This is a genomic window from Salmonella sp. NW177, from assembly GCF_051811585.1.
GTDB classification, from domain to species: domain Bacteria; phylum Pseudomonadota; class Gammaproteobacteria; order Enterobacterales; family Enterobacteriaceae; genus Salmonella; species Salmonella enterica.
In genome coordinates this window covers 1-42,478 of record NZ_JAMMZV010000014.1, presented here as the reverse complement: position 1 = coordinate 42,478, position 42,478 = coordinate 1, and the positions used below count along the sequence as shown (strand labels likewise).

General features: G+C 51.7%; 35 protein-coding genes and 8 pseudogenes. 25 read left to right on the top strand and 18 right to left on the bottom strand.

The features are described from left to right. Positions 1-138: 138 nt before the first annotated feature. From NA986_RS23660 to silC, 7 genes are all read right to left on the bottom strand, one after another. A complete protein-coding gene (locus NA986_RS23660) occupies positions 139-336 on the bottom strand; it encodes a DUF2933 domain-containing protein (protein WP_000843496.1) in 198 nt (65 codons plus the stop codon). A gap of 40 nt (positions 337-376) precedes the next feature. Beyond that, positions 377-2,854: an Ag(+)-translocating P-type ATPase SilP gene (gene silP / locus NA986_RS23655; RefSeq protein WP_001398208.1), complete on the bottom strand. Its 2,478-nt coding sequence runs from the start codon at positions 2,852-2,854 to the stop codon at positions 377-379. 96 nt (positions 2,855-2,950) lie between these two features. Beyond that, positions 2,951-3,391, bottom strand: coding sequence for a DUF411 domain-containing protein (locus NA986_RS23650; protein ID WP_000758221.1), 441 nt, complete (start codon positions 3,389-3,391; stop codon positions 2,951-2,953). An 86-nt stretch (positions 3,392-3,477) separates the two neighbouring features. After that, the gene (gene silA / locus NA986_RS23645; RefSeq protein WP_000574035.1) at positions 3,478-6,624 is read right to left on the bottom strand and encodes a Cu(+)/Ag(+) efflux RND transporter permease subunit SilA; all 3,147 of its coding nucleotides are present in this window, start codon (positions 6,622-6,624) and stop codon (positions 3,478-3,480) included. A gap of 10 nt (positions 6,625-6,634) precedes the next feature. Then, positions 6,635-7,927, bottom strand: a complete 1,293-nt coding sequence (gene silB, locus NA986_RS23640) for a Cu(+)/Ag(+) efflux RND transporter periplasmic adaptor subunit SilB (protein ID WP_001398209.1) — start codon at positions 7,925-7,927, stop codon at positions 6,635-6,637. Positions 7,928-8,040: 113 nt separating this feature from the next. Continuing rightward, positions 8,041-8,394 (bottom strand): cation efflux system protein CusF, encoded by a 354-nt coding sequence (gene cusF, locus NA986_RS23635; protein WP_001246155.1) that lies wholly within the window; start codon positions 8,392-8,394, stop codon positions 8,041-8,043. Between the two features lie 27 nt (positions 8,395-8,421). Beyond that, positions 8,422-9,807 (bottom strand): Cu(+)/Ag(+) efflux RND transporter outer membrane channel SilC, encoded by a 1,386-nt coding sequence (silC, locus tag NA986_RS23630; RefSeq protein ID WP_000475512.1) that lies wholly within the window; start codon positions 9,805-9,807, stop codon positions 8,422-8,424. Between the two features lie 189 nt (positions 9,808-9,996). Between silC and silR the strand changes: the two genes are divergently transcribed. From silR to copM, 4 genes are all read left to right on the top strand, one after another. Further along, positions 9,997-10,677, top strand: coding sequence for a copper/silver response regulator transcription factor SilR (silR, locus tag NA986_RS23625; protein ID WP_000697969.1), 681 nt, complete (start codon positions 9,997-9,999; stop codon positions 10,675-10,677). Further along, positions 10,670-12,145, top strand: a complete 1,476-nt coding sequence (gene silS, locus NA986_RS23620) for a copper/silver sensor histidine kinase SilS (protein ID WP_000555737.1) — start codon at positions 10,670-10,672, stop codon at positions 12,143-12,145. The genes silR and silS overlap by 8 nt, the downstream gene beginning before the upstream one ends. A 250-nt stretch (positions 12,146-12,395) precedes the next feature. Next, the gene (gene silE / locus NA986_RS23615) at positions 12,396-12,827 is read left to right on the top strand and encodes a silver-binding protein SilE (RefSeq protein ID WP_000790483.1); all 432 of its coding nucleotides are present in this window, start codon (positions 12,396-12,398) and stop codon (positions 12,825-12,827) included. Between the two features lie 143 nt (positions 12,828-12,970). Continuing rightward, on the top strand, positions 12,971-13,321 hold the full coding sequence (copM, locus tag NA986_RS23610; RefSeq protein WP_000694953.1) for a CopM family metallochaperone: 351 nt from the start codon (positions 12,971-12,973) through the stop codon (positions 13,319-13,321). 387 nt (positions 13,322-13,708) lie between these two features. Here the strand turns inward: copM and NA986_RS23605 are convergent. After that, positions 13,709-14,617, bottom strand: a pseudogene (locus NA986_RS23605) (HNH endonuclease). A 636-nt stretch (positions 14,618-15,253) separates the two neighbouring features. Here NA986_RS23605 and NA986_RS23600 point away from each other — a divergent pair. The 5 genes and pseudogenes from NA986_RS23600 to NA986_RS23580 all read left to right on the top strand — a co-directional run bounded on the left by NA986_RS23600 (position 15,254) and on the right by NA986_RS23580 (position 18,713). After that, positions 15,254-16,228 (top strand): GGDEF domain-containing protein, encoded by a 975-nt coding sequence (locus NA986_RS23600; RefSeq protein ID WP_001148756.1) that lies wholly within the window; start codon positions 15,254-15,256, stop codon positions 16,226-16,228. Positions 16,229-16,406: 178 nt separating this feature from the next. Continuing rightward, a pseudogene (locus NA986_RS23595) lies at positions 16,407-16,652 on the top strand (hypothetical protein); the annotation flags it as partial. A 143-nt stretch (positions 16,653-16,795) separates the two neighbouring features. Beyond that, the gene (locus NA986_RS23590) at positions 16,796-17,146 is read left to right on the top strand and encodes a hypothetical protein (RefSeq protein WP_000493378.1); all 351 of its coding nucleotides are present in this window, start codon (positions 16,796-16,798) and stop codon (positions 17,144-17,146) included. A 50-nt stretch (positions 17,147-17,196) separates the two neighbouring features. Further along, positions 17,197-17,940, top strand: coding sequence for a hypothetical protein (locus tag NA986_RS23585; RefSeq protein ID WP_000129823.1), 744 nt, complete (start codon positions 17,197-17,199; stop codon positions 17,938-17,940). Further along, on the top strand, positions 17,937-18,713 hold the full coding sequence (locus tag NA986_RS23580; protein ID WP_000015958.1) for a site-specific integrase: 777 nt from the start codon (positions 17,937-17,939) through the stop codon (positions 18,711-18,713). The genes NA986_RS23585 and NA986_RS23580 overlap by 4 nt, the downstream gene beginning before the upstream one ends. A 57-nt stretch (positions 18,714-18,770) precedes the next feature. Here the strand turns inward: NA986_RS23580 and NA986_RS23575 are convergent, their stop codons facing one another. Both NA986_RS23575 and NA986_RS23570 read right to left on the bottom strand, forming a co-directional pair. Then, a complete protein-coding gene (locus NA986_RS23575; RefSeq protein WP_000764642.1) occupies positions 18,771-19,028 on the bottom strand; it encodes a hypothetical protein in 258 nt (85 codons plus the stop codon). Positions 19,029-19,156: 128 nt separating this feature from the next. Next, a complete protein-coding gene (locus NA986_RS23570) occupies positions 19,157-19,261 on the bottom strand; it encodes a hypothetical protein (RefSeq protein ID WP_032409716.1) in 105 nt (34 codons plus the stop codon). 529 nt (positions 19,262-19,790) lie between these two features. On the opposite strand from NA986_RS23570, the gene NA986_RS23565 reads away from it, so the two are divergent. Then, on the top strand, positions 19,791-20,657 hold the full coding sequence (locus NA986_RS23565) for a replication initiation protein (RefSeq protein ID WP_004118283.1): 867 nt from the start codon (positions 19,791-19,793) through the stop codon (positions 20,655-20,657). Between the two features lie 176 nt (positions 20,658-20,833). Here the strand turns inward: NA986_RS23565 and NA986_RS23560 are convergent, their stop codons facing one another. Beyond that, the gene (locus NA986_RS23560; RefSeq protein ID WP_000339857.1) at positions 20,834-21,103 is read right to left on the bottom strand and encodes a hypothetical protein; all 270 of its coding nucleotides are present in this window, start codon (positions 21,101-21,103) and stop codon (positions 20,834-20,836) included. Positions 21,104-21,517: 414 nt separating this feature from the next. On the opposite strand from NA986_RS23560, the gene NA986_RS23555 reads away from it, so the two are divergent. Both NA986_RS23555 and NA986_RS23550 read left to right on the top strand, forming a co-directional pair. Then, positions 21,518-22,723, top strand: coding sequence for an AAA family ATPase (locus NA986_RS23555; RefSeq protein ID WP_000368714.1), 1,206 nt, complete (start codon positions 21,518-21,520; stop codon positions 22,721-22,723). Continuing rightward, a complete protein-coding gene (locus NA986_RS23550) occupies positions 22,723-23,697 on the top strand; it encodes a ParB family protein (protein ID WP_000064119.1) in 975 nt (324 codons plus the stop codon). The genes NA986_RS23555 and NA986_RS23550 overlap by 1 nt, the downstream gene beginning before the upstream one ends. A gap of 81 nt (positions 23,698-23,778) precedes the next feature. On the opposite strand, the gene NA986_RS23545 is transcribed toward NA986_RS23550, so the two are convergent. Together NA986_RS23545 and umuD are read right to left on the bottom strand one after the other, a co-directional pair. After that, complete coding sequence (locus NA986_RS23545; RefSeq protein WP_047671986.1) at positions 23,779-25,050, bottom strand: Y-family DNA polymerase; 1,272 nt, start codon at positions 25,048-25,050, stop codon at positions 23,779-23,781. Continuing rightward, a complete protein-coding gene (gene umuD, locus NA986_RS23540) occupies positions 25,050-25,481 on the bottom strand; it encodes a translesion error-prone DNA polymerase V autoproteolytic subunit (RefSeq protein WP_000776034.1) in 432 nt (143 codons plus the stop codon). Before umuD ends, NA986_RS23545 begins: the two co-directional genes overlap by 1 nt. Positions 25,482-25,886: 405 nt before the next feature. Here umuD and ltrA point away from each other — a divergent pair. From ltrA to NA986_RS23520, 4 genes and pseudogenes are all read left to right on the top strand, one after another. Further along, positions 25,887-27,374, top strand: a pseudogene (gene ltrA / locus NA986_RS23535) (group II intron reverse transcriptase/maturase). A 151-nt stretch (positions 27,375-27,525) separates the two neighbouring features. Next, a protein-coding gene (locus tag NA986_RS23530) for an IS1-like element IS1X3 family transposase (protein WP_223229472.1) occupies positions 27,526-28,223 on the top strand; the annotation gives its coding sequence in 2 pieces (ribosomal slippage) (positions 27,526-27,775 and positions 27,775-28,223; 699 coding nt in all). A 9-nt stretch (positions 28,224-28,232) separates the two neighbouring features. Next, positions 28,233-28,541, top strand: a pseudogene (locus NA986_RS23525) (replication initiation protein); the annotation flags it as partial. An 847-nt stretch (positions 28,542-29,388) separates the two neighbouring features. Beyond that, positions 29,389-30,357, top strand: coding sequence for an IS5 family transposase (locus tag NA986_RS23520; RefSeq protein ID WP_030005799.1), 969 nt, complete (start codon positions 29,389-29,391; stop codon positions 30,355-30,357). Between the two features lie 139 nt (positions 30,358-30,496). Here the strand turns inward: NA986_RS23520 and stbA are convergent, their stop codons facing one another. After that, positions 30,497-30,883 carry a plasmid stabilization protein StbA gene (stbA, locus tag NA986_RS23515; RefSeq protein WP_001039464.1) on the bottom strand — a complete coding sequence of 129 codons (387 nt, stop codon included), beginning with the start codon at positions 30,881-30,883 and terminating at the stop codon, positions 30,497-30,499. 580 nt (positions 30,884-31,463) lie between these two features. Here stbA and NA986_RS23510 point away from each other — a divergent pair. Then, positions 31,464-31,661 (top strand): annotated as a pseudogene (locus NA986_RS23510) (IS5/IS1182 family transposase); the annotation flags it as partial. Positions 31,662-31,676: 15 nt separating this feature from the next. Here NA986_RS23510 and NA986_RS23505 read toward each other — a convergent pair. Continuing rightward, positions 31,677-33,428, bottom strand: a pseudogene (locus NA986_RS23505) (Tn3-like element TnAs1 family transposase); the annotation flags it as partial. A gap of 3 nt (positions 33,429-33,431) precedes the next feature. Here NA986_RS23505 and NA986_RS23500 point away from each other — a divergent pair. Both NA986_RS23500 and NA986_RS23495 read left to right on the top strand, forming a co-directional pair. After that, entirely contained in the window at positions 33,432-33,824 is a 393-nt protein-coding gene (locus NA986_RS23500) for a cysteine hydrolase family protein (RefSeq protein ID WP_001351729.1), read from the top strand. A 137-nt stretch (positions 33,825-33,961) separates the two neighbouring features. Then, positions 33,962-34,846 carry a DMT family transporter gene (locus NA986_RS23495; RefSeq protein WP_000058717.1) on the top strand — a complete coding sequence of 295 codons (885 nt, stop codon included), beginning with the start codon at positions 33,962-33,964 and terminating at the stop codon, positions 34,844-34,846. 31 nt (positions 34,847-34,877) lie between these two features. Here NA986_RS23495 and tet(A) read toward each other — a convergent pair whose 3' ends face one another. Further along, positions 34,878-36,077, bottom strand: a complete 1,200-nt coding sequence (tet(A), locus tag NA986_RS23490) for a tetracycline efflux MFS transporter Tet(A) (RefSeq protein ID WP_001493765.1) — start codon at positions 36,075-36,077, stop codon at positions 34,878-34,880. Positions 36,078-36,182: 105 nt separating this feature from the next. Here tet(A) and tetR(A) point away from each other — a divergent pair, with 105 nt between their 5' ends. Continuing rightward, positions 36,183-36,833 carry a tetracycline resistance transcriptional repressor TetR(A) gene (gene tetR(A), locus NA986_RS23485; RefSeq protein WP_001493764.1) on the top strand — a complete coding sequence of 217 codons (651 nt, stop codon included), beginning with the start codon at positions 36,183-36,185 and terminating at the stop codon, positions 36,831-36,833. A gap of 31 nt (positions 36,834-36,864) precedes the next feature. Here tetR(A) and NA986_RS23480 read toward each other — a convergent pair whose 3' ends face one another. Next, positions 36,865-37,140, bottom strand: coding sequence for a relaxase (locus NA986_RS23480; RefSeq protein WP_152922203.1), 276 nt, complete (start codon positions 37,138-37,140; stop codon positions 36,865-36,867). Positions 37,141-37,224: 84 nt separating this feature from the next. On the opposite strand from NA986_RS23480, the gene NA986_RS23475 reads away from it, so the two are divergent. From NA986_RS23475 to NA986_RS23460, 4 genes and pseudogenes are all read left to right on the top strand, one after another. Continuing rightward, positions 37,225-37,815, top strand: coding sequence for a plasmid pRiA4b ORF-3 family protein (locus NA986_RS23475; RefSeq protein WP_012477564.1), 591 nt, complete (start codon positions 37,225-37,227; stop codon positions 37,813-37,815). A gap of 136 nt (positions 37,816-37,951) precedes the next feature. Next, a complete protein-coding gene (locus tag NA986_RS23470) occupies positions 37,952-38,524 on the top strand; it encodes a recombinase family protein (protein ID WP_001493762.1) in 573 nt (190 codons plus the stop codon). A 36-nt stretch (positions 38,525-38,560) separates the two neighbouring features. Then, positions 38,561-39,952 (top strand): ISKra4-like element ISKpn19 family transposase, encoded by a 1,392-nt coding sequence (locus NA986_RS23465; protein ID WP_001493761.1) that lies wholly within the window; start codon positions 38,561-38,563, stop codon positions 39,950-39,952. A gap of 32 nt (positions 39,953-39,984) precedes the next feature. Beyond that, positions 39,985-40,413, top strand: a pseudogene (locus tag NA986_RS23460) (recombinase family protein); the annotation flags it as partial. 318 nt (positions 40,414-40,731) lie between these two features. On the opposite strand, the gene NA986_RS23455 reads toward NA986_RS23460, so the two are convergent. After that, positions 40,732-41,388 (bottom strand): quinolone resistance pentapeptide repeat protein QnrS1, encoded by a 657-nt coding sequence (locus NA986_RS23455; protein WP_001516695.1) that lies wholly within the window; start codon positions 41,386-41,388, stop codon positions 40,732-40,734. Positions 41,389-41,782: 394 nt separating this feature from the next. Here NA986_RS23455 and NA986_RS23450 point away from each other — a divergent pair. Continuing rightward, positions 41,783-42,399: pseudogene (locus NA986_RS23450) on the top strand (transposase); the annotation flags it as partial. Positions 42,400-42,478 lie beyond the last annotated feature (79 nt).

Sequence of the window (42,478 nt, the reverse complement as noted above, 5' to 3'; positions counted from 1 at the left end):
GTAAGCAGAGTTTTTGAAATGTAAGGCCTTTGAATAAGACAAAAGGCTGCCTCATCGCTAACTTTGCAACAGTGCCCCAGAGACTACGAACGATACCTGGACTGATAACGGGACCGCGACGCGGCCCCGTTTGCCGGATTAATTTTTTTTATTGTTTTCACTTCCGTGATGTTGGTGATCCCCATGCCCTCCGTGGCCGTGGAAAAGATGCATTAGCGGGCAGACCAGCAATAACAGATATGGCCAGTAACCTGCCACATGTGACCAGTGTTCTCGCAGGAGGGCAAATGCCGCGATCGCGGCGACAGCAATAAGCGCATAGGTGGTACTTTTCATACTGGACTCCTTCTGTTCATAACAGACCCTTCACTCAGTGTTATTTCCCGAGCCTGACACTTTTCAGACGCAACGCATTCACAATGACGCTGACGGAAGAAAGAGCCATGGCCGCCGCCGCAATAACTGGCGACAGCAGTATTCCATACACAGGATAAAGCAGGCCTGCAGCCACCGGCACACCAAGTGCGTTGTAGATAAATGCAAAAAACAGATTCTGTCGGATATTTTTCATGGTGATCTCTGACAGATGACGGGCCCTGTTCAGTATCATCAGGTCGCCTTTGAGAAGGGTGACTCCGGCACTTTCAATTGCCACATCTGTACCCGTTCCCATGGCTATTCCCACGTCAGCCGCTGCCAGCGCCGGGGCATCATTCACACCGTCTCCGGCCATCGCAACCACATGGCCAGACGCTTTCAGTCGGGTTATCACTGCTTTTTTGCCATCCGGCAGAATCCCGGCTTCAACCTCATCTATTCCCAGTTTCCGTGCGACTGCTTCAGCGGTAAGCTGGTTATCCCCGGTGAGCATAACGATGCGGATCCCCGCCTGACGCAACGCTTTAAGTGCATCCGGCGTGGTTGCTTTCACGGGATCCGAGATAGCTATCAGGCCTGCAAGGTACCCATCTGTGGCCACATAGATAACGGTAGCGCCTTCCATCCGCAACTTATCCGCAACGGCCTTTTGATTATCAATAACGATACTGTTTTCCTGCATAGCCAGTTCATTACCAATAACAACCCGTTGACCTTCAACATCGCCTGAAACACCTTTCCCCGACGGAGCATTGAAATCACTGACTGCGGGTATCATGATCCCCCTGTGCTGGGCTGCCCGGACTACAGCCATACCCAGCGGATGCTGCGAGCCTTTTTCCACTGCGGCCGCTACACGTAAAAGAGATGCTTCCCCACCCGGATTGAGACTGATAATCCCTGTCACCGTAGGCGAACCTTCCGTGAGCGTGCCTGTTTTGTCGACAACCAGCGTGTCCACTTTTTCAAGACGCTCAAGGGCTTCGGCATTCCTGATTAACACCCCGGCCTGGGCTCCTTTGCCTACCCCCACCATTATCGACATCGGTGTGGCCAGCCCCAGTGCGCAGGGGCAGGCAATAATCAGGACCGACACAGCCGCAATCAGACCGTGCGCCATCCTGGGCTCGGGCCCCCAGACAGACCAGATCACGAAAGCAACAACCGCGATAAGTATCACCAGAGGAACAAACCAGCCTGAAACGCTGTCAGCCATTCTCTGGATGGGGGCACGCGAACGCTGTGCATCAGCGACCATCTGAACAATTCGTGAGAGCATCGTTTCATCACCGACTTTCTCTGCACGGATGATAAGACTACCTGTCTGATTAATCGTCCCCCCAATGACAGGGTCATCCTTCGTTTTGGTAACCGGCATAGACTCCCCGGTCACCATCGATTCATCAACGGTTGTTTTGCCTTCGATCACGATACCGTCGACCGGAATACTCTCTCCAGGTCTGATGCGGAGCTTATCGCCAGGCAGGACATCTTCCGCATTAATATCCGTTTCATGACCGTCATGATCCAGCCGTCTGGCGGTTTTGGGGGCAAGGTTCAGAAGCGCAGTAATGGCGCCTGAGGTTTGTTCCCGTGCCCGCAGCTCAAGAACCTGTCCCAGCAGAACAAGCACCGTAATAACTGCTGCGGCTTCAAAATAAACGGCCACCAGGCCATCCATGTTTCTGAACGATGCAGGAAACCAGGAGGGGAAGACGGTTGCAATGACGCTGTAAACCCAGGCTACGCCGGTCCCCATTGCAACAAGGGTAAACATATTCAGGGAGCGGTTACGTAACGACATTCCGGCCCGGGCGAAGAATGGCCAGCCACACCACAACACGACAGGGGAGGCCAGAAGCAACTGCAGCCATGTGTTGTACTGTGGCGGTACTGTATTCCTCAAGTCGGGAAACAGATGAGATCCCATTTCGAGTACCAGAACCGGAAACGCCAGCAACAACCCCAGCCAGAAGCGTCTTGTCATGTCGTGAAGTTCATCACTCGGCCCCGTGGATGCCGTAGCTACGAGCGGCTCCAGTGCCATTCCACAGACAGGACAGCTTCCGGGACCACTGCGGCGTATCTCCGGGTGCATCGGACATGTCCACACACCTTCAGAATTCTCTTTTTCCGCCTGGTGGTGAGGCTGTTTTATCTGATCAGGGCTGACTTCGTGATGATCGTGGTGATGGTGATGGGAATGTTCACTGGCATCTTCGGTAAGATAACGATCGGGATGGGCTTTAAATTTACTCTCACAGCTGGCGGAGCAGAAATAAAGTTGATGGTCCTGGTATCGAATGCTGCTGTGCGCCCTGTCGGGCAGGATGGCCATCCCGCACACGGGATCTCTCACCTTATGCAATACGTGGCCCTCGTCCGGGGATAATGTCTGCTCAGAAGCAGTCTGGTTGTTGTGTTGCACTGCATTGTTATTTTTCACTGTAACTCTCCTTATGCATATCTGAAGCATTTTTGTCTTCAGGGTATGTCATGGATGCGATTACCACGAATATCGCCGGCACAGGAGTGCCTGCTACCGGCGTCCCGTTATCAGCCGTTCCGCTGACTATTCGATTCGCTGGAAGACTTTTTTACTTCCATCCGGTGAGAATGCGATAACATCGTAAGCCTCTTTTCGGGCTCCCATCTCCATTCCAGGACTTCCTGCTGGCATACCGGGGGTGGCGAGACCGTATATACCCGAACCAGACTGCATTGCCTTATGTATCGTTGTCGCAGGCACATGGCCTTCAATGATCAAATTACCGGCAACCGCGGTATGACAACTTCGTAGTCCTGCAGGAATAGCATGCTTTTCTTTCAGGGCTGACAGCGCCTGATCATTCATGATGTGAGTTCGTACTTCAAACCCGTCTTTTTCCATCGCTTTGCCCCACAGGGAACAACAGCCACAGTTTTCAGATTTGTACATATCAATCACTTTTTCACTCGCCATCGCGGGTAGTGAAAGGCCGAGAGCCAGCGCTATTAGAACCACTTTTTTCATACTCACCTCTGTATATTATCGATATAAACCCTGACGTCAGGGTGAATCAGTAAAGAAGGACACCCACAGGGGGTGCCCTTTCAGGTTCAGGACACGCTTTTTTTATGTCTGCGCAGCCAGATTAATTTGTAGGCGGCAGGAATAATGAACAGGGACAGCAGCGGAGCCGTGATCATCCCACCAATCATGGGTGCCGCGATACGGCTCATGACTTCTGAACCTGCACCGGTTCCCCAGAGTATTGGCAGCAGACCCGCAATGATCACCGCCACGGTCATGGCTTTCGGCCGGACACGCAGTACGGCACCATGATAGAGGGCTTCATCAAGGCCTTCCGGTGTGAACGTCTCTTTACGGGACAATTCCGGGTGCGCTTCAATGGCATGACGCAGATACATCAGCATGACCACGCCAAACTCTGCTGCCACCCCGGCCAGGGCGATAAACCCGGTGCCGGTTGCGACAGACATATGGAAGCCCTGCCAGTACAGGAACCATATCCCGCCTACCAGCGCAAACGGCAGGCTCATCAGAATAAGTAAGGCCTCATCAGCCCGGCGGAATGCCAGATACAACAGGATGAAGATGATCATCACCGTCATCGGCACCATCAGCTTCAGTTTCTTGTTGGCATGCTCAAGCAGTTCAAACTGTCCGGAGAATGACACGCTGGTACCCGGTCTCAGTTTCACTTTCTGACTGATCGCCGTTTTAATGTCATTAACCACCGACACCATATCCCTGCCGCGCGCGTCAATGTAAATCCAGCTGGCTGGACGGGCATTTTCGGTTTTCAGCATGGTTGGTCCGGAAACGACCTTAATATCGGCAACATCGCCCAGCGTAATTTGCTGCTTCATTGGGGTCAGGATTGGCATCTCTCTCAACGCCTGCGGACTGTTACGGTAATCCTGCGGATAGCGAATGTTAATAGGGTACCGGGCCACGCCTTCAACCGTCTCACCCACCATAGCCCCACCGATTGCTGAAGAGACGAACAGCTGGACGTCGCCCACAGTCATCCCGTACCGGGAAGCTTTTTCCCGGTTAATGTCCACATCAATATAACGTCCACCTTCCAGTCGTTCAGCCAGTGCGGAAACCACACCAGGTACGGTTTTAGCGACTGCTTCGATACTCTGTGCTGTTACATCGATATCCGACAGAACAGTACCCGATACCTTAATACCTATCGGACTTTTAATGCCGGTTGAGAGCATATCAATACGGTTACGGATAGGCGGTACCCAGAGGTTGGCCAGACCCGGTAAACGGACGGTCCTGTCGAGTTCTTCAATAATCTTGTCAATCGTCATGCCTGGACGCCACTGATCCTCAGGTTTCAGTTGGATGGTGGTTTCCATCATTTCGAGCGGAGCAGAATCCGTGGCGGTCTCAGCCTTACCGGTCTTGCCAAAAACTGAGGCCACTTCAGGCACCGTTTTGATTAGTTTGTCCGTGGTCTGTAAGAGCGCAGCAGCTTCTCCAGGAGACACGCCAGGTAACGTTGACGGCATATACAACAGGTCACCTTCGTTAATCTTCGGTAAAAACTCGCCGCCCACCTGACTCAGTGGCCAGATAACAGTGAAAATGGATAAAGCCGCAACCAGCAGGGTTGTTTTTGGCCAGTGTAGTACCCTGAGCAGTAACGGGTGATACGCTTTAATCAGCAACCGGTTCAGTGGGTTACTGGTCTCAGCAGGAATTTTCCCGCGGATCCAGAACCCCATCAGAATAGGGATAACAATGATTGCCAGTATGGCTGCACCCGCCATGGAATACGTTTTTGTAAAGGCCAGCGGACCAAACAGACGCCCTTCCTGCCCTTCCAGGGTAAAAATAGGAATGAACGATAATGTGATAATCAGCAGGCTGATAAACAGCGCTGGACCCACTTCAACGGAGGCGTCAGTGATAACCTTCCAGCGGGTGGCATTATCAATCTGTTCCCCGGGATGCTGATGGTCCCACTCCTCAAGCCGTTTATGCGCGTTTTCGATCATGACGATGGCGGCATCCACCATCGCTCCGACGGCTATTGCAATCCCTCCCAGCGACATAATGTTGGCATTCAGCCCCTGGAAGTGCATGACGATAAAGGCGATACACAGGCCAAGTGGCAGAGAAATAATCGCCACCAGGGCAGAACGGACATGCCAGAGGAACAGTGCGCAAACGACAGCAACAACGATAAACTCTTCAAGAAGCTTGTAACTGAGGTTGTCAATCGCACGATCGATTAACTGGCTGCGATCGTATGTCGTTACGATCTCCACTCCTTCAGGCAGGCTTGCCTTCAGCGTGTCCAGTTTATCCCTCACCGCCGTAATGACTTCGCGTGCATTTTTGCCCGAACGCAGGATCACCACTCCGCCAGCGACTTCGCCCTGACCGTTAAGCTCAGCGATACCACGCCGCATTTCCGGTCCCATTTGTATGCGGGCAACATCACGCAGGTAAACAGGTACTCCATTTTCCCCCGTTTTCAGGACGATATTTTTGAAATCATCAATAGTCTGAAGATAACCGCTGGCCCGGACCATATACTCTGACTCAGCAATTTCAACAGATGAGCCACCGGCTTCCTGGTTAGATGAGCTAAGAGCTTGTTTTACTTCTGGCAGACTGATGCCGTACTGCGTCAGTTTTACCGGGTCAAGCTGGATCTGATACTGCTTAACCACGCCGCCTACGGATGCAACTTCAGCGACATTAGGAATGGTTTTCAGCTCAAACTTCAGGAACCAGTCCTGCAGAGAACGCAGTTCTGAAAGGTCGTGTTTTCCGCTGCGATCGACAAGGGCATATTCAAAAATCCAGCCCACACCCGTGGCATCAGGACCGATTTCAGAACTCACACCAGCAGGCAGTTTTCCCTGAACCTGATTCAGATACTCCAGCACGCGAGAGCGCGCCCAGTACAGATCGGTGCCGTCTTCAAAAATGACATACACATACGAATCCCCGAACTGTGAAAAACCACGCACGGTTTTTGCGCCAGGCACGGACAACATGGTGGTGGTAAGCGGATAGGTGACCTGGTTTTCTACAATCTGCGGGGCCTGGCCGGGATAGCTGGTTTTGATAATGACCTGCACATCTGACAGGTCAGGCAAGGCATCTACCGGCGTGTTAATAATCGTCCATGTTCCCCAGATGCTGAGAAACAGGGCCCCCATCATGACCAGGAAACGGTTGGCGACAGAGCTCCGGATAATCCATTCAATCATCGTCGTCTCCTCAGTGCCCTGAATGCATATTTACAGGCTGGTCAGACATTGCTGGCATACTGCTTTTTGTTTTTTCAGGGTGGCGCATACGTTCCAGCGCGCCCGTAATATTGGCTTCGGAGTCAATGAGGAACAGGCCACTGACCACCACGGTATCGCCTTCATTCAGGCCGGAGCCGATGCCGGACTGTTGCTGTGATTCATGCAGAACGTGGATCTGTTTCGGCACAAACTTGCCTTCATCATCAACAGTAATCACGCGCTGTTCTTTGCCGGTATCGATAACGGCCTGGCTTGGTATCAGCAGCATCTCCTGGCTTCTGGTATTCAGTTTCAGATAGGCATTCATGCCCGGCTTGAGAAACTCATCCTTATTAGAAACCTGGAGACGGACCTGAAGCGTACGGGTTATCTGATCCACGCTGGGAAGAATATTCCATTTTTCGACATGGAATGTTTTATCCGGATAAGCCGGTACCGAAATTTCAAACTGCGACGTATCTTTCAGCAGATAGGCGATAGATTCTGGCACTGCAGCGCTGATCCAGACCGGGTCCATTCCCTGAATCTGAGCCACCACCTTATCTTTCGAAATATTCATGCCGGTGCGCAGGTCAAATGCAGTAATGACACCATCAATAGGTGCTTTAATGGTAAAACGGGTCTGAATGCTCCGGGTAGAACGCAGTCTCTGAATATCCTCTTCCGGCATACCTGCCAGGCGAAGCCGTTCCAGAACGCCTTTAATTTGCGTGGAAGTACCACCGGTGCTGGATAACAGAAGGAATTCACTCTGTGCTTCCACCCAGTCCGGAATGGTAATATCGATAAGTGGCGTCCCCTTCTTCACATGATCGCCAATCGTCATGGGGTAGACTTTTTCGACAAACCCGTCAGAACGCGCCTGCACAATAACAAACTGATACTCGTTATAGCTGACATTAGCCGGGATTGTCTGAGAATAATTCAGCATTCCTCGCGTGACTTTTTGCGTTTTTAATCCCAGATTCTGAACCTGGGTTGGGTCGATACGGATCCCGCCACTGCTTTTATCGCCACTGTCATCAGCATATTTTGGCACCAGGTCCATATCCATAAAGGGCGATTTTCCGGGTTTATCAAATTTGGTATCCGGTTTCATCGGGTCATACCAGAAAAGTACCTTTCGCTCCGGTGCCTTTTGTTCGGTTTGTACTGTTTTTTGTGATGAGTTTACATACTGCCAGGCAGTAACCGATATCAGCCCCCCTGCTATGAGGCTGCTGATAATTATTGCAGCATATTTTATCTTTAAAGAAGCCATACAATTTTCCGCTAAAAAATCAAAACACCTGGCATATGCGCCTGACGGTTAACTCACACATATACCTATGTGAATGTACAGGCGCACAGGATGTAATCGCTCCGGACAGCCAATCAGGACTGCGTCACGTTAATGCTTTTGAGTAAGGAGATATTGCCCTGCTGAATAAACGAGAAATCGACATGGTTGCCTGTTTTCAGGGCATTAATAGCATCGTCTGCATTAACAAAAGTAAAGCGCATGGTCATTGCAGGCCAGCCCACCGCTGGAATTGCTTCATGCGAAATGGTGATTTTCTTAGTATTCATATCAATGTCTTTAACGACACCGGTGCCCTTGATAACTTGCTGTACCGAAGCATCACTGGCAGTATTCATATCGCCATGCTGATGTGTTTCAGCATGAAGACCGGCAGAAAACATGACAGAGAAGGCACCAAATAAAACGGCTTTAAGTGAATTACGCATTTTAATTTCCTGATTAATTAAATAAATTTACTCTACCCAACCGCCACCCAGCGCGGTAAACAGATTAATTTCGTTAACCTGTCGGGAATAGGTAAGATCGAGAATGGTTTGCTGCGTAGCGAAGAGGGAACGTTCTGCATCCAGCACTTCGATGTAACTGACAGCACCACTTGCATATAATCCTCTGGCACGCTGGAGAGTTATCTGAAGTGAATCAAGATAACGCTGCTGTGACTCAAGTTGCTGGCTAAGGCTGTCGCGCAGCGCAAGCGTGTCGGAAACATCCTTAAAGGCTGACTGAATTTTTTGTTCGTAATTAACCACCGATTGTTGCTGGCGAATTTCAGCCAGCTTCAGATTGGCTTTATTCCTGCCAGCATTAAAAATAGGAATTTCAATTTTAGGGATAAAATTCCACATTCCACTTCCTGACGTAAACAGGCTTGACAGCTCCGTACTGCTTGCGGAAAGACCACTGGTCAGGGTAATGGAGGGGAAAAAGGCCGCTCGCGCTGCGCCAATATTGGCATCAGCCGCTTTCAGCTGATATTCCGCTTCCATAATATCCGGTCGCTGCAGCAAAATTTGTGAAGATAGATTTGGTGGCAATTTTACTGGTGCGATCTCCCCGCCTTTCATCCCTTTTTCTGACGGAAGTGCGCGGTACGTTCCCAGCACCAGTTGCAGGGCATTGTTTGCCTGAGCCAGATCGCCTTCTCGTTTGGCTATTTCGGCGCGGGTACTTTCGATTTGTCCTCTCGCCTGTTCAAGTGCCAGAACGTTCGTACTCCCGGTCACGAGCTGTTGCTCAACGAAAGCATAGGACTGTTCATAATTTTTCAGCGTTTCCCGCGCAATACGGAGTTGTTCGTACGCCAGTTGCTGGCTGAAATAGCTCTGTGAAACGTTGGAGACCAGCAGGATGTGTACGGCACGACGGGCTTCTTCGCTGGCAAAGTAGTTCTGGCGATCAGCCTCACTCATGTTCTTAAGTTTGCCAAAAAAATCGAGCTCATAGCTGAGCTCCAGACCCGCGTCGTACTCCTGTGTGGTCGGCTTGTCACCTTTCAGACCACCGTTGTATGTGATCCCGGATGAGGCATTCAGTTGGGGATAACGATCTGCATCCGTGACGTTGAACTGGGCCCGGGCCTCTTCAACCTTCAGGGCAGCCATTCTCAAATCACGGTTATTATTCAGGGCTTCACCGATCAGCCTGCTGACCTGGGGATCGACAAAAAAGTTTCGCCAGCCCGTATCCTGATAGCTGTTTACCGCAGGCGTCAGACTGTTTTTAGACAATGAAAACTGCTGGGGAACCGGAGCTGGCGGACGCTGATATTCAGGTGCCAGAGAAACACAACCAGCCAGGATGAATATGGTACTGATGCTGAGTAATTTTAATTTGAACATAACGCTTCTCGTACAGGCAGACCTGGTAAATGGTTCAAACGAAGTCCAGAGTATTGATAGGGGTACTTTACCTAACGCTCTCTGTTTGCCGGGTGACAGGATAATGACAATGTTGTCATTTTTGCTGTAATCCGTTGATAACGATCGTGGGCGCAATAGAATGACATTAGCAGCCAGCCGGGGAGCAAGATGAAAATATTGATCGTCGAAGACGAAATTAAAACAGGTGAATATCTCAGCAAAGGGCTTACAGAGGCAGGGTTCGTAGTGGATCACGCTGATAATGGTCTTACCGGATATCATCTCGCCATGACAGCCGAGTATGATTTAGTCATTCTGGATATCATGCTACCTGATGTGAACGGCTGGGATATCATCCGCATGCTGCGCACTGCCGGAAAGGGTATGCCGGTCTTACTGCTGACAGCCCTCGGCACGATCGAACACAGGGTCAAAGGACTGGAACTGGGTGCGGACGATTATCTGGTTAAACCCTTTGCGTTTGCCGAACTGCTCGCCCGGGTGAGAACCCTTCTGAGGCGGGGAAACACGATGATCACGGAAAGCCAGTTTAAGGTGGCTGACCTCTCGATTGATCTCGTATCCAGAAAAGTCAGTCGCGCCGGAAACCGCATTGTACTCACCAGTAAAGAGTTCAGCCTGCTGGAATTCTTCATTCGCCATCAGGGAGAGGTTCTTCCCCGCTCCCTGATTGCCTCTCAGGTCTGGGACATGAATTTTGACAGCGACACTAATGCGATCGATGTCGCAGTAAAGCGACTCCGCGCTAAAATAGACAACGATTACGGGACAAAGCTGATCCAGACAGTCCGGGGCGTGGGCTACATGCTGGAGGTCCCGGATGCATAGCAAACCTTCCAGACGCCCTTTCTCACTCGCTCTGCGGCTGACCTTTTTTATCAGCCTGTCCACGATACTGGCTTTTATCGCCTTCACCTGGTTTATGCTGCATTCTGTTGAAAATCATTTTGCCGAGCAGGATGTCAGCGATCTTCAACAAATCAGCACCACACTGAACCGTATACTGCAGTCCCCGGTGGATCCGGATGATAAAAAAATAAGCAAAATAAAGGAATCAATTGCCAGCTACCGCAACGTTGCCCTTTTGCTCCTCAATCCCAGGGGTGAAGTGCTCTTTAGCTCAGCTCAGGGGGCGGCACTACGCCCGGCAGTGAATTCAGCAGATTTTAGCGAGCACAGCCGCGCACGGGATGTCTTTCTCTGGACGGTGGAGGATCCTGCGGGACCGATGGATACCGGGTCCGAAATGAAGATGGAAACATACAGGATTATCGCCTCCTCTGGTCAGGCGATATTTCAGGGCAAACAGCAGAACTATGTCATGCTGACTGGCCTATCCATTAATTTCCATCTCCATTACCTCGATGCGCTGAAAAAGAACCTGATTGCGATTGCCGTCGTGATAAGCCTGTTGATTGTTCTGATCATTCGAATCGCTGTCCGTCAGGGGCACCTGCCCCTTCGTAATGTCAGCAATGCCATTAAAAACATCACCTCCGAGAATCTTGATGCGCGACTGGAACCGACACGCGTTCCCATTGAGCTGGAGCAACTGGTTATCTCGTTCAATCATATGATTGGAAAGATTGAGGATGTCTTTACCCGCCAGGCCAATTTCTCTGCCGATATCGCGCATGAGATCAGAACGCCCATCACCAATCTGGTGACGCAGACTGAAATCGCACTGAGTCAGGATCGAACACAGAGGGAACTTGAGGATGTCCTCTATTCCAGTCTTGAAGAGTATAACCGGATGACCAAAATGGTCAGCGATATGCTGTTCCTGGCACAGGCAGATAATAATCAGCTGATACCTGACAGGGTCATGTTTGACCTCAGAGCGGAAGTCATGAAAGTCTTCGAGTTTTTCGAAGCCTGGGCCGAAGAACGCAATATCACGCTCAAATTTAACGGGATGCCCTGCCTGGTTGAGGGAGATCCACAAATGTTCAGAAGGGCGATCAATAATCTGTTATCCAATGCCCTGCGTTATACCCCGGAGGGACAGGCAATCACCGTCTCAATAAGAGAGCAGGAGAGCTTTTTTGACCTTGTGATTGAAAATCCGGGGAAACCGATCCCTGAAGAACATTTATCAAGGCTGTTTGACCGTTTTTATCGGGTGGATCCATCCAGACAACGAAAAGGAGAAGGCAGCGGCATCGGCCTTGCGATTGTGAAGTCAATCGTGGAAGCACATCACGGAAGAGTGCAGGTGGAATCAGACGTACGCTCCACGCGTTTTATCTTATCCGTGCCCAGACTGGAGAAAATGATCCCGGAAACCCAATGCTGAAAATAAAGATGTAAATGACAAAGATGTCATTAGCCTGTCATGCAGCAAACAGAAGCCATTCGATATAATTAGTGCAACTTATCAGGAAGGCTGGATTGCTTCATCAATACCCGGCGTCAGAGTACGCCAGGAAATGAATATCCAGCCCTCTTCCGGAGAAATAAACGCTGCCGAACTTGTTTCAGTTATGGAACTGAAAACACCGGTTGTACTTCCCCGGACATCACTAATTCAGAAATGGAGAGTTATCATGAAAAATATCGTATTAGCATCTTTGCTGGGCTTTGGTTTAATTTCATCGGCCTGGGCCACTGAAACCGTGAATATCCATGATCGCGTCAACAATGCACAGGCTCCTGCTCACCAGATGCAGTCTGCTGCGGCTCCTGTCGGGATCCAGGGGACTGCTCCTCGTATGACCGGTATGGACCAGCATGAACAGGCCATTATTGCTCATGAGACCATGACGAACGGCTCGGCGGATGCGCACCAGAAAATGGTGGAAAGTCATCAGAAGATGATGGGAAATAACACGGTATCCACGACCGTCCCGTCAACGTCTTACGCGGCGATGAATGAGCATGAAAGAGCAGCGGTTGCCCATGAATTCATGAATAACGGGCAATCCGGCCCACATCAGGCCATGGCCGAAGCGCACCGCCGCATGATCAATGCAGGCTGAATGCGACGGTAGTATCCGTGCTGTTACCTTTTCCCTGATAGATTTTCCTGAAACAACGTTGCTACATTTTTGCCCCCCGTCAGGGGGCTTTTTTGTCTGACTCAGCTATACTTAACCGGTACCTGTCTGAAAGGAATTATTATATGAAAATCAAAAACACCCTTTTTGTAATATTAATGTTATCCCTGCCAGCCATTTCTGCTGAACATTCGGAAATGAAAATGTCAGATATGCACTCATCGGCATCATCACAGGAATATATGGCTGGCATGAAAAATATGCATGAAAAAATGATGGCCGCCGTTAATGAATCCAATCCCGATAAGGCCTTTGCAAAAGGTATGATCGCACACCATGAAGGGGCAATCGCAATGGCTGAGACCGAGCTCAAATACGGAAAAGATCCCGAAATGAGAAAGCTTGCGCAGGACATCATTAAAGCTCAAAAAGGTGAAATTGAGCAGATGAATAAATGGCTTGACAGTCATAAATAATGAACACTGGAGTGTTGTCTTGCGCACCCTCTTAGGGTACCCCCGGACACGAAAATATATAGCACTTAACTAATTAAAAACCCGAATAATTTCGGGTTTTTAATGTAACTTTCTTTTCTGAACGGAAATAATAGTCATACAATTTAATTTTCTTGTAATTACTCCTACTTTTAATCAGGTACTGGACGATGGATAACGACTCCCGCCTGAGAGGGAAAATCCGTCTGGTTACCTGGCGCTATACTTAACCGATTGATCGACATGCCATGCTGGTAAAATATTAAAATCCTCCCCCATAAATCTGAACCACATGACAGGATTGATAGTCAGGCAGTATTTCACATTCATTGCTAAAAAAATAAAAATAAGCATACATCTTCTCGAAGATTAATTACCTTCCATCTTGTAAAAAAGAATTAAATCCTCTAATAATATCTCGATTCCCGCTTTTTTTAATACATCTTTCCGCTCGGCATATATTTTCCTCAACATATCTTCAAACCCCTTGCCAAGATAAATTTGTTTATGGCAGTTGCAACATAGTGATATGATATTCTCTTCCACATCCAGTGAATTCTCAAAATAGTCTTGCTTTGACATCGGGACAATGTGATGAGGTTCTGTGTAATTTAGAGGAGAGTTTCGCCTTCTGAACGTTGGATGGTCGCAATTAATTTCACATTTATAATCAGCTTTGTTAAGCGCATTTTTTGAAACAGATTTACTTCTTGGGTATGAGAGTCCATTTTTGACTTCTATTGCAGCTTTCTTAGGTTTCGCTTTTTCGCTATACTCAAATGTCTGAGTAACGTCAAAGTGATTACTTTCTTCTAGAGCAGTGATCAAATCATTATCTGAGTAAAAATCAATGCTTGAGCTTTCGTTCGTACTAAAAAAATCTAGTTCTTTTATTGCCTGAACAAGTTATTCACGGATAGTCCATAAATTTCGCTTTGGGTTTCCTTTAATTTCTCTACTTTTCATGACTGTAATGAATTTTGTCCCGGAAGCAATCTTTCCGACTCCTTTAACCTCGAATCGGCCAAGCTGCTTCTGAACTCTTCCACCCAACCCATTGATTACACCATTAGCACTCATACTGTGCAGGTCGTACTTCTTGCCGATATCGAAACATGTACAGGAATGGTCTGGCTCAATGAACCATTTTTTTAACGCTGCAATACTTTTGTCATCAAAAACTTTTTTATCCCTTAATAAAATCTTCCATTCTTCAACGCTAATATCTATATCACAGACGTATTCACCATCAATTACTTCACATATTTTTTCAATCATGTCCATAACTCTCTTGTAACACAGGCTTTGTAATAATGTAAAATCCGTTACACGGCGTTGTATGTAATGTCATTGTCTCTTGGACTCCTACAGTCCAAAACAACTTTGTGTTTTGTTGTCCAAAAACTTTTTGTTGCCGTGAGTTCTCACTGAGATAAATCTCGCCTTGAGCGTATCACATCTGCAGACTTCCTCTCAACCTTATGGACTTAACCCGGTCATTCTTCACGACAAAGAAAGTACGGCATTTTACATGACGAAGAGACGGTCTCAGCTTCACATGACCGGATAACGTTTTTAATGTACTTCATTATTACGGCACGGGTGTTCAACGAGTATTTTTAAATATTAATCATTTTGTTTAACGGGTGGATACCTACAAATTTTAACATTTACTAATCAAGATAGCAGTTATACGTACTTTCCCGGCAAAAATCCTGAGGTTTACAGATTCCCTCACCGTAACAGACCCGGTCATTCCCCTGGTCCTCCGGAGAGTCTAGTACGAGTGATAAACGTGAATTCCTGTACCTGAAGTTCAGCCGCTGGCAGATAAGTCGTGAACTATAATTACACTCAGTCAGATCCAAACACCTTTTCATCTGCATATATACTTTGTACATACCAGGAGATTACATGCAGGCACCCGGTATACCGGAGAATGAAGAACAGAGGCTGAAGTCCCTGTATATTACCAGCCTTCTTGATACCCGTGACGATGAGCGTTTTGAACGCCTGACGCGGCTGGCCCGCAAAGCCTTTCAGGTCCCGGTGGCCCTGATAAGCCTGCTGGATCGCGAGCGCCAGTGGCTCCTCGCCTGCCAGGGCGTCGGCGTGCGCGAAACTCCACGTGATATTTCGTTCTGCGGGCACGCCATTCTGCAGGAAGGGCCTTTTATCATTCACGATGCGGCTGCCGATGCGCGATTTCACGATAATCCCCTGGTTACCGGTGAGCCACACATCCGGTTCTACGCCGGCCAGCCGGTGAGCCTGCCGGATGGCACGGTGGCCGGCACGCTGTGCCTGATCCACACCGTTCCCCGCGCCTTCACGGATGAGGACATTGCGTCCCTCCGGGACCTGGCCTGTATCGTGGAGGACGAATTCGAGGCCATCAGCATGGCCATGACGGACAGCCTGACGGGCATTCCCAACCGGCGCGGGTTTTACCGCGCCGGCGAAAAACTCTTCCGCGCAATGAACCGGCAGGATGCGTCGTTCAGCCTCATCTATTTCGATCTGGACAGGTTCAAACCGGTTAACGATCTCTGGGGACACGCGGAAGGTGACGAGGTGCTGAAGATCTTTGCCGGCTTTTTACATCAGCACCTTGAACCGGGTGAAATAGCAGGCCGCCTCGGCGGGGATGAGTTTGCCGCCCTGATCCGGCGAAACGGTAACACTCAGTCTTATCTGCACGCGCTGAGTGCCAGTCTCGATCATTACAATGACACCTCGGGCAAGCCCTACAACATCAATTATTCCTTTGGCGAACTGATCAATAACGCAGACCATTATACGACACTGGCGGAGATGATCGGTAAATGTGACGAAGTGATGTACCTGAAGAAAAAAAGAAAGACCCTGTCGCGGAAAACAGAACCGTGACGTTCTCCTTCCCGGCTGATCCCCTGACCCGGGGTTCAGCCGGACGGCATGAACAATATATTTAACCGCAGGACGCATAAAGTCATTTATATTTGCTCATGGTGCAATAGTCCACTCATCGCAACAATTACTCGTTTTTTGTGTCCATGCTGCAATAATTCCTCTTCTCCACTTCTGAGATCCGAAAAAAGGTAGTTCCGGATCTGATTCAGCCCCGCCGGCGCGCAGCGGCCCGGAAACACAAGATGTAGCGGTGTTTCCAGCTGTCAGTGACCATATATGTTGTGCCCCTCCCCTGCCCCGTGACCGGCCGCTCACCACCCTGAAAGGGCGCTGTGGTTATTCCGTGTGCGTGGTACACTTCCGGAAACTGTGGAATAACATAAAAGTCGGATCCGGCCAGAGCGGCCGTCAGGTAATTTAATTACGTTGTTATATGGCTGCTTATTATTTTAGTATGTGAAAATCACTCTCGTGAAAGTCACTGTCGCGACAGAGTGGCACTCATCTGACGATGATTGAGGTGTGGTAAAATTGCACGGCTAACTATTCAACTGAGGAAAGGACATGTTTACTGCATTCAATGAGAGAAATGATTTCAGTTATGCTTTTGAAAAAATCCGTAATGCGATTTCCGCGCCAGGAGAAAATAATCTTTATGCTGCAACAGAATTAGGTCTTGGCATTCTGCTCCGTAAATACGAGCAGTTTCGCCAGGAACTGGATGCGGCCGGTGAGCTGGGAAACTGGGAATATGATCTCGATACCTACAATCACTGTATTGCGGTGCTGCAACGTTACTTCACCGGCAATCCATCCGGACTGACAGAACGTGATGCCCGGATTTACAGCCATTACCTGCAGACTGAGCACAAAAGGTTTGTGAAACTGGCTGAAGAGCTGGCTGCCGGCCGCTGACTACGGACAGAGGGCGGGATTTCTCAGGAATATAAAGGGGTAAATGATCAATGACTGATATACAGGCCGCAACTGAGAGTATAGTTGCTGCGACATCCCATCCGGTTTCCGTACAGCTGATTAATCAAGGGGCGGGGATCTGGGGAAACGTGGCAACCGGGCTTATCACTGGCCTGCTTACTGGGGGTATAACACTCACTGGCATCTGGCTGACACATTATTTCACGCTTAAGCGTGAGAGACAGGCGTCAGAAGATAAAATGAAAAAGGAACTGCATTACATTGCCACCGAGTTGGTATTCATGCTTGAACGGTATGCTGAGGGTTGTTTCCGGGTTGTGACGGATGACGGCCAGGATGATGATGCCCCCCAGCCTGAGAGAAAAGCTGTCACGAATTACCCTGAACTGAATCTGATCGATGTCTCCGGTGACTGGCGGACTTTAGAGCCACGTCTTATGTATCGCATCCGTGAACTGCCGGTGCTCCAGGATGAGGCCCACAGGGCAATTGCATATGCCGCCGAATACTCCGACCCTCCTTGGCATAAGGACTATTTCAGGGAACGGCAGTATCAGTTCACGCGCTTGGGCATCAACGCTGTCATTCTTGCCGTCCGTCTGCGCAAGGCAACCGGGATGCCCGAAACACGTCTTACAGGTCATGATGAATGGTCTGCAGTTTCCGTGTTTCGTAAAGTCTGGAGGCGCGAAAGAGCCCTGCGCGCTGCTGAAGCTACCCGCAACAGGGAGTGGAATCAATTAGTGATACCTGATGGAATGTCAAACCAATGAGCGGCCTCTTATCATATTCTCACCCGCAGCAGCCGGCGCAAATGCCGGTGGCCATTGACTATCCCGCCGCGCTGGCCCTGCGCCAGATGGCGCTCGTTCAAGATGAACTACCGAAATACCTGCTGGCACCGGAAGTCAGCGCCCTGCTCCATTATGTGCCCGATTTGCACCGCAAGATGCTGCTGGCAACCCTCTGGAACACCGGCGCACGTATCAACGAGGCGCTGGCGCTGACCCGGGGGGATTTTTCGCTGGTGCCACCGTATCCGTTCGTGCAGCTGGCCACGCTTAAGCAGCGCACCGAAAAAGCGGCCAGGACAGCCGGCCGAGCTCCCGCCGGTAGCCAGGCTCATCGTCTGGTTCCGCTTTCCGATCACCACTACGTCAGCCAGCTGCAGATGATGGTGGCCACCCTGAAAATTCCGCTGGAAAGACGCAACAAGCGTACCGGCAGAACAGAGAAAGCCCGCATCTGGGACATCACCGACCGGACAGTACGGACCTGGATTGGCGAAGCGGTTGAAGCGGCCGCCGTCGACGGGGTGACATTCTCGGTGCCGGTCACCCCGCATACGTTCCGCCACTCCTACGCGATGCATATGCTGTATGCCGGCATACCACTGAAGGTTTTGCAGAGCCTGATGGGCCACAAATCGATTAGCTCGACGGAAGTCTATACGAAGGTGTTCGCACTTGATGTTGCTGCGCGGCATCGAGTTCAGTTTCAGATGCCCGAAGCGGATGCGGTAGCCATGCTGAAAGGGAATATTTAAGTACTTAGGAGAATGATGCTGGCGAACGTCCTGCTCGCCGGGGAGGTCTGTCAGACGTTATCTGGACCAGCTGACGGGAATATCTGCTCTGTATTCCTCATACTGCTCATAGATCGCATGCTGAAGCATCGTAATACGTTCTGACAACCTGTTGGCGTCCGACATATGCCGCCATTCCCCCTCAATAGTGGTTTTCTGTCCATCCGGGAGATTGAGCGTGATCAATACCTTTGTATCACGAATAATCACCCCGTCAGTGAAAGAATTAAGACCACTCCTTACGGTATTATCTATCTGTATAGTTTCAAGTTTCATCTTGTTACCTCCTGTTGACCGGATCCCAAGCATAGATATCTGAATTCAAATTGCCTAGTGAAATGTCTGGATATGCCGCATTTTTCCCCTTATACAGCGAAGCTGGCCAAAGGCCAGCCCGCTTGGATTTATCGCTTTTGCCAGTAGATCAGCATGGCAAGGAACAGGATTGTTGCCCCCTGAGAAGCGGTCAGGAAAGTTTCCAGCAATGACATTATCGTAAAACTCCGCATTATTCAGGTGTGTGATTCAGGGGCCTTAGTCCCCCTTTTACAGGACGTAGTGTTCTGTCACGACGGAAGCCAGGGTTAATAAAAACGATTCGAATATGTCTGCAGGGACGATAGAAATCTTCGTGCGGGTTGTCTCGCTGTAGCCGGCTCTGGAGAGCGACTCGGGGGAGGAGTAGTATCTTCCGGCCACGGATATGATCGAGCCAGCAGTGCTCGCCGCAGTCGAGCGACAGGGCGAAGCCCCGAGTGAGCGAGGAAGCACCAGGGAACAAAACTTATAAATTCTGCTTACGCTCAATGCCTGAAAAATCACCTCCCCTCGGGGTTATCCACTTATCCACGGGCATATTTTTATAAAGTACTTTTTTATTCTTTTTCTTTATTTTACATCTTTTAGGGAGCCTGAAAGCCGCGTACAGTGCGGCCTGAGAGGGGGCCTGTATGGGCAACTGGTAAACATAATATGGGAAATTAATCACGTATCAGTGGGTTTTGTGTCAACAAGCTATGGGATACGCATCAACAAGCTATGGGAAAGAGGTCAAGTTCAGTTCTCAATTATCCACTTGTGGATAAAGTGCAGATTTTTCCGGTGGATAAGTATCGCGATAGCTTGCAATTTCTGTTTTCACTGTCATTATGGGTGGGTAAAAATTTACCCATAGGCATTGAAATGGATACTCAAGCACTCTTGCCAGCTACTAAAACGTTTAAAAAACGCGCCAGTATAAAGCAATCTAACGAATTGACCGAAGCTGCATATTACCTGCCTCTTCAGGCAAAACGTGTGCTGTGGTTATGCCTCATGCAGGCCTATTTTAATGACAGCCAGGAAGATGACTCTGACGTATTGCCGCTCTTCAAAATCAGCGTTTCCGATTACGTCAAATACTTCAATGTCGCTACGTCTGTCGCCAGTCGTGATGTGAAGGCTGGGGTAAATGCTCTGGGCGAATCAACGGTTACCTTTTATCCAAAAGAAGGTGAGTTTGAAGAAGTTAAACGTCCGTGGCTGGCTGAAGCAGGAATGAAGCGAGGCCGGGGTTCCTGGCAGATTGAATTTAACTACAAGGTCATGCCATTCCTGGTCGGCTTAACCTCCCAGTTCACTACCTATTCTCTCTATGACTGTGGCCAGCTTAATAGTGTTCGTGTCATCCGGCTTTATGAAAGCCTGTGTCAGTTCCGGAGCACTGGTGTCTGGATCACCACACATGACTGGTTATGTGAAAGGTTTATGCTCCCTGCCTCGCAGAAAAACAATATTGCTGAAATGAAGCGTACCTTCCTGGAACCTGCTCTGAAGAAAATTAATGAGAAGACGCCATTAAAGGTAACATATACCACTGAAGAAGATGGTCGCTTGCTGTTTAATTTTCTTGATAAAAAACAATAGTCTGTAATTTTTATTTCCTCCCCCCTTAGTTTGTTGCTGACATATGGGGGGATACTGAACTTGCTGTGTTTCCCATAGTGCTTGCCTAACTTGACCTGTTTCCCACACTCCCGACCGTCCGAGAAGTTGACCTGTTTCCCATAGTCCGGGCCGTCCGAGAAGCTGACCTGTTTCCCTTAGTCCGGGCCGTCCGCGAAGTTGACCTGTTCCCCACACTCCCGGCCGCCCGCGAAGTTGACCTGTTTCCCACAGTCCGGGCCGTCTGCAAAGTTGACCTGTTTCCCACAGTCCCGGCCGCCCGCGAAGTTGACCTGTTTCCCATAATCCGGGCCGTCCGCGAAGTTGACCTGTTCCCCACACTCCCGGCCGCCCGTGAAGTTGACCTGTTTCCCATAGTCCGGGCCGTCCGCGAAGTTGACCTGTTTCCCATAGTCCGGAGCGTCCATTAAAGTTGACCTGTTTCCCACAGAGGATGGAAAACTCTTCTTGTGCTGAGCGTAAGAGCTATCTGCCGGAACGGTTCCTCTTCGCTTCCTCGCCAGTTCGCTCGCTACGCTCGGTTACATGGCTGCGGCGAGCGCTGATACATAAGGCTCAGCATTGCACTGGTCGTAACTAAAATCAGAATCCTTCTGAATGACTCTCCTGTCTTGCAAGTTGAATACCTTTCTCAAAGCCCTTTTGTATGAGTTGCTGTTGATGGTCAAAAGTGCGTCTGCGTGTTGCTGCAGTGTGATTTAGTAGCACGCCCGTCGAGCTTCATCCCCCTTCTGTTGAGAGCGAAATCAAAACAATATGATTTTTTTCTTGCAACATGACACTTTTTGTTCAAAATGACAAAAAACGTCATGAGGTGATAAATGGACAATATTGAGCAGTTACGGAAAGTCGCTACACGTGCAGGTAAGCTTCTGACATCTTTGAGCGAAAGTATCCGACAGCAAAAAGAGGAATTGAAGCTTACCGAGTTCTATCAGGAATACAGCAAAGCCGCTCTGTATAAGCTGCCTAAGCTCAGTAAAGGCAGTGTTGAGTATGCTGTGTCCGAAATGGAAGCCGGTGGCTACATTTTTAAAAAGAAACCTTCTGGTAATACGATGAAATACGCGATGACGATTCAGAATGTCATCGATCTGTATAACCATCGTAAAGTACCGAAGTACAGGGATCGCTTCGATAAAGCCTTTACGATTTTTGTATGTAATCTTAAAGGTGGTGGTTCCAAGACAGTTTCTACCGCTTCATTATCACATGCTTTTCGAGCTCATCCTCAGCTTCTGTTCGAAGACCTGCGTATTCTGGCCATCGATTTCGATCCGCAGGCATCTCTGACAATGTTCCTGAGCCATGAGAATTCAGTGGGCTTGGTTGAAAATACGGCTGCTCAGGCCATGCTCCAGAACGTGTCTCGTGAAGAATTACTTTCCGATTTTATAGTACCGTCTATTATCCCTGGTGTTGATGTAATCCCCGCTTCCATTGACGATGCATTCCTTGCTGAAGGCTGGAAGGGATTGTGTGAAGAACATCTGCCAGGGAAAAATATTCATGCGGTGCTTAAAGAGAACATTATCGACAAGCTCCAGCATGACTACGACTTTATTTTCCTTGATAGTGGTCCTCACCTTGATGCGTTCCTGAAAAACTGCATTGGGGCGGCAGACCTGATGTTGACCCCTCTTCCACCGGCGACGGTTGATTTTCATTCTTCCCTGAAGTTTGTGGCCAGCCTCCCTGCCCTCATAGATTCCATCGAAATGGATGGGCACACCTGCAATCTCATCGGTAATGTCGGCTTCATGTCCAAGATCCTGAACAAGTCTGATCACAAAATTTGCCATAGTCAGGCCAAAGAGGTTTTCGGTGCCGATATGCTAGACATGGTTCTGCCAAGACTGGATGGTTTCGAACGTTGTGGGGAGACTTTTGACACAGTTATTTCAGCAAATCCAGCAACCTATGATGGAAGTACAGAGGCACTAAAAAGCGCAAAATCAGCAGCGGAAGACTTTGCGAAGGCAGTCTTTGATCGCATCGAGTTCATTCGTACTAACGGAGGTATGTGATGTCGAATGAGAAAAGAAAAACCATCGGCAGACAGTTAAATACCCAGGCGTCAATTGCGGAAATGACGGACACCGGTAGAAGCCAGGTATTTACCTTAAAAACCGGCAGGAAGGTAACGTTCAGGTTTGTTCGGGTGCCTGCATCTGAAGTTGAAAGTAAGACCTTCGTAAACCAGGAAAACAACGGAAGAGATCAACTTGCACTGACCAGGGAATCCCTGAAATCCATTATCCAGACGATTAAGTTTCAGCAGTTCTTTCCCTGTATTGGTATTAAGCAAAGTGAAAGGATTGAGATACTGGATGGTTCAAGACGGCGAGCCTCAGCAATTTTTGTCCGTACAGGCCTTGATGTAATGGTTACCGAAGAGCATTTATCAGCTGATGAAGCTCGCCAACTGGCTAAAGATATCCAGACAGCTAAAGAACATAATCTTCGGGAGATTGGCCTGAGATTGATCGCTCTTAAAGAGTCCGGATTTAATCAAAAGGAAATTGCTGAACTGGAGGGGTTATCTCAAGCTAAAGTTACCAGGGCGCTGCAGGCGGCGGCCGTACCGCAAGACTTGATTTCTCTGTTCCCGGTTCAGTCGGAGCTATCGTTTAGTGACTATAAACTTCTTTTAGAAGTTAATGAAAAACTCAGTGAAAAGGGATTAACGCCTGAAGAACTCATTCAGTCTGTATCAGCTCAGCTCGATGCAATTTTGAGTGAAGGCGAGCGACCAGAAGACGAACAGAAAGCCAGTATACTGAAGCTGATTTCTCAGGCATCTCAGGCATTGATAGATCCATCTCCCAAGGAAAAGTCAGTGGTTTCCCCACTCTGGTCTTTTGAAGAAAAGGACAAGTTCGCGCGTAAGCGTGTGAAAGGGCGTACGCTGACTTATGAGTTTAGCCGTATGTCAAAAGTGATTCAGGATGAACTGGACAAGGCTATCAACGAGGTCCTTGACAGAAATTTGAGTCAATAATTTCGCCATGGCGATTTCACATCTAACTTATTGTAATTAGGCAGTTTAGGCTGATAATTTCAAGGTGAAATCGCCAAAGTTTTACGCCAGTTTCGCTGAAGGAATATCTGACCATCGTGTCGTATAAGCAGGAGAAAGCATCTCCCGTTTCATCTGCCATTCCGGGGCAATACCCCGCCCCGCAAACCATACTTTACCCAGCCCTGAGTTGTTGATCCCGTCCAGAACCTTCATCAGCTCAGCACTGTAAGGGCGTGGCGGGCGTTCGTCGAACAGCTGCAGCTGCGAAACGCCGGAGCCGGTGAAGTCATTCAGCATAACTCCGGCTTTGGCATACCGGTGCCCATCCCTCCAGATACGCTCCAGAGCCGTTGTAGCGGCTGCAATGATGTCCCTGGTGTCCTGAGTGGGTGTAAGAAGTTTTTCCGTAGCCACGTTGCCGTAGTAAGGCTCTTTAATGGCGAACGGAGACGTTTTGATGAAAACGGAAATATGCCGGCAATACTGGTGCTCTTTACGCAGTTTTTCAGAGGCCCGCTCTGCGTGCTGACAGATAGCCTGACGGAGTGACTCGTACTCCGTGATCTTCACGCCAAAACTGCGGCTGCAGACAATTTGCTGTTTCGTCGGAGGGGCTTCCTCAAGCGAAAGGCAGCTTTCCCCGTTCAGTTCCCGTACCGTTCGCTCAAGGACCACAGAAAAATTTTTGTGGATGAAGGCCGGGTTCGTCAGGGCGAGATCGAGCGCGGTCTTAATGCCCAGTACATTCAGCTTGCGTGCAATACGGTTACCCACCCCCCAGATTTCTTCAACCGGCTGCAGTGAAAGCAGTTTCCGCGTTCTCTGCGGATTTCCCCTGGTCAGAGCAAGTACGCCACGAAACTGTTTCCACTCTTTTGAGGCCCACTGGGCTGATTTTGCGAGGGTCTTCGTTGGTCCGGCGCCCACGCCAATGGTCAGGTGGGTACAGTCATACACGTGCTGACGCAGCTGCCGGCCGAAGTCCTCAAGCTCCATACAGTGCTCCACGCCGGTCAAATCGAGGAACATCTCATCAATTGAATACTGTTCCACTCTGGGGGCCAGTTCCTCCAGGCTGTTCATCACGCGCGCCAACATCGAGGCATAAAGTTCATAATTACTTGAAAACGCATATATTTTTTCCGGGTATCTTTCGTTTTTTATCTGAAACCACGGAGTTCCCATTTTGATCCAGGGCTTCGCCTCGGCACTGCGAGCGATTACATTCCCGTCGTTGTTGCTCAGGACGACTATCGGCTTTCCTTTCAAATCCGGGCGGAAAACACGTTCACAGCTGGCATAGAAGCTGTTCACATCGGCCAGGGCAAACATCAGTACATCTCCCTCGGGCGGTGGATGATATGCGTGACGACGCCAAAGATATCCAGCTCGTCGGGATCAGGATAAATCGGCGACCAGGAGGCATTCATGGGCTGCAGCGTCAGTCGCGGCGTCAGCAGAAGCCGTTTCACCGTAAACTCCCCCTGCATGCTGGCGACAACGATATCGCCGTGCCGCGGCTTTTCAGCACTGTCCACAACCAGCAGATCGCCATTGTACAGACTGCCGTCGGCCATGCTGTCTCCGCTGGCACGCAGGTAGTACGTCGCGCTCGGATGCCGTATGCAGTAATCATGGAGATCCAGATCGGACTCGACATAGTCAGCAGCAGGGCTGGGAAAACCGCAGCTGGCCAGATCGGCAAACAATGGATGGGCCTGTGGCGGGAGTTCTTTCCCGGTGCTGAAAAGTTGTAGTTTCATCTTTCCTCCTGACACTCTAATTTTACTGGTTATACATACAGTTTTCACCGGGAGACCGGTAGAGATCAAGGGGTGAAAGTCCCCGACCATTGAAGGACCAGCAATCCACAAGGTCCCCGAGTCATGCGTTGCATACCGCGAGGTATGGGGCGAAGCGTTGACAGGGGTGTTGACAGGCCAGCCATTGAGCCACGAAATGTATATTAAATTACCGGGTGCCGACGTTGTACTGTTAACGGAAGGCAACATCATAGGGTGCGATACTGCGAGTGCCACATGGACCCGGCGGGGTCTGAGACCCTGGCATGTCAATACGATCTCTACGCGGGAACCGGGAGATCTCCCCTCTGACCATCTGCCAGTGTCGGAGACGGCCCGCACCGGGAAGACGAGGAGTCATAGCCGGTGATGTACGGAGAGGAGAAGTCGGACTCGCTCATAGTAGCGGCGAAGCAGGCGAACAACCCGAAAGGAGCGGAGTCAGTGGAGCGAAGGAGCGGGGCCAAGGGGAATGCGGAACAGCCACACATGCGCCGGACACAGAGCCGGGAAAGCATGTCACAGAGGCTGTCACGCGTGCGGGAAGCTGCGAAGCAGCGGAAGAAAGAACGGTTTACAGCATTGTTCCACCTGCTGACAGTCGAAGCACTGGAAGCCGCATTCCTCTCCCTGAGCAGGAAAGCGGCCGCCGGAGTGGATGGCATCAGGTGGATGGACTACGCCGGAAACATGAAGAACAACATAACAGATCTGCACCGGAGGCTACATTAGGGCAGCTACAGGGCGCAGCCCGGCAGGCGTCACTACATCCCAAAAGCGGATGGAAAACAACGCCCGCTCGGCATCGCCTCGCTGGAGGACAAGATCGTCCAGTATGCGCTGGTGAAAATCCTGAACGCAGTCTATGAAAACGACTTTATGGGGTTCTCATACGGGTTCAGACCCGGGCGAAGCCAGCACGATGCACTGGACGCACTGGCCACAGGGCTGGTACGCACTAACGTAAACTGGGTACTGGATGCCGACATCAGTCAGTTCTTCGACAGGGTGAGCCACGAATGGCTGATCAGGTTCACAGAGCATCGGATCGGCGACCGGAGCGTAATCAGGCTCATACGTAAGTGGCTCACAGCCGGGACGTTGGAGGAGGGTCAATGGCGAGCAACGGAGGAAGGCACCCCACAGGGTGCGGTCATCTCACCGCTGCTGGCAAACATATACCTCCACTACGTCTTCGATCTGTGGGCGCATCAGTGGCGACGTCGCTATGCCACAGGCAATGTGGTAATGGTCAGATACGCCGATGACATCGTCATCGGGTTCGACAAACGATACGATGCCCGGCGCTTCCGTATAGCCATGCAGCGCAGACTGAGGGAGTTCGGACTCACGGTTCACCCGGAGAAAACCCGTCTGATGGAGTTCGGCCGCTTCGCTGCCGAAAACCGTGCCATCAGGGGAAAAGGCAAACCAGAAACGTTCAACTTCCTCGGGTTCACGCACATCAGCGGGAAAGATCGCAACGGCAGGTTCATGCTGATACGAAAGACCCGCCGGGATCGGATGACGGCAACTCTGAAAGCCATCAAAGACGGTCTGCGAAGGCGCTGGCATTACTCAATCCCCGAACAGGGAAAATGGCTCAGGAGAGTGGTTCAGGGATACCTGAACTATCACTCGGTACCGGGCAACTTCCCCACCATGCAGAAGTTCAGGACACACGTAACAAACCTCTGGCGCCGGGCGCTCAGGCGCAGGAGCCAGAAGGATGATACGACCTGGACGAAAGCAAACAAACTGGCAGCCGCATGGCTACCAAGGGTTCGGGTTCTTCATCCATGGCCTGTGGAGCGGTTCACCGCCAGACACCCGAGGCAGGAGCCCGGTGCGTAAATCGCGCACGCCGGGATCTGTGCGGGGGGTATCCGGTAACGGGTATCCCTACCGCGACATATTTAACAGCGTGACGATAATCCAGATCGCCTGCCGGATAATGGTGCCAACTTACTGATTTAGTGTACGATGGTGTCTTTGAGGTGCTCCAGTGGCTTCCATCTCCATCAGTTGTCCCTCCTGCTCAGCTACTGAAGGCGTGGTGCGTAACGGTAAAAGTACTGCCGGACATCAGCGCTATCTCTGCTCTCACTGCCGTAAAACATGGCAGCTACAGTTCACTTACACCGCCTCTCAGCCCGGTACGCACCAGAAAATCATTGATATGGCCATGAATGGCGTTGGATGCCGGGCAACCGCCCGCATTATGGGCGTTGGCCTCAACACGATTTTACGTCACTTAAAAAACTCAGACCGCAGTCGGTAACCTCACGCATACAACCGGGCAGTGACGTCATTGTCTGCGCGGAAATGGACGAACAGTGGGGCTACGTCGGGGCTAAATCACGTCAGCGCTGGTTATTTTACGCCTATGGCAGGATGTGCAGGACGGTGGTGGCACGCGTCTTTGGTGAGCGTACTCTGGCCACGCTGGAGCGTCTTCCGGGCCTGCTGTCGGCCTTTGAGGTCGTGGTATGGATGACGGATGGCTGGCCGCTTTATGAATCCCGCCTGAAGGGAGAACTGCACGTTATCAGCAAGCGATATACGCAGCGAATTGAGCGGCATAACCAGAATCTGAGGCAGCATCTGGCAAGGCTGGGCAGGAAGTCACTGTCGTTCTCAAAATCGGTGGCGCTGCATGACAAAGTCATCGGGCATTATCTGAACATAAAACACTATCAGTAAGTTGGAGTCATTACCAACCAGTTCACCACCTACTCGCTCCGCGATTGTGGCAGTCTTCGAAATCCCCGGACGATCCGCCTTTATGAAAGTCTTGCTCAATTCAAATCTTCAGGCTTATGGGTTACTACTCATGCTTGGTTAAATGACCGTTTCGTCTTACCGGAATCCCAGCAGAAGAACTTGGCAGAGTTGAAACGATCTTTCCTTGATCCTGCACTCAAGCAGATAAATGAGAAAACACCTTTACTTGCTAAGTATAGTATTGATGATTCAGGAAAATTTCTGTTCTCAATAATTGATAAGCAAAATCCCGTCTGACATAAATCAGCACACATGAGCCTGTCATTTGACAAATTTTTGTCATGAAGATGGGCGGATTTCCACACAGCACCGGCGCCCGGTAAGGTGGGCGGATTCCCACACGGCACCGGCGCCCGGCAAGATGGGCGGATTTCCACACAGCACCGGCGCCCGGTAAGGTGGGCGGATTTCCACACAGCACCGGCGCCCGGCAAGGTGGGCGGATTCCCACACGGCACCGGCGCCCGGCAAGGTGGGCGGATTCCCACACGGCACCGGCGCGCGGCAAGGTGGGCGGATTTCCACACGGCACCGGCGCCCGGCAAGGTGGGCCGATTCCCATATCGACATGTATGTAGCTTGTGTTATCTGTGGATTGTGCAGCTCAGCGGGTCGCTGGTCGTATGGCGGAGTGTCCCCCGTAACCGGCCGCGTGCGGCCGCTAACGCGCAGTACGGCGCCGCGTCCCGCAGACGGGCCGCCGTTCCCGCGCGCAGCACTGCGCACCCCCGTGGGGGACGTACGGCAGCTGCGTGGCGGTGAGCGGGATTAGGGCTTTGCAGCTACCGTGTTAAGTTCCCTGGTGTCGCTGAAATAGTTGATGAACATCCCCCTAAGCGTCAGCAGCAAGCTGCCGCCGCTTAGGCCCCGGAAATCACGCCCTTTACGTCGTAAACGCCGTAAAGCCCGCTCACCGGGGTTAAAAGGGATTACTTTGACTTCTTCATTGCTGTTCGCGAGTTAAGGCTAATCAGGGCAGGGGGTAGGGTGGCAGAATTTATAGCCCGGCAACCGGCTACGCCGGGCTTTCGGCGCCATTTTACAACACAGACGGCTTTGTTGAATAAATCGAACTTTTGCTGAGTTGAAGGATCAGATCACGCATCTTCCCGACAACGCAGACCATTCCGTGGCAAAGCAAAAGTTCAAAATAACCAACTGGCCCACCTACAATAAAGCCCTCATCAACCGTGGCTCCATAACTTTCTGGCTGGATGATGAAGCTATTCAGGCCTGGTATGAGTCGGCAACGCCTTCATCACGGGGAAGACCTCAGCGCTATTCTGATCTCGCCATCACCACCGTTCTGGTCATTAAACGCGTGTTCAGGTTGACCCTGCGGGCTGCACAGGGTTTTATTGATTCCATTTTTACACTGATGAATGTTCCGTTGCGCTGCCCGGATTACACCAGTGTCAGCAAGCGCGCAAAGTCGGTTAATGTCAGTTTCAAAACGTTCACCCGGGGTGAAATCGCGCATCTGGTGATTGATTCCACCGGGCTGAAGGTCTTTGGTGAAGGCGAATGGAAAGTCAAAAAGCATGGCCAGGAACGCCGTCGTATATGGCGAAAGTTGCATCTGGCAGTTGACAGCAACACACATGAAATCATCTGTGCAAACCTGTCGCTGAACAATGTGACGGACTCAGAAGCCTTCCCGGGTCTTATCCGGCAGACTCACAGAAAAATCAGGGCAGCATCGGCAGACGGCGCTTACGACACCCAACTCTGTCACGATGAACTGCGGCGTAAGAAAATCAGCGCGCTTATCCCGCCCCGAAAAGGCGCGGGTTACTGGCCCGGTGAATATGCAGACCGTAACCGTGCTGTTGCGAATCAGCGGCTGACCGGGAGTAATGCGCGGTGGAAATGGACAACAGATTACAACCGTCGCTCGATAGCGGAAACGGCGATGTACCGGGTAAAACAGCTGTTCGGAGGTTCACTGACACTGCGTGACTACGATGGTCAGGTTGCAGAGGCTATGGCCCTGGTACGAGCGCTGAACAAAATGACGAAAGCAGGTATGCCTGAAAGCGTGCGTATTGCCTGAAAACACAACCCGCTACGGGGGAGACTTACCCGAAATCTGATTTATTCAACAAAGCCGCGCGGGGCTAACAGGTAAGATGAAATTAAGGTTTTACGAACACTGCCACTGTAATTAATTACCGCTACTTTCATAAATCACCTCAGAATTTTTTGTTGAACTTCTTAGGGTCGAAATTCTCACCGATTTTCTTGAAGAATTCTTTATCAATAATGCCGGGACTCTCTGCTTTTTTACTTTCCTGCACTTCAGGCTCAGACGGTTGTGTATTGTGCAATACACTTTCCGCTGCACCCTTCGCGCTACTCTTATCATGCGTATTGTGCAATACATTTTTTCGGTTTTGCCGCGTTCTATACAGTGCCATCTCAAGCCCTTTGGCTGTTACCGAAAAGCTGTATTCGCTGTCGAGGATTTCAGCAATTTCATGCCGCGTTAGCCCTCTGTCCAGCCAGTTCTCGATTTCATTTAGGCGCAATCTGACAGCAGCCGATAAGTTGCGGGGTTTCAGATCTGCTGGTTTATTCATAACCCCCTCCGTTGTATGAAAATGACTCTACAACACTCGTAAGAAGGGGTCAATCGAGTTTTGTAGTTTATCTGTAGTTTTATTGTAGTCTATTTGTAGTCTGTCACGTTTTTTGTAGTTTATTTGTAGTTTTATTGTAGTCTATTTGTAGTCTTACAACACTAAGGCAAAACGTTTTTTGTAGTTTATCTGTAGTTTATCTGTAGTTTTTGGTTGCTCAGATGGTCATGCAAGCATGACCATCAAAGAATAGGACGCTTTTTAGCCAAATGCCCCTTAACCTACGGAGATCGCCCTACCAAAAAAAGATGATTTTTTATCCCTTAACCTGCTATACACCTAACGCAGCGTGATAAATCACGCTATTGCACTGATTTAAAAGAAAAAAAACAAAATTTAGCCATGCTGCGGTATTACCCAGGTATTACAAATCAAATCTAAATTACTGATTTAAATAACTTTTTATTTATTACTTTGGTAATACTATGATTTCACCGTATTAGACACCCTTTTTTCGTTTAAAAAATGCACAAATTGAGGACTGAATGGGCTTTGTTGAATAAATCGAACTTTTGCTGAGTTGAAGGATCAGATCACGCATCTTCCCGACAACGCAGACCGTTCCGTGGCAAAGCAAAAGTTCAAAATAACCAACTGGCCCACCTACAATAAAGCCCTCATCAACCGTGGCTCCATAACTTTCTGGCTGGATGATGAAGCTATTCAGGCCTGGTATGAGTCAGCAACACCTTCTTCACGAGGGGAGCCCGCAGAATTCGGAAAAAATCGTACGCTAAGGTTTTCCGGGCATCCGTAAGGGCCGAAACTTCCCGTCTTCCAGTCTGCGGCTCTGCCGCCAGACGTAATCGCCGGTTAGGTTGATGTGCTCCCAGCCCAGCGGCGACAGGAATTGCAGCAGCTCGCCGTCCACCGGCTTGCCGGCCTCGACCAACCCCTGGGTGGCGCGTTCCAGGTACACCGTGTTCCACAGCACGATAGCCGCCGTCACCAGGTTGAGGCCGCTGGCCCGGTAGCGCTGCTGCTCGAAGCTCCGATCCCTGATTTCCCCAAGGCGGTTGAAGAACACCGCCCTGGCCAGCGAGTTGCGCGCCTCACCTTTGTTCAGGCCGGCATGCACGCGGCGGCGCAGTTCAACACTTTGCAGCCAGTCCAGGATGAACAGCGTGCGCTCGATCCGGCCCAGCTCGCGCAGGGCCACGGCCAGTCCGTTCTGGCGCGGGTAGCTGCCGAGCTTGCGCAGCATCAGCGAGGCGGTGACGGTGCCCTGCTTGATCGAGCTGGCCAGGCGCAGGATGTCGTCCCAGTGGGCACGCACGTGCTTGATGTTCAGGGTGCCGCCGATCAGCGGGCGCAACGTCGGGTAGGCTTGCACGCCCTGCGGCACGTACAGCTTGGTTTCGCCGAGGTCGCGGATGCGCGGCGCGAAGCGGAAGCCTAGCAGGTGCATCAGGGCAAAGACGTGATCGGTGAAGCCGGCCGTGTCGGTGTAGTGCTCCTCGATCCGCAGGTCGGACTCGTGGTACAGCAGGCCGTCGAGCACATAGGTGGAATCGCGGACGCCGACATTCACCACGCGGGTGCTGAACGGCGCGTACTGGTCGGAGATATGGGTATAGAACAGCCGTCCCGGCTCGCTACCGTACTTCGGGTTGACGTGCCCGGTGCTCTCGCCCCGGCCACCCGCGCGGAAGCGCTGGCCATCGGAGGATGAGGTCGTGCCGTCGCCCCAGTGGGCGGCAAAGGCGTGGCGATACTGGTGGTTGACCAGCTCGGCCAAGGCCGCCGAATAGGTTTCGTCGCGGATGTGCCAGGCTTGCAGCCAGGACAGCTTGGCGTAGGTCAGGCCGGGGCTCGACTCGGCCATCTTGGTCAGCCCGAGGTTGATCGCATCACCGAGGATTGCGGACAGCAGCAACGTCCTGTCTTTGGCCTCGGCCCCGTCCTTCAAGTGGGTGAAGTGGCGGCTGAAGCCCGTCCAGTCGTCCACGTCCATCAGCAGTTCGGTGATCTTGATGCGCGGCAGTAACTGGCTGGTTTGGTCGATCAGCGCCTGCGCCCGATCCGGCACCGCCGCATCCAGCGGGGTGATTTTCAGCCCTGACTCGGTGAGGATGGCATCGGGCAGCTCGTTGTCCTTGGCCAGGCGGGTGACGGTGGCCAACTGCTCGTCCAGCAGCTGCAAACGCTCTTCCAGGTACTGGTCGCTGTTCGGGTTGATCGCCAGGGGCAGGGCCTGCTCGCGCTTGAGTGCGGCGAACTTCTCGGCCGGCAGCAGGTAGTCGTCGAAGTCGCGGAACTGCCGCGAGCCCTTGACCCAGATGTCGCCGGAGCGCAGGGCGTTCTTCAGCTCGGACAGGGCGCAGATTTCGTAGAATTTCCGGTCGAGGCCTTCCGGGGTGATCACCAGCGGCTTCCAGCGCGGCTTGATGAAGGCCGTGGGTGCATCGGCCGGCACCTTGCGCAGGTTGTCGGCGTTCATCTCACGCAGGGTCTGCACGGCTGCCAGCACGCCTTGCGCGGCCGGCCCGTGCTGTTCCCCAACTTTTCGCTCGGCGAAGAGTATGAACATGCGCCGCCGGCGACGAATCGCCAAATCTCACCGTATCTCCCGAGCGGACGATTTCGCACCGGTCTGCCCGTCGAAGGGCTTGCGATCGAACGGGGCGACCTTTTCTATGCATGTCCGCGAGCCAGCGTCTTTTATGGCACGGCGCTCGACGCCGACCTTCGGACGCGCGGCGTAAGCACGCTTGTCATGGCCGGGATAAGCACCACCGGCGTTGTTCTTTCAAGCGTCGCCTGGGCTAGTGATGCGGACTACGACGTGCGTTTGGTCCAGGACTGCTGCTACGACCCGGATCGGGATGCCCACGAAGCTCTGTTGCGTTCCGGGTTCGGCGGACGTGTACAGGTCGTGTAATTTTCGGGCCTCGCATGATCGCGGCCATAGCCGCAGGTGGATTGGTGCGAGGCAGGGCCAGTCCAAGTCAGGGTGCGGTCATCGCGGCGCCTGCAACTCTCAAAAACCCATCGCCGTAGCGGAGGTCTTGTAATCGCATGTCATTACGCACGCCCGATTTATTGTTCACAGCGATAGCACCTGCCATTTGGGGCAGCACCTACATTGTCACCACCCAATACCTGCCGAACTTCTCACCGATGACGGTCGCGATGCTGCGGGCGTTGCCGGCGGGTTTATTGCTCGTGATGATCGTCCGACAGATTCCAACGGGAATCTGGTGGATGCGCATCTTCATCCTCGGCGCACTTAATATTTCGCTATTCTGGAGCTTGTTGTTTATTTCGGTCTACCGCCTGCCGGGCGGGGTCGCGGCGACGGTAGGCGCTGTGCAGCCGCTGATGGTCGTGTTCATCTCTGCCGCTCTGCTAGGTAGCCCGATACGATTGATGGCGGTCCTGGGGGCTATTTGCGGAACTGCGGGCGTGGCGCTGTTGGTGTTGACACCAAACGCAGCGCTAGATCCTGTCGGCGTCGCAGCGGGCCTGGCGGGGGCGGTTTCCATGGCGTTCGGAACCGTGCTGACCCGCAAGTGGCAACCTCCCGTGCCTCTGCTCACCTTTACCGCCTGGCAACTGGCGGCCGGAGGACTTCTGCTCGTTCCAGTAGCTTTAGTGTTTGATCCGCCAATCCCGATGCCTACAGGAACCAATGTTCTCGGCCTGGCGTGGCTCGGCCTGATCGGAGCGGGTTTAACCTACTTCCTTTGGTTCCGGGGGATCTCGCGACTCGAACCTACAGTTGTTTCCTTACTGGGCTTTCTCAGCCCGGGGACCGCCGTGTTGCTAGGATGGTTGTTCTTGGATCAGACGCTGAGTGCGCTTCAAATCATCGGCGTCCTGCTCGTGATCGGGAGTATCTGGCTGGGCCAACGTTCCAACCGCACTCCTAGGGCGCGTATAGCTTGCCGGAAGTCGCCTTGACCCGCATGGCATAGGCCTATCGTTTCCACGATCAGCGATCGGCTCGTTGCCCTGCGCCGCTCCAAAGCCCGCGACGCAGCGCCGGCAGGCAGAGCAAGTAGAGGGCAGCGCCTGCAATCCATGCCCACCCGTTCCACGTTGTTATAGAAGCCGCATAGATCGCCGTGAAGAGGAGGGGTCCGACGATCGAGGTCAGGCTGGTGAGCGCCGCCAGTGAGCCTTGCAGCTGCCCCTGACGTTCCTCATCCACCTGCCTGGACAACATTGCTTGCAGCGCCGGCATTCCGATGCCACCCGAAGCAAGCAGGACCATGATCGGGAACGCCATCCATCCCCGTGTCGCGAAGGCAAGCAGGATGTAGCCTGTGCCGTCGGCAATCATTCCGAGCATGAGTGCCCGCCTTTCGCCGAGCCGGGCGGCTACAGGGCCGGTGATCATTGCCTGGGCGAGTGAATGCAGAATGCCAAATGCGGCAAGCGAAATGCCGATCGTGGTCGCGTCCCAGTGAAAGCGATCCTCGCCGAAAATGACCCAAAGCGCGGCCGGCACCTGTCCGACAAGTTGCATGATGAAGAAGACCGCCATCAGGGCGGCGACGACGGTCATGCCCCGGGCCCACCGGAACGAAGCGAGCGGGTTGAGAGCCTCCCGGCGTAACGGCCGGCGTTCGCCTTTGTGCGACTCCGGCAAAAGGAAACAGCCCGTCAGGAAATTGAGGCCGTTCAAGGCTGCCGCGGCGAAGAACGGAGCGTGGGGGGAGAAACCGCCCATCAGCCCACCGAGCACAGGTCCCGCGACCATCCCGAACCCGAAACAGGCGCTCATGAAGCCGAAGTGCCGCGCGCGCTCATCGCCATCAGTGATATCGGCAATATAAGCGCCGGCTACCGCCCCAGTCGCCCCGGTGATGCCGGCCACGATCCGCCCGATATAGAGAACCCAAAGGAAAGGCGTCGTCGCCATGATGGCGTAGTCGACAGCAGCGCCGGCCAGCGAGACGAGCAAGACCGGCCGCCGCCCGAAACGATCCGACAGCGCGCCCAGCACAGGTGCGCAGGCAAATTGCATCAACGCATACAGCGCCAGCAGAATGCCATAGTGGGCGGTGACGTCGTTCGAGTGAACCAGATCGCGCAGGAGGCCCGGCAGCACCGGCATAATCAGGCCGATGCCGACAGCGTCGAGCGCGACAGTGCTCAGAATTACGATCAGGGGTCTGTTGGGTTTCACGTCTGGCCTCCGGACCAGCCTCCGCTGGTCCGATTGAACGCGCGGATTCTTTATCACTGATAAGTTGGTGGACATATTATGTTTATCAGTGATAAAGTGTCAAGCATGACAAAGTTGCAGCCGAATACAGTGATCCGTGCCGCCCTGGACCTGTTGAACGAGGTCGGCGTAGACGGTCTGACGACACGCAAACTGGCGGAACGGTTGGGGGTTCAGCAGCCGGCGCTTTACTGGCACTTCAGGAACAAGCGGGCGCTGCTCGACGCACTGGCCGAAGCCATGCTGGCGGAGAATCATACGCATTCGGTGCCGAGAGCCGACGACGACTGGCGCTCATTTCTGATCGGGAATGCCCGCAGCTTCAGGCAGGCGCTGCTCGCCTACCGCGATGGCGCGCGCATCCATGCCGGCACGCGACCGGGCGCACCGCAGATGGAAACGGCCGACGCGCAGCTTCGCTTCCTCTGCGAGGCGGGTTTTTCGGCCGGGGACGCCGTCAATGCGCTGATGACAATCAGCTACTTCACTGTTGGGGCCGTGCTTGAGGAGCAGGCCGGCGACAGCGATGCCGGCGAGCGCGGCGGCACCGTTGAACAGGCTCCGCTCTCGCCGCTGTTGCGGGCCGCGATAGACGCCTTCGACGAAGCCGATCCGGACGCAGCGTTCGAGCAGGGACTCGCGGTGATTGTCGATGGATTGGCGAAAAGGAGGCTCGTTGTCAGGAACGTTGAAGGACCGAGAAAGGGTGACGATTGATCAGGACCGCTGCCGGAGCGCAACCCACTCACTACAGCAGAGCCATGTAGACAACATCCCCTCCCCCTTTCCACCGCGTCAGACGCCCGTAGCAGCCCGCTACGGGCTTTTTCATGCCCTGCCCTAGCGTCCAAGCCTCACGGCCGCGCTCGGCCTCTCTGGCGGCCTTCTGGCGCTCCTGCTGCGGCGTCCGCTCGTGGGCCGTGGCGCGGGTCCGCGCGCCGGCCTCGTGCGCCTGGCGCTCGCGGGCGAGGTCCAGGGCGGCCGTCTTCACGTTCTGCCTTGCGCAGATGAGATAGGAGAGCATGAAAAACCTCGGGGCAGCCATCGAATGATGCCATCTACAGGGGTTAAAATAACCACCATCATTTCATAACAATACCTGCTGACTATGAAGATCTACGTCATCAAAATAGCAGTTCATGGAGTCAGTCCGATGGTCTGGCGTCGGCTGAGAATTGCTGCCGACACGTCACTGGCCGCGCTTCACTTCATTTTCCAGATAGTGCAGGGCTGGGGGGACGACCATCTCCATCAATTTCACATTTATGGCAAAGATTACGGTATCTCCTACGAAGGAGGCATCGGTTTTGTCGATAATCCGTTCCGGGTCGTGATTGATGATTTTGCTTTTGATGCTGGCGATCGCTTTACCTATGAATACAATTTCTTTGAGCACTGGCTTCATGACATTCGTGTTGAGGCCATTTATGAAAACTCTACGCTGAAAGCGCCGTTTTGTATAAGCGGCCATGGTATGCCCGGAGCCACAGCTGCGGATGAGTTCGATAAAACCCTGGCGTTTCTTGAAGCTATCGTTAATGCGGATGATGAAACAACGGTCGGCGAGATCCGCCCTTTTGCTGACGACCTGGATGCTGTCAGGTTCAACCGCCACAAAATCAACCGGCAACTGAGCAGGCTCGACCTTGCATCTCCGGTACTGGAGCCTGAAGTTATCTGGCTGGGCCGTCGTCGCTGACTGATGTCTATAAAGGTATACGTTTTCAGCATGCCTCTCAGATCCCCGAAAAAATGTCTATAAACCTCCCTAAATCAGTGTTTATGGATTATTCTTTAAATCTCTATGATGTTTAAAGACCTTCCGGAGGTTTTGCGTGCAATATGCCTACATCAGGGTAAGCTCGGCCGATCAGAATACGGCCCGTCAGGAAGAGGCATTGTCAAAGGCGGGTTTTCAGCCTGATAAAATTTGTGTTGAGCATGCCAGCGCGAAGGACACAAACCGCCCGGGGTTACAGGAACTCCTGGGGCAATTACGCCCTGGTGATACGCTTCTGGTTCATTCCATCGATCGCCTTTGCCGGAATATGTCGGATATGTGCGCTGTCACCACCCGGCTTCGTGACCAGGGCGTTACCCTTATTTTTCTGAAAGAGCAGCTGACGTTCAGCGCCGGCACAAACAATCCGATGCAGGAACTGCAGCTGCACATGATGTCGGCATTCAGCCAGTTTGAACGAGCCTTACTGAAGGAAAGGCAGGCCGACGGCATCGCCGCGAAAAAAGCACGGGGTGAAAAAACAGGGCGCCCCGGCGCCGATATCAAAAAGATCCAGGAAATTGACGCACTCAGAAGCAGAGGGGTCAGGCTCAGGATCGCCTGCGACCATGCGGGCCTTGGCGTTTCCACATATTATAAGCTTCGTCACCAGATGAACAACCAGTAGCCGGGAGATAGTCATCCACCACAGCAGGAGGCAATGATGCAACTGACGCTCCAGATAGTCATCACCGATGAATCAGGCTCCAGTCGAACGGAGGAACTGATGACAATCCAGAAATCAGGGGAGACCCGGAACGACATCGGATTATCGGTGTCAGAATCCAAGCTGTTGCTGAATACGGTCCAGCAGTCGGTGGTCCAGCTGCAGGCAGACGAATATACTCAACACCATATCCGGTGCCCTCACTGCCTTGCTGCGCGCAGAATCAAAGGCAAACAGAAAATACGGTACCGGACGCTGTTTGGCGTTATTCCGGTATCCGGGCTTCGGGTGTACCGGTGCCGTTGTGAAGAGAGTGATACAAAGACAGTCAGTTTGCTCAGCGACTGGGCCGGCGATTATTCTCACCCGGCACTGAAATATATTGAAACCCGCTGGGCCTCGATGATCTCCTATGAAATGACGACTCGTCTGCTGAAAGATATTCTGCCGGTGGGCCACAGCCTGAATGCCTCAACGGTGAGGAATCATTTATGCCAGGTGGCGCAGCGTCTTGACGCTGAGGCTGAAGCTCATTCAGGTTTTCTTTCCGGCTGCCCCCGCGACTGGGGGAACCTGCCCAGGCCAGGAAAACCGCTTGTGGTGGGTATAGATGGTGGTTATGTTCGCGATCGGGATGACAAAAAGCGTAATTTTGAAATTATTGCCGGGAAGTCTTTTTCCGTTGGTGCGCCTGCTGACACCCGCCGCTTCGGTTTTGTTCAGAAGGATGACTGTCATCCGGAACGCAGGCTCATGACCCACCTTTCTGCGCAGGGAATGCAGGCCAACCAGCAGATATTTTTTCTGTCCGACGGCGCGGATAATCTCAGGGACCTCCAGTTCGGTATGTACCCTGAGTCAACGCATGTGCTGGACTGGTTTCATATCACCATGAGGCTGAAGGTGCTCATGCAATATGCCCGGGGACTGCTGGTATCAGATCCAGAGGCGGGGAGTAAAGTTCTGGCACTGCTGGAAAGCATTAAACGATATCTCTGGCATGGCAATGTTGTCGCTGCGCTGGAACATATTGATAATTGCGTTATGTATTGCGATGACCCTGAACTCAGCTATCCTAGCCTGAAATCCCTGCAAAAACATCTGGATGAAATGTATACCTACATCCGGAATAATAAGATGATGATCCCAAACTACGGCGAAATGCGTCGGTACGGAGAGCCGGTATCAACCGCGTTTGTGGAATCCACGATCAATGAAGTGATCGCCAGACGAATGGCCAAAAAGCAGCAGATGCAGTGGAGCAGAAAAGGGGCTCATTATTTGTTACAGACCCGGACCGCCGTTTTGAATAACGAACTGCAGGATAAATTTGTCTGCTGGTATCCGGGTTTTCAAAGTGACGGGAAGGGACCAGCGATGGCAGCATAGCTCACGCTGCCCCAATATTTTTTATGCTCTCGGTCGTATGGAAGCTGGACCGCCTCGGTCGTGATCTTCGTCATCTCATTAATACAGTGCACGACCTGACCGCGAGGGGGACCGGTCTGAAAGTGCTGACCGGTCACGGGGCGACTATCGACACAACAACGGCCGCTGGCAAGCTTGTCTTCGGTATCTTTGCCGCACTGGCGGAGTTTGAGCGCGAACTGATTGCTGAAAGAACGACTGCAGGTCTGGCATCAGCAAGAGCCCGTGGGCGGAACGGCGGCCGACCTTATAAAATGACGCCAGTCAAACTGCGACTGGCAATGGCATCAATGGGACAATCAGAAACAAAGGTCAGTACGCTATGCCAGGAACTTGGGATAACCCGGCAAACTTTGTACAGGCATATTTCCCCTGTTGGTCAACTGCGGGCGGACGGGATCAAGCTGCTCAACCGTGGATAATTTGAACGGACGGAAAAATCTGGGGTTCCGGCGTAGTACCCCTATCACCTCCACATTTTTGCAACAGTGCCTTATAAATGGCAGCCTTATGTTTACTTGCCAAGATGGGCTACCATATGATGTTTTATACTGAGCAATATTAATATTATCTTTAATGGAAAAATTAAGCCCACTAAGTGACCCACTGCTATATGGCTCTATTGTGAAGACGCCTGAGGGTAAAAATTTATACATGGTTGTCCCTATGTCTATTATTGCAAGGTTGACAATATTATTCGTTTTATAAATTTGAGCGTTTAAAATCACACATCAAAGCAATTAGTCAGGATAAACAACAATACCCAGTGCTTCGAGAATCAGTTCTTGCTGCCAGGCTGCAATTTTGATACCTGATGTATCGACTTTGCGGGGATCTAAACCGTCGAGTTCGGCGTGGCATAAATTGGCACCCTGTAGGCTAAATTGCCCCCAGACATCTTCGGAAAAAACACCTCGACTTAAGTCTGACTCTTTCAGTGATGCACCCGCTAGGTTCGTTCCTATCCAGCGATTTTCAAACAACTCACATTTTTCTAAACAAACCCTCTCCATATTGGCATAGGAAAGATTACATCCAGAAATAAATGCTGAGCAAAAGTACATACGATTACTCACTTGATGGGCAAAGTTTGTTCGGGAAAAGTTGGCACCTTTTAAATCACACGCACGGAACTCTATACCGTAGCAATTGGCATTACTGAAGTTTGCCATCGCAAGTTGGCATTGTTGGAAACTTGCATCACGAAGATCTGCGACATCAAAGTGGCAGCCTTCGATATCACCCTGTTCAATGAACTTGCAGTTGACGAATGTCGTATCACGCAAGTTAGCACGTCGAAAGTCGCTGCGAATGAATGTGCAAGCGGTGAAGGTGAGATCACTTAAGTCTTTATGTGAAAAGTTGTGGTGCCGATATGTATGATTGTAGGTTTCCATGAGTACTCCTTGTTGAAAGGAGGGCTAGACTACCATTATACATATGCCAAGACATTAAAATAAAAGCCTGTTACATCAACACATTACAACCCCTCAATTTACCTGTTTTAAGTGGTCAAATTGGCGCGTAGAGCGCCTATCGCTCTTGCATTGGCACGCGGCCCTGTTGAAAAAAGTTATTCGCTTTAGATAGGGTTAGGAGAGCCGTGCTTCGCCGGTAAAAAATCGGACTATCCGACGCAGGGCGGACTCATCGGCGGAGAAGCAAACTTTGACTATATCTCCCTACACTTGGAAGAGGGCTAGACTGGCCCCATAGATCACCAGACACTTCGACTCTCTTAAAATAAGAGGTAGTCTTGGAACTATGTTTAATACCAGTCAGAACGATAAGATGGTTGAAGTGTTATCAGGACCTGAGCGGCGTCGGCGTCGTACACCGCAGGAAAAAATTGCCATTATTCAGCAGACTATGGAGCCCGGTATGACCGTGTCTCATGTCGCGCGCCTGCATGGCATCAATGCAAACCAGATATTCAAATGGCGCAAGCAATATTAAGACGGTTCACTGACGGCTGTTGCATCGGGCGAGGAAGTGGTGCCGGCCTCCGAACTCGCTGCCGCCAATAAGCAAATTCGCGAACTCCAGCGCCTTCTGGGCAAAAAGACGATGGAAGCCGAGATACTCAAAGAGGCCGTGGAGTTCGGCCGGGCAAAAAAATGGATTGCGCATGCGCCCTCGTTGCCTGGGAACGACGAATAAGCGACGTTTGCAGAAGTCTTAGCGTGTCGCGTGCGCAGTTGAGCATTCGGGTTCACCGGCCATCTGACTGACAGGATCGCAGACGGCAGCCCCGTTCTGACGATACCACCGTATTGTCCCGGATAAACATGGCGGTGGCTGACCTGCCGACGTATGGTTATCGCCGTGTGTGGGCGCTGCTGCGACGGGAGTCGGAGCGGGACGGCCTGCCTGTGGTTAATGCAAAGCGGGTGTATCGCATTATGAGAACGGGCACTGTTGCAAATAGTCGGTGGTGATAAACTTATCATCCCCTTTTGCTGATGGAGCTGCACATGAACCCATTCA

Excerpts from the sequence above, each read along its gene's own strand:
- NA986_RS23660 (WP_000843496.1), bottom strand. The coding sequence starts at position 336 with ATGAAAAGTACCACCTATGCGCTTATTGCTGTCGCCGCGATCGCGGCA.
- silP (WP_001398208.1), bottom strand. The coding sequence starts at position 2,854 with ATGCTTCAGATATGCATAAGGAGAGTTACAGTGAAAAATAACAATGCA.
- NA986_RS23650 (WP_000758221.1), bottom strand. The coding sequence starts at position 3,391 with ATGAAAAAAGTGGTTCTAATAGCGCTGGCTCTCGGCCTTTCACTACCC.
- silA (WP_000574035.1), bottom strand. The coding sequence starts at position 6,624 with ATGATTGAATGGATTATCCGGAGCTCTGTCGCCAACCGTTTCCTGGTC.
- silB (WP_001398209.1), bottom strand. The coding sequence starts at position 7,927 with ATGGCTTCTTTAAAGATAAAATATGCTGCAATAATTATCAGCAGCCTC.
- cusF (WP_001246155.1), bottom strand. The coding sequence starts at position 8,394 with ATGCGTAATTCACTTAAAGCCGTTTTATTTGGTGCCTTCTCTGTCATG.
- silC (WP_000475512.1), bottom strand. The coding sequence starts at position 9,807 with ATGTTCAAATTAAAATTACTCAGCATCAGTACCATATTCATCCTGGCT.
- silR (WP_000697969.1), top strand. The coding sequence starts at position 9,997 with ATGAAAATATTGATCGTCGAAGACGAAATTAAAACAGGTGAATATCTC.
- silS (WP_000555737.1), top strand. The coding sequence starts at position 10,670 with ATGCATAGCAAACCTTCCAGACGCCCTTTCTCACTCGCTCTGCGGCTG.
- silE (WP_000790483.1), top strand. The coding sequence starts at position 12,396 with ATGAAAAATATCGTATTAGCATCTTTGCTGGGCTTTGGTTTAATTTCA.
- copM (WP_000694953.1), top strand. The coding sequence starts at position 12,971 with ATGAAAATCAAAAACACCCTTTTTGTAATATTAATGTTATCCCTGCCA.
- NA986_RS23600 (WP_001148756.1), top strand. The coding sequence starts at position 15,254 with ATGCAGGCACCCGGTATACCGGAGAATGAAGAACAGAGGCTGAAGTCC.
- NA986_RS23590 (WP_000493378.1), top strand. The coding sequence starts at position 16,796 with ATGTTTACTGCATTCAATGAGAGAAATGATTTCAGTTATGCTTTTGAA.
- NA986_RS23585 (WP_000129823.1), top strand. The coding sequence starts at position 17,197 with ATGACTGATATACAGGCCGCAACTGAGAGTATAGTTGCTGCGACATCC.
- NA986_RS23580 (WP_000015958.1), top strand. The coding sequence starts at position 17,937 with ATGAGCGGCCTCTTATCATATTCTCACCCGCAGCAGCCGGCGCAAATG.
- NA986_RS23575 (WP_000764642.1), bottom strand. The coding sequence starts at position 19,028 with ATGAAACTTGAAACTATACAGATAGATAATACCGTAAGGAGTGGTCTT.
- NA986_RS23570 (WP_032409716.1), bottom strand. The coding sequence starts at position 19,261 with ATGCGGAGTTTTACGATAATGTCATTGCTGGAAACTTTCCTGACCGCT.
- NA986_RS23565 (WP_004118283.1), top strand. The coding sequence starts at position 19,791 with ATGGGAAAGAGGTCAAGTTCAGTTCTCAATTATCCACTTGTGGATAAA.
- NA986_RS23560 (WP_000339857.1), bottom strand. The coding sequence starts at position 21,103 with ATGGACGCTCCGGACTATGGGAAACAGGTCAACTTCGCGGACGGCCCG.
- NA986_RS23555 (WP_000368714.1), top strand. The coding sequence starts at position 21,518 with ATGGACAATATTGAGCAGTTACGGAAAGTCGCTACACGTGCAGGTAAG.
- NA986_RS23550 (WP_000064119.1), top strand. The coding sequence starts at position 22,723 with ATGTCGAATGAGAAAAGAAAAACCATCGGCAGACAGTTAAATACCCAG.
- NA986_RS23545 (WP_047671986.1), bottom strand. The coding sequence starts at position 25,050 with ATGTTTGCCCTGGCCGATGTGAACAGCTTCTATGCCAGCTGTGAACGT.
- umuD (WP_000776034.1), bottom strand. The coding sequence starts at position 25,481 with ATGAAACTACAACTTTTCAGCACCGGGAAAGAACTCCCGCCACAGGCC.
- stbA (WP_001039464.1), bottom strand. The coding sequence starts at position 30,883 with ATGAATAAACCAGCAGATCTGAAACCCCGCAACTTATCGGCTGCTGTC.
- NA986_RS23495 (WP_000058717.1), top strand. The coding sequence starts at position 33,962 with ATGTCATTACGCACGCCCGATTTATTGTTCACAGCGATAGCACCTGCC.
- NA986_RS23480 (WP_152922203.1), bottom strand. The coding sequence starts at position 37,140 with ATGCTCTCCTATCTCATCTGCGCAAGGCAGAACGTGAAGACGGCCGCC.
- NA986_RS23475 (WP_012477564.1), top strand. The coding sequence starts at position 37,225 with ATGAAGATCTACGTCATCAAAATAGCAGTTCATGGAGTCAGTCCGATG.
- NA986_RS23465 (WP_001493761.1), top strand. The coding sequence starts at position 38,561 with ATGCAACTGACGCTCCAGATAGTCATCACCGATGAATCAGGCTCCAGT.
- NA986_RS23455 (WP_001516695.1), bottom strand. The coding sequence starts at position 41,388 with ATGGAAACCTACAATCATACATATCGGCACCACAACTTTTCACATAAA.